At 56.9% G+C, this 57671-nt stretch carries 51 protein-coding genes (2 of these 51 cut by a window edge); 20 read left to right on the top strand and 31 right to left on the bottom strand.

The annotated features are described in order from the left end of the window. Positions 1 to 273, bottom strand: the start of a protein-coding gene (locus SK47_RS21300) for an acyltransferase (RefSeq protein ID WP_048245126.1). Its footprint begins 636 nt before the window's first position; only the first 273 of its 909 coding nucleotides appear in the window; its start codon is at positions 271 to 273; the stop codon falls past the left edge of the window. 439 nt (positions 274 to 712) lie between these two features. On the opposite strand from SK47_RS21300, the gene polA reads away from it, so the two are divergent. After that, positions 713 to 3505 (top strand): DNA polymerase I, encoded by a 2793-nt coding sequence (polA, locus tag SK47_RS21295; RefSeq protein WP_045895056.1) that lies wholly within the window; start codon positions 713 to 715, stop codon positions 3503 to 3505. 311 nt (positions 3506 to 3816) lie between these two features. On the opposite strand, the gene yihA is transcribed toward polA, so the two are convergent. Next, positions 3817 to 4446: a ribosome biogenesis GTP-binding protein YihA/YsxC gene (gene yihA / locus SK47_RS21290; protein ID WP_003861913.1), complete on the bottom strand. Its 630-nt coding sequence runs from the start codon at positions 4444 to 4446 to the stop codon at positions 3817 to 3819. A gap of 579 nt (positions 4447 to 5025) precedes the next feature. Between yihA and yihI the strand changes: the two genes are divergently transcribed. Further along, a complete protein-coding gene (yihI, locus tag SK47_RS21285) occupies positions 5026 to 5541 on the top strand; it encodes a Der GTPase-activating protein YihI (RefSeq protein WP_014885763.1) in 516 nt (171 codons plus the stop codon). Positions 5542 to 5729: 188 nt separating this feature from the next. Beyond that, entirely contained in the window at positions 5730 to 7103 is a 1374-nt protein-coding gene (gene hemN, locus SK47_RS21280; RefSeq protein WP_022652087.1) for an oxygen-independent coproporphyrinogen III oxidase, read from the top strand. Positions 7104 to 7154: 51 nt separating this feature from the next. On the opposite strand, the gene SK47_RS24025 is transcribed toward hemN, so the two are convergent. From SK47_RS24025 to glnA, 4 genes are all read right to left on the bottom strand, one after another. Continuing rightward, a complete protein-coding gene (locus SK47_RS24025) occupies positions 7155 to 7265 on the bottom strand; it encodes a YshB family small membrane protein (RefSeq protein WP_017382667.1) in 111 nt (36 codons plus the stop codon). A gap of 110 nt (positions 7266 to 7375) precedes the next feature. Beyond that, a complete protein-coding gene (gene glnG / locus SK47_RS21270) occupies positions 7376 to 8788 on the bottom strand; it encodes a nitrogen regulation protein NR(I) (protein ID WP_003861919.1) in 1413 nt (470 codons plus the stop codon). Between the two features lie 11 nt (positions 8789 to 8799). Beyond that, positions 8800 to 9849, bottom strand: coding sequence for a nitrogen regulation protein NR(II) (glnL, locus tag SK47_RS21265; RefSeq protein ID WP_003861923.1), 1050 nt, complete (start codon positions 9847 to 9849; stop codon positions 8800 to 8802). Positions 9850 to 10016: 167 nt separating this feature from the next. Beyond that, positions 10017 to 11426 (bottom strand): glutamate--ammonia ligase, encoded by a 1410-nt coding sequence (glnA, locus tag SK47_RS21260; RefSeq protein ID WP_003861925.1) that lies wholly within the window; start codon positions 11424 to 11426, stop codon positions 10017 to 10019. A gap of 377 nt (positions 11427 to 11803) precedes the next feature. Between glnA and typA the strand changes: the two genes are divergently transcribed. Then, the gene (gene typA / locus SK47_RS21255) at positions 11804 to 13627 is read left to right on the top strand and encodes a ribosome-dependent GTPase TypA (protein ID WP_003861927.1); all 1824 of its coding nucleotides are present in this window, start codon (positions 11804 to 11806) and stop codon (positions 13625 to 13627) included. Positions 13628 to 13706: 79 nt separating this feature from the next. On the opposite strand, the gene ompL is transcribed toward typA, so the two are convergent. The 7 genes from ompL to yihU form a co-directional block, all read right to left on the bottom strand. Continuing rightward, positions 13707 to 14393 carry a porin OmpL gene (ompL, locus tag SK47_RS21250; RefSeq protein ID WP_003861929.1) on the bottom strand — a complete coding sequence of 229 codons (687 nt, stop codon included), beginning with the start codon at positions 14391 to 14393 and terminating at the stop codon, positions 13707 to 13709. A 74-nt stretch (positions 14394 to 14467) separates the two neighbouring features. Continuing rightward, positions 14468 to 15892 (bottom strand): MFS transporter, encoded by a 1425-nt coding sequence (locus tag SK47_RS21245; protein WP_048245124.1) that lies wholly within the window; start codon positions 15890 to 15892, stop codon positions 14468 to 14470. A 43-nt stretch (positions 15893 to 15935) separates the two neighbouring features. Next, positions 15936 to 17318 (bottom strand): MFS transporter, encoded by a 1383-nt coding sequence (locus tag SK47_RS21240; RefSeq protein ID WP_003861932.1) that lies wholly within the window; start codon positions 17316 to 17318, stop codon positions 15936 to 15938. Positions 17319 to 17363: 45 nt separating this feature from the next. Then, complete coding sequence (locus tag SK47_RS21235) at positions 17364 to 19388, bottom strand: alpha-glucosidase (protein WP_048209948.1); 2025 nt, start codon at positions 19386 to 19388, stop codon at positions 17364 to 17366. Positions 19389 to 19404: 16 nt separating this feature from the next. After that, positions 19405 to 20646, bottom strand: a complete 1242-nt coding sequence (gene yihS / locus SK47_RS21230; protein ID WP_022649846.1) for a sulfoquinovose isomerase — start codon at positions 20644 to 20646, stop codon at positions 19405 to 19407. 14 nt (positions 20647 to 20660) lie between these two features. Further along, positions 20661 to 21536, bottom strand: a complete 876-nt coding sequence (gene yihT / locus SK47_RS21225; RefSeq protein ID WP_003861939.1) for a sulfofructosephosphate aldolase — start codon at positions 21534 to 21536, stop codon at positions 20661 to 20663. A 17-nt stretch (positions 21537 to 21553) separates the two neighbouring features. Further along, positions 21554 to 22444, bottom strand: a complete 891-nt coding sequence (yihU, locus tag SK47_RS21220) for a sulfolactaldehyde 3-reductase (protein ID WP_023323900.1) — start codon at positions 22442 to 22444, stop codon at positions 21554 to 21556. A 155-nt stretch (positions 22445 to 22599) separates the two neighbouring features. Between yihU and SK47_RS21215 the strand changes: the two genes are divergently transcribed. The 6 genes from SK47_RS21215 to fabY all read left to right on the top strand — a co-directional run bounded on the left by SK47_RS21215 (position 22600) and on the right by fabY (position 27344). Beyond that, positions 22600 to 23496 (top strand): sugar kinase, encoded by an 897-nt coding sequence (locus SK47_RS21215; protein ID WP_048245121.1) that lies wholly within the window; start codon positions 22600 to 22602, stop codon positions 23494 to 23496. A 34-nt stretch (positions 23497 to 23530) separates the two neighbouring features. Next, complete coding sequence (locus SK47_RS21210) at positions 23531 to 24331, top strand: DeoR/GlpR family DNA-binding transcription regulator (protein ID WP_003861944.1); 801 nt, start codon at positions 23531 to 23533, stop codon at positions 24329 to 24331. Positions 24332 to 24449: 118 nt separating this feature from the next. Then, a complete protein-coding gene (yihX, locus tag SK47_RS21205) occupies positions 24450 to 25049 on the top strand; it encodes a glucose-1-phosphatase (RefSeq protein ID WP_003861947.1) in 600 nt (199 codons plus the stop codon). Then, complete coding sequence (locus SK47_RS21200) at positions 25043 to 25924, top strand: virulence factor BrkB family protein (protein WP_003861949.1); 882 nt, start codon at positions 25043 to 25045, stop codon at positions 25922 to 25924. Before yihX ends, SK47_RS21200 begins: the two co-directional genes overlap by 7 nt. After that, complete coding sequence (dtd, locus tag SK47_RS21195; protein ID WP_015569909.1) at positions 25921 to 26358, top strand: D-aminoacyl-tRNA deacylase; 438 nt, start codon at positions 25921 to 25923, stop codon at positions 26356 to 26358. Before SK47_RS21200 ends, dtd begins: the two co-directional genes overlap by 4 nt. A gap of 44 nt (positions 26359 to 26402) precedes the next feature. After that, complete coding sequence (fabY, locus tag SK47_RS21190; RefSeq protein ID WP_015569910.1) at positions 26403 to 27344, top strand: fatty acid biosynthesis protein FabY; 942 nt, start codon at positions 26403 to 26405, stop codon at positions 27342 to 27344. 8 nt (positions 27345 to 27352) lie between these two features. Here the strand turns inward: fabY and SK47_RS21185 are convergent, their stop codons facing one another. From SK47_RS21185 to fdnG, 5 genes are all read right to left on the bottom strand, one after another. Next, a complete protein-coding gene (locus SK47_RS21185; protein ID WP_003861954.1) occupies positions 27353 to 28273 on the bottom strand; it encodes an alpha/beta hydrolase in 921 nt (306 codons plus the stop codon). Positions 28274 to 28588: 315 nt separating this feature from the next. After that, entirely contained in the window at positions 28589 to 29518 is a 930-nt protein-coding gene (gene fdhE, locus SK47_RS21180) for a formate dehydrogenase accessory protein FdhE (protein ID WP_023323896.1), read from the bottom strand. Further along, the gene (gene fdoI / locus SK47_RS21175) at positions 29515 to 30150 is read right to left on the bottom strand and encodes a formate dehydrogenase cytochrome b556 subunit (protein WP_003861958.1); all 636 of its coding nucleotides are present in this window, start codon (positions 30148 to 30150) and stop codon (positions 29515 to 29517) included. The genes fdhE and fdoI overlap by 4 nt, the downstream gene beginning before the upstream one ends. Beyond that, complete coding sequence (fdxH, locus tag SK47_RS21170) at positions 30147 to 31049, bottom strand: formate dehydrogenase subunit beta (protein ID WP_003861960.1); 903 nt, start codon at positions 31047 to 31049, stop codon at positions 30147 to 30149. Before fdxH ends, fdoI begins: the two co-directional genes overlap by 4 nt. Before the next feature lie 12 nt (positions 31050 to 31061). Then, the gene (gene fdnG / locus SK47_RS21165) at positions 31062 to 34112 is read right to left on the bottom strand and encodes a formate dehydrogenase-N subunit alpha (RefSeq protein WP_086527948.1); all 3051 of its coding nucleotides are present in this window, start codon (positions 34110 to 34112) and stop codon (positions 31062 to 31064) included. 371 nt (positions 34113 to 34483) lie between these two features. Here fdnG and fdhD point away from each other — a divergent pair, with 371 nt between their 5' ends. Together fdhD and SK47_RS21150 are read left to right on the top strand one after the other, a co-directional pair. After that, on the top strand, positions 34484 to 35320 hold the full coding sequence (gene fdhD, locus SK47_RS21155) for a formate dehydrogenase accessory sulfurtransferase FdhD (protein ID WP_003861964.1): 837 nt from the start codon (positions 34484 to 34486) through the stop codon (positions 35318 to 35320). A gap of 114 nt (positions 35321 to 35434) precedes the next feature. Next, the gene (locus SK47_RS21150; RefSeq protein WP_003861966.1) at positions 35435 to 35647 is read left to right on the top strand and encodes a YdgH/BhsA/McbA family protein; all 213 of its coding nucleotides are present in this window, start codon (positions 35435 to 35437) and stop codon (positions 35645 to 35647) included. 39 nt (positions 35648 to 35686) lie between these two features. Here the strand turns inward: SK47_RS21150 and SK47_RS21145 are convergent, their stop codons facing one another. Both SK47_RS21145 and SK47_RS21140 read right to left on the bottom strand, forming a co-directional pair. Next, positions 35687 to 36010, bottom strand: a complete 324-nt coding sequence (locus SK47_RS21145; protein ID WP_003861969.1) for an AzlD domain-containing protein — start codon at positions 36008 to 36010, stop codon at positions 35687 to 35689. After that, entirely contained in the window at positions 36010 to 36669 is a 660-nt protein-coding gene (locus tag SK47_RS21140) for an AzlC family ABC transporter permease (RefSeq protein WP_022652076.1), read from the bottom strand. Before SK47_RS21140 ends, SK47_RS21145 begins: the two co-directional genes overlap by 1 nt. Positions 36670 to 36772: 103 nt before the next feature. Here SK47_RS21140 and SK47_RS21135 point away from each other — a divergent pair, with 103 nt between their 5' ends. The 4 genes from SK47_RS21135 to SK47_RS21120 all read left to right on the top strand — a co-directional run bounded on the left by SK47_RS21135 (position 36773) and on the right by SK47_RS21120 (position 41885). Next, positions 36773 to 37321, top strand: a complete 549-nt coding sequence (locus tag SK47_RS21135) for a helix-turn-helix domain-containing protein (protein ID WP_003861973.1) — start codon at positions 36773 to 36775, stop codon at positions 37319 to 37321. 17 nt (positions 37322 to 37338) lie between these two features. Next, complete coding sequence (locus tag SK47_RS21130; RefSeq protein WP_003861974.1) at positions 37339 to 38334, top strand: LacI family DNA-binding transcriptional regulator; 996 nt, start codon at positions 37339 to 37341, stop codon at positions 38332 to 38334. 105 nt (positions 38335 to 38439) lie between these two features. Continuing rightward, complete coding sequence (locus SK47_RS21125) at positions 38440 to 40563, top strand: alpha-galactosidase (RefSeq protein WP_003861975.1); 2124 nt, start codon at positions 38440 to 38442, stop codon at positions 40561 to 40563. A 44-nt stretch (positions 40564 to 40607) separates the two neighbouring features. Continuing rightward, a complete protein-coding gene (locus SK47_RS21120) occupies positions 40608 to 41885 on the top strand; it encodes an MFS transporter (RefSeq protein WP_003861977.1) in 1278 nt (425 codons plus the stop codon). Here the strand turns inward: SK47_RS21120 and rhaM are convergent. The 9 genes from rhaM to rhaB form a co-directional block, all read right to left on the bottom strand. Next, the gene (rhaM, locus tag SK47_RS21115) at positions 41873 to 42187 is read right to left on the bottom strand and encodes an L-rhamnose mutarotase (protein WP_003861978.1); all 315 of its coding nucleotides are present in this window, start codon (positions 42185 to 42187) and stop codon (positions 41873 to 41875) included. The genes SK47_RS21120 and rhaM overlap by 13 nt on opposite strands. Then, complete coding sequence (gene fucO, locus SK47_RS21110) at positions 42184 to 43332, bottom strand: lactaldehyde reductase (protein WP_003861980.1); 1149 nt, start codon at positions 43330 to 43332, stop codon at positions 42184 to 42186. Before fucO ends, rhaM begins: the two co-directional genes overlap by 4 nt. A 97-nt stretch (positions 43333 to 43429) precedes the next feature. Continuing rightward, entirely contained in the window at positions 43430 to 44434 is a 1005-nt protein-coding gene (locus SK47_RS21105) for an ABC transporter permease (RefSeq protein WP_003861982.1), read from the bottom strand. Next, positions 44431 to 45435 (bottom strand): ABC transporter permease, encoded by a 1005-nt coding sequence (locus tag SK47_RS21100; RefSeq protein WP_003861984.1) that lies wholly within the window; start codon positions 45433 to 45435, stop codon positions 44431 to 44433. Before SK47_RS21100 ends, SK47_RS21105 begins: the two co-directional genes overlap by 4 nt. After that, positions 45436 to 46938, bottom strand: a complete 1503-nt coding sequence (locus SK47_RS21095; protein WP_003861985.1) for a sugar ABC transporter ATP-binding protein — start codon at positions 46936 to 46938, stop codon at positions 45436 to 45438. 75 nt (positions 46939 to 47013) lie between these two features. Further along, positions 47014 to 48000, bottom strand: coding sequence for a rhamnose ABC transporter substrate-binding protein (rhaS, locus tag SK47_RS21090; RefSeq protein ID WP_003861987.1), 987 nt, complete (start codon positions 47998 to 48000; stop codon positions 47014 to 47016). Positions 48001 to 48082: 82 nt separating this feature from the next. Further along, complete coding sequence (rhaD, locus tag SK47_RS21085; protein ID WP_003861989.1) at positions 48083 to 48913, bottom strand: rhamnulose-1-phosphate aldolase; 831 nt, start codon at positions 48911 to 48913, stop codon at positions 48083 to 48085. Between the two features lie 96 nt (positions 48914 to 49009). Next, entirely contained in the window at positions 49010 to 50269 is a 1260-nt protein-coding gene (rhaA, locus tag SK47_RS21080; protein WP_003861990.1) for an L-rhamnose isomerase, read from the bottom strand. Further along, a complete protein-coding gene (gene rhaB, locus SK47_RS21075) occupies positions 50266 to 51735 on the bottom strand; it encodes a rhamnulokinase (RefSeq protein ID WP_003861992.1) in 1470 nt (489 codons plus the stop codon). Before rhaB ends, rhaA begins: the two co-directional genes overlap by 4 nt. Positions 51736 to 52036: 301 nt before the next feature. Between rhaB and rhaS (SK47_RS21065) the strand changes: the two genes are divergently transcribed. Together rhaS (SK47_RS21065) and rhaR are read left to right on the top strand one after the other, a co-directional pair. Then, positions 52037 to 52873: an HTH-type transcriptional activator RhaS gene (gene rhaS, locus SK47_RS21065; protein WP_003861994.1), complete on the top strand. Its 837-nt coding sequence runs from the start codon at positions 52037 to 52039 to the stop codon at positions 52871 to 52873. Between the two features lie 73 nt (positions 52874 to 52946). Beyond that, positions 52947 to 53795 (top strand): HTH-type transcriptional activator RhaR, encoded by an 849-nt coding sequence (gene rhaR, locus SK47_RS21060; protein WP_003861996.1) that lies wholly within the window; start codon positions 52947 to 52949, stop codon positions 53793 to 53795. Here the strand turns inward: rhaR and rhaT are convergent, their stop codons facing one another. Continuing rightward, positions 53796 to 54830 carry an L-rhamnose/proton symporter RhaT gene (rhaT, locus tag SK47_RS21055; RefSeq protein ID WP_048245119.1) on the bottom strand — a complete coding sequence of 345 codons (1035 nt, stop codon included), beginning with the start codon at positions 54828 to 54830 and terminating at the stop codon, positions 53796 to 53798. It lies immediately after the preceding gene. Positions 54831 to 55118: 288 nt separating this feature from the next. On the opposite strand from rhaT, the gene sodA reads away from it, so the two are divergent. Together sodA and yiiM are read left to right on the top strand one after the other, a co-directional pair. Next, positions 55119 to 55739, top strand: a complete 621-nt coding sequence (gene sodA, locus SK47_RS21050; RefSeq protein ID WP_003861999.1) for a superoxide dismutase [Mn] — start codon at positions 55119 to 55121, stop codon at positions 55737 to 55739. Between the two features lie 66 nt (positions 55740 to 55805). After that, positions 55806 to 56480 carry a 6-hydroxyaminopurine reductase gene (yiiM, locus tag SK47_RS21045; protein ID WP_003862001.1) on the top strand — a complete coding sequence of 225 codons (675 nt, stop codon included), beginning with the start codon at positions 55806 to 55808 and terminating at the stop codon, positions 56478 to 56480. Between the two features lie 52 nt (positions 56481 to 56532). On the opposite strand, the gene cpxA is transcribed toward yiiM, so the two are convergent. Next, a protein-coding gene (gene cpxA / locus SK47_RS21040) for an envelope stress sensor histidine kinase CpxA (RefSeq protein WP_015569937.1) crosses the window boundary here: on the bottom strand, positions 56533 to 57671 show its 3' portion. The gene runs 235 nt beyond the window's last position; the window shows 1139 of its 1374 coding nt (coding positions 236–1374); its start codon lies off the right edge, out of view; it ends in the stop codon at positions 56533 to 56535.

The raw sequence follows: 57671 nt of genomic DNA, 5'->3' as shown, positions 1-57671 counted from the left end.
GATCAGCAGATACCAGTTCTTTTTGTTCAGCTTCTCCAGACCCTGAACGTCCCACTTCAGCCAGGGGTTCAGATGCAGCAGGATCGCCAGGCCTTCACACCAGCAGTACATCATAAAATTACAAAAAGCAGACACCGCGCGCCATACCGGAGGGACAGGCAACAGGAGCTTAATTATTCCGGCAACGATGATTGGCACAGAACAGGCGATAGTAACCAGAATAGTTAAAATGACGCTTAATAATAATGTTATCGCAGCGAGTATTCTCGACATGATGAATTTTTTCAGATAGTTAGCTGTAATTGAGCAGCCGGCTATCCGGTGCTGGGCGCCGATCTTATCAGAAATTCGCTCAGACCAGGGCGCTTTCACACCAGGAGGTCGCGGCTTTTCCTGGCAGGCCTCGAATTTTTCCCTATAGACAAGGTGCTTAAGCCTTATATCCACATAGACTAAATAACCATCAGTGAGGTGTGATCTTAATTGATCTTGTATTAATTGTTTGATTTAAATAGATAAATAAGTTTTCAATATCACTTTTATCAAGCTGTTATTCACCTGTATTAAAAATATGCACAAACTTATCCACAGTTTTGTTTTGCGAGCGATCTTCCCGATCGCAAAATCTTTTTCTGTATAAAGCGCTAAAACCTGATGTTTTCATCCTTCTGTGGCATCCTTTACCCATAAATTCATAACAGGCACGGACATTATGGTTCAGATCCCAGAAAACCCACTTATACTCGTCGATGGCTCTTCTTACCTGTATCGGGCGTATCATGCGTTTCCTCCTCTGACCAACAGCGCAGGGGAACCTACCGGCGCAATGTACGGCGTGCTGAATATGCTGCGCAGCCTGATTCTGCAATACCACCCAACCCATGCGGCCGTGGTGTTTGATGCGAAGGGTAAAACCTTCCGCGATGAATTATTTGAGCATTACAAATCACACCGTCCCCCTATGCCTGACGATCTGCGTGCGCAGATTGAACCGCTGCACGCTATGGTGAAAGCGATGGGGCTGCCACTGCTGGCGGTCTCTGGCGTTGAAGCTGACGACGTTATTGGTACCCTGGCGCGCGAAGCGGAAAAAGCAGGCCGCCCGGTTCTGATCAGTACCGGTGATAAAGACATGGCGCAGCTGGTAACGCCAGGGATTACGCTGATCAACACCATGACAAACACCATTCTTGGCCCGGAAGAAGTGGTCGCCAAATATGGTGTGCCGCCAGAGCTCATTATTGATTTCCTCGCCCTGATGGGCGATTCCTCGGATAACATTCCTGGCGTGCCGGGCGTGGGTGAAAAAACAGCTCAGGCGCTGCTGCAAGGGCTGGGCGGGCTGGATACGCTGTATGCAGAGTCCGACAAAATTGCCGGTCTTACCTTCCGTGGCGCAAAAACCATGGCCGGAAAGCTCGCCGATAACAAAGAGGTGGCTTATCTCTCCTATCAGTTGGCCACCATCAAAACTGACGTAGAGCTGGAGCTTACCTGCGAGCAGCTGGAAGTGCAGGAACCCGCCGCCGACGAACTGCTTGGTCTGTTCAGAAAATACGAATTTAAACGCTGGACCGCGGATGTTGAAGCCGGTAAATGGCTTCAGGCGAAAGGGGCTAAATCTGCGGCGAAGCCGAAAGAGACCATCGTTGTCGATGCCGTAGAGCAGGCAGAAGAAGAGGCGATAGCGCTCTCCTTCGACAACTATGAAACCATCCTGGAAGAGTCACGGCTCGTCGCCTGGATTGAAAAGCTAAAAAAAGCGCCAGTATTTGCTTTCGATACCGAAACGGACAGCCTTGATAACATTACGGCTAATATGGTGGGTCTGTCATTCGCGACGGAGCCGGGTGTTGCCGCCTATGTTCCGGTTGCTCACGACTATCTGGATGCGCCGGAGCAAATCTCCCGCGAGCGCGCCTTAGAACTACTGAAGCCGATTCTGGAAGACGAGAAAGCACTGAAGGTCGGGCAAAACCTGAAGTATGACCGCGGTATTCTGCAAAACTACGGCATTGAGCTGCGTGGTATCGCTTTTGACACCATGCTTGAATCTTACATTCTGGACAGCGTGGCGGGCCGCCATGATATGGATTCCTTATCCGATCGTTGGCTGAAACACAAAACCATCACCTTTGAAGAAATTGCCGGTAAGGGTAAAAATCAGCTGACCTTTAACCAGATCGCGCTGGAAGAGGCAGGCCGCTACGCCGCGGAAGACGCTGACGTCACGCTACAGCTGCATCTCAAAATGTGGCCGAAATTGCAGAAGCACGAAGGGCCGCTGAATGTGTTCCGGAACATTGAGATGCCGCTGGTGCCTGTGCTGTCCCGCATTGAGCGCAATGGCGTTAAAATCGACCCAACGGTGCTGCATAACCACTCTGGTGAGCTGGCGCAGCGCCTGACCGAGCTTGAACAGAAAGCGCATGAGCTTGCTGGCGAGGCATTTAACCTGTCTTCACCGAAACAGCTGCAAACCATCCTGTTTGAAAAACAGGGTATCAAGCCGCTGAAGAAAACCCCGGGCGGCGCTCCTTCAACGTCTGAAGAGGTGCTGGAAGAGCTGGCGCTGGACTATCCGCTGCCAAAAGTTATTCTGCAATACCGCGGTCTGGCTAAGCTGAAATCGACCTATACCGACAAACTGCCGTTGATGATCAACCCGAAAACGGGCCGCGTGCACACCTCCTATCACCAGGCTGTGGCGGCGACCGGGCGACTTTCGTCAACCGATCCTAACCTTCAGAACATTCCGGTGCGTAATGAAGAGGGCCGCCGTATTCGCCAGGCTTTCATTGCGCCAGAGGATTATCTGATTGTCTCCGCGGACTACTCGCAAATCGAACTGCGTATTATGGCGCACCTGTCACGCGACAAAGGCCTGCTGACGGCCTTTGCCGAAGGGAAGGACATTCACCGGGCAACCGCTGCCGAAGTGTTTGGGCTGCCGCTGGAGAGCGTGACAAATGAGCAGCGTCGTAGCGCAAAAGCGATCAACTTCGGTCTGATTTACGGCATGAGTGCCTTTGGTCTTTCACGCCAGCTCAATATTCCGCGTAAAGAGTCGCAGAAGTATATGGATCTCTACTTCGAGCGGTATCCGGGCGTGCTGGAATATATGGAACGTACCCGCGCGCAGGCGAAAGAGAAAGGCTACGTTGAAACGCTGGATGGCCGTCGTCTCTACCTTCCGGACATCAAATCCAGCAACGCCGCGCGCCGCGCGGGTGCTGAACGTGCTGCGATTAACGCCCCTATGCAGGGCACTGCGGCGGACATCATTAAACGCGCAATGATCGCCGTCGATGCCTGGTTGGAAAAAGAGAAGCCGCGCGTGAAAATGATCATGCAGGTACACGATGAACTGGTCTTTGAAGTTCATAAAGACGATCTGGAGACGGTCTCTCAGAAGATCCATGAACTGATGGAAAACAGCATGAAGCTGGACGTTCCGTTGCTGGTGGAAGTGGGTAGCGGCGAAAACTGGGATCAGGCTCACTAAGGGCTAACGGAATAACGCGCGTTTTATGTAAGTAAGCAACATAAGTACGCGCGTTTTGTGACGATCATTAGAATTCCCTATGTAAAGAATGAAAAAAAACTACAAAAAGTGCTTTGTCCAGCGATAAAAAAAGAGTAGAGTTAACGACGTAGGGTACAGAGGTAAGATGTTCTATCTTTCAGACCTTTTACTTCACGTAATCGGATTTGGCTGAATATTTTAGCCGCCCCAGTCAGTAATGACTGGGGCGTTTTTTATTGCGGCAAAGAAAGTTTCAGGCGAAAAAAACGCGGTCATCGCCGCGCCTGTTATTACTCTGCTTCCGCTTCTGTCGCCGGTTCCAGATCGTTAAACCAGCTGTCGAGCTTCTGACGCAGTTTATCCACGCCCTGCTTTTTCAGCGAGGAGAACGGTTCAACCTGTACATCACCGTTGAATGCCAGCACCGCTTCACGAACCTTATTCACCTGTGCCTTGCGCGCGCCGCTCGCCAGCTTATCCGCTTTTGTCAGCAGTACCAGCACCGCAATATCGCTTGCCACCGCCCAGTCAATCATCTGCTGGTCGAGATCTTTCAGCGGATGACGAATATCCATCAGCACCACCAGGCCTTTCAGACACATGCGTTTTTCCAGGTATTCACCCAGCGCACGCTGCCATTTGATCTTCATCTCTTCCGGTACCTGCGCGTAACCGTAGCCCGGTAAATCGACCAGGCGTTTGCCTTCAGCCACTTCAAACAGGTTAATCAGTTGTGTACGGCCAGGTGTTTTTGAGGTACGCGCCAGGTTTTTCTGATTGGTCAGCGTATTCAGGGCACTGGATTTTCCCGCATTGGAGCGGCCAGCAAATGCCACTTCAATCCCTGTGTCTGAGGGCAGGTGGCGAATATCGGGCGCACTGGTGACAAAATGCGTCTGTTGGTAGTTCCAGGTAGTCACGTGGTCGTCTCCAAAAATCGTAATCTGCGGGGATTATACCTGAATGCGGGCAAAAGGCTTTTCCCTTCGTCATTGACATGTAAGTGAAAGCCCTGCGAAATGTAAGAGATTTGCCCTTAAGCGTATGAGAAATTTAAGAGAAATCGCAGGGGCTAAAAAACTCAAGATATTAAAATTCAAAGAGTTATTAATGAGTAATTATCTGAAAATCCGGTTTTGTACCTTTTCGTTGCTTGTTAGTTTAAAGGAACAAGGTAAAGTGTGTGCTACGGCGAGGATGCCAACAGGATAACGACTTAAGGATAAGGGTCAGGAGCGCCAGGAGGCGAAGACTCAGGATTGTCAGGACGACCGGCGCCTGGAGGCGTTTTTAACAGGAAACGGAACCGTATCACGGACGGTAGTAGCCAAGGGATAAACAGGGTTTGTTGCAGGCAAACAGGGAATGTCTGACCCGTTAAGGGTTGTGAGTCAGGAAAAAAGGCGACAGATTGCTCTGTCGCCTTTTTTCTTTGCTTGCTTTCTGCTAGATTTCGCCGCAATTCTATACTGAAGAAAACGACTTAAAGATAAAACATCATGAAAAAACCGACCTCCGCTGCGGGCGCGAAACGCCCTGCAAAAGCACGCCGCAAAACGCGCGAAGAACTGAATCAGGAAGCGCGCGATCGCAAACGCGATAAAAAACATCGTGGCCATGCTGCGGGTAGCCGTGCTAACGGTGGCGGTGCCGCAGGCGCTTCTGCAAAAGGCAAACAGCAGAAAGATCCTCGTATCGGCAGTAAAACTCCCATTCCACTGGGCGTGACAGACACCCCGGTCACTAAGCAGCACAAACCAAAGAGCGAGAAACCTATGCTTTCACCGCAGGCTGAGCTGGATTTGCTGGAGAACGATGAGCGCCTGGACGCGCTGCTGGAACGTCTTGAAGAGGGTGAAACCTTGACCGCCGAAGAGCAGTCATGGGTGGATGCCAAACTGGATCGCATCGACGAGCTGATGCAGAAGCTGGGTCTGTCTTACGATGACGAAGACGACGAAGAAGAAGACGAAAAGCAGGAAGATATGATGCGTCTTCTGAAGGGTGGAAACTAACATTTGCACCCGGCAGGTACACTCGTCCTGCTTATAACCCTTCCGGTTATATGTTATCTGGTGTGGTTATTCGTTAAACTACGGCGGTTGTCGCGGCGACAGAAGTGGCTGCGCACCCGAATGATGGCCCGCAACGGGACCAGAACGGGCCGCCGTATACGAACGCGACACCAACGGAAGGAGTGAGCATGTCTGTACCATCTATCGACTGGGATTTGGCCCTGATCCAGAAATATAACTATTCCGGGCCGCGTTATACCTCATACCCCACCGCGCTGGAGTTTTCTGACGCTTTCGGCGAGGCGGATTTTCAGCATGCTGTGGCGCGCTATCCCGAGCGCCCGCTGTCGCTCTACGTCCATATTCCATTCTGCCATAAGCTCTGCTACTTCTGCGGCTGCAATAAAATCGTTACCCGCCAGCAGCACAAAGCCGATCAATACCTCGATGCGCTCGAACAGGAAATTCTGCACCGCGCACCGCTGTTTAAAGGGCGTCACGTTAGCCAGCTTCACTGGGGCGGTGGTACGCCAACCTATCTGAATAAAGCGCAGATCAGCCGCCTGATGGCGCTGCTGCGCGACAATTTCAGTTTTAACGACGACGCCGAAATTTCGATCGAGGTCGATCCACGTGAAATCGAGCTGGATGTGCTGGATCATTTACGCGCTGAAGGCTTCAACCGCCTGAGTATGGGCGTACAGGACTTCAATAAAGAAGTACAACGCCTGGTAAACCGCGAGCAGGACGAAGCGTTTATTTTTGCCTTACTCAACCATGCGCGTGAAATCGGCTTTACCTCAACGAATATAGACCTGATTTACGGCCTGCCGAAGCAGACGCCGGAGAGCTTCGCCTACACGCTTAAACGCGTGGCTGAGCTTAACCCGGACCGTCTGAGCGTCTTTAATTACGCGCACCTGCCGACGCTGTTCGCCGCTCAGCGCAAAATCAAAGATGCGGATCTGCCTTCCGCCCAGCAGAAGCTGGATATTTTGCAGGAGACCATCGCCTCGCTGACCGAAACCGGCTATCAGTTTATCGGGATGGATCACTTTGCCCGCCCTGACGACGAACTGGCAATTGCCCAGCGCGAAGGTGTTCTCCACCGTAACTTCCAGGGTTACACCACCCAGGGCGATACCGATCTGCTCGGAATGGGCGTCTCCGCCATCAGCATGATTGGCGACTGCTACGCTCAGAACCAGAAAGAGCTGAAGCTGTACTACCAGCAGGTTGATGAAACGGGTAACGCATTGTGGCGCGGCATTGCGTTAACGCGTGACGACTGCATCCGTCGTGATGTGATTAAGGCGCTTATCTGCAACTTCCGTCTCGAATTCCGCGAGGTGGAGTCGCAATGGGATCTGCAATTCAGCGATTACTTTGCCGAAGACCTGAAACTCCTTGCGCCGCTGGCGAAGGACGGGCTGGTGGATGTGTCGGAAAGCGCGGTGGTCGTCACGCCGAAAGGACGTCTGTTGATTCGTAATATCTGCATGTGCTTCGATGCCTATCTGCGTCAGAAGGCGCGTTTACAGCAGTTCTCGCGGGTGATTTAAGTTGAAAAGCCGGGTAAGCGAAGCGCCACCCGGCTTTTCATCAACAGCTCGTTAGCTAAACAGCCCAACCAGCGCCGCACACAGCACCGCCGCAACGGCAGTTTGTGGCGTGTGGCTTTCTGCTGCTCCGCTCGAAAGCAAAGTCACTAATGATTCCAGCATGATGCTCCCCCCTGTTTCCGGGCACGATCATACAAAACTCATCGGAACAGTAAAGCGCAAAATAACGGCACTTTGCGCTCAATTAGTAACCTTTACACAGCGGAGTAAGATCACTCCATTCCCAGCTCTTTCAGCTTGCGCGTCAGGGTGTTTCGACCCCATCCCAACAGGCGAGCCGCTTCCTGTTTGTGGCCCTGGGTATGACGAAGCGCGGTAGTTAACAGCGTGCGCTCCATCTCCGGCTGCGCTTCGGAGAGCAGATTTTGATGACCGGAACGCAGCGCGCGATCTGCCCACTGCGCCAGCAGCGTCGCCCAGCTGTCCGGCAGCGCATGTCCGGCGGTGCTTTCGGGCACGGTGGCTTCAAACAGCTCGGCGGGGAGATCCTGAATCAACACTTCCTGTCCGGCGGCCATCACGGTCAGCCAGCGACAGGTGTTTTCCAGCTGACGCACGTTGCCAGGCCACGCCAGACGGGTGAGGGCGGCATCCGTTTCCGGATGAAGCTGCTTGGCTTCCACGCCCAGCTCGCGGGCCGCCACTTGCAGGAAATGGCGCGCCAGACGCGGGATATCTTCCCGACGCTCGCGCAGCGGCGGCAGGTGGACACGGATCACGTTCAGACGATGGAATAAATCCTCACGGAATTTCCCCTCCTGCACGCGCAGCTCCAGGTTCTGGTGCGTCGCGGCAATAATGCGCACGTCCACCTTCACCGGCGCATACCCGCCCACGCGGTAAAACTGGCCATCTGCCAGCACGCGCAGCAGTCGGGTCTGAACATCCAGCGGCATATCGCCGATTTCATCCAGGAATAGCGTTCCGCCGTCAGCCTGTTCAAAGCGTCCCTGACGAATGGTATTTGCCCCGGTAAACGCCCCTTTTTCGTGGCCGAACAACTCAGATTCAATCAAATCTTTGGGGATCGCCGCCATGTTCAGGGCGATGAAAGGCGCTTTCGCCCGCGGGCTGTGGCGATGCAGGGCGTGCGCAACCAGCTCTTTACCGGTCCCTGATTCACCGTTAATCAAGACGCTGATAGACGAGCGCGACAGACGCCCGATGATGCGAAACACGTCCTGCATGGCCGGCGCTTCACCGATGATGTCCGTCGTAGGCCCGAAATCCGGCGCGTGGCGGGGCTGCTGTTGCTCCTGATAGTGGCTGATGGCGCGTTCGACCAGGGCAACGGCTTCGTCGATATCAAACGGTTTTGGCAGATAATCAAACGCCCCCTGCTGGTAGGCGCTAACGGCGGCATCCAGGTCGGAGTGGGCGGTCATTATGATGACCGGAAGCATGGGGTGGCGCTGTTTGATCTGCTTTAAGAGCGCCAGTCCGTCCATGCCCGGCATGCGAATATCCGAGAGCAGAACGTCCGGCGTTTTGGTGGTGAGTGCGTCGAGCACCTCGCTGCCGCTCTCAAACGTCGTGCAGCTTAATCCCGCTCCTGTGAGTGCGCGTTCAAGCACCCAACGGATGGAGCTATCGTCATCGACTACCCAGACTATCCCTCGTTGCATAAACGTCACCTTTATTTTTTAATCGGCAGGAAAACCGAAAACTCGGTATGTCCCGGCCAACTGGTAAATTCAATTTTGCCGGAGTGTTGGTCAATCAAATTACGGGCTATGGATAACCCCAGCCCGGTGCCGCCTTCGCGACCGCTGACCATCGGGTAGAACAGAGTGTCCTGGAGATGCGGCGGGATCCCCGGCCCGTTATCTTCCACATCAATACGTGCCGCCAGACGATAACGCACGCCGTGCAGCGTCAGCTGGAACGCGGTGCGGGTACGCAGAATAATTTCGCCACCCTCCGGGCCCAGCGCCTGCAACGCGTTACGCACAATGTTCAACAGCACCTGTTCAATCTGGTCCGGATCGTGCGCCAGCTCCGGCAGGCTTGGGTCGTAATCACGCACCAGCGTGACGTTATCCGGCAGCTCCATAGAGACGAGTTTCACCACCCGCTCCGCGACCTTGTGAATGCTTTCTGAAACATGCATCCCCGGCTGCTGTGGCCCGAGCAGGCGATCGACCAGATTACGCAGACGGTCCGCCTGCTCGATAATGACGTTGGTATACTCCGCCAGGGCAGGGTCAGGCAGCGCTTTGGTCAAAAGCTGTGCCGCACCGCGTAAGCCGCCCAGCGGGTTTTTGATCTCATGGGCCAGCCCGCGCACCAGGTCGCGCGCCGCAATCTGCTGCGCATGCTGAAGCTGCTCCTGGCTGAGACGACGCTGGTTATCCATCGGCGCCATTTCCAGCAGAATCATGCCATCTGGCAGGCGCTGTGCGGTGAGGGACAAAATATGCGAGCGTCCGTCAATCACCAGCGTCACTTCGTTATCGGTGAAGCCCTGACCCGCCTGCAAACTCTCCTGCATCAGACCAATATTCAGCGAGAAATAGCTCAGCAGTTCCGGCAGCGGCGTGCCAAACAGTTTTCGGGCGCTTTGGGCGAGCAGCTGTTGCGCCGCCGGGTTGGCGTAATGGACCGCCAGCTCGTCGTCGACCAGCAAAATACTGTTAATCAAAGAATTGAGGATCTGCCCAGCATCGGGCAGCGTGCCAGTTGCCATTCAGCAGTCTCCTGGAGTCGTTGCACTATTTTAGTGCAGTATAGCGTTTTAGAGGTAAAAAGCGCGTGAGATCAGGTTGTTGGTGGAGAAAAAAGCCCATCCGAAGATGGGCTAAAGTTTCCACGGCAACTACTCCCGACGCGTATGCGCCGGGTAAAACAAATCAATTAAACGCTGTAGTACAGTTCGAACTCAACCGGGTGCGGCGTCATGCGAACGCGGTCGTTTTCTTCGGTACGCAGCGCGATGTAAGCGTCGATAGCTTCATCGGTGAACACGCCGCCAGCGGTCAGGAACTCGCGGTCTGCGTCCAGCGCTTGCAGGGCTTCTTCCAGAGAGCCGGCAACCTGTGGGATCTCTTTCGCTTCTTCTGGCGGCAGGTCGTACAGGTTTTTGTCCATGGCTTCGCCCGGGTGGATCTTGTTCTTGATACCGTCCAGACCGGCCATCAGCAGTGCTGCGAAGCACAGGTATGGGTTAGCCGCCGGGTCCGGGAAGCGCACTTCGATACGACGCGCTTTCGGAGACGCAACCACCGGGATACGGATAGAAGCAGAACGGTTACGGGCAGAGTACGCCAGCATCACGGGTGCTTCGTAGCCTGGAACCAGACGCTTGTAGGAGTTCGTGGTCGGGTTCGCCAGGGCGTTGATCGCTTTAGCGTGTTTGATAACACCGCCGATGTAGTGCAGCGCCTGCTCAGACAGACCCGCATACTTGTCACCAGAGAACAGGTTGGTGCCGTTCTTGGACAGGGACATGTGGCAGTGCATGCCGGAACCGTTGTCGCCAAACATTGGTTTTGGCATGAAGGTCGCGGTTTTACCGAAACGGTGCGCAACGTTGTGTACAACGTATTTGTAGATCTGAATCTCATCCGCTTTTTTGGTCATGGTGTTGAAGCGGGTAGCGATCTCGTTCTGGCCAGCCGTTGCCACTTCGTGGTGGTGCGCTTCAACAACCAGGCCCATCTCTTCCATGATCAGACACATGGTAGAACGGATGTCCTGTGAAGAATCGACCGGAGGAACCGGGAAGTAACCGCCTTTCACGCCCGGACGGTGACCTTTGTTACCACCTTCGTACTTGGTGGAAGAGTTCCATGCGCCTTCGATATCATCGATAGCGACGTGGGAGCCAGAAATGGAAGCACCAAAACGGATGTCGTCGAACAGGAAGAACTCTGGCTCTGGCCCGAACAGAACGGTGTCTGCGATGCCGGTAGAGCGCAGGTACTCTTCAGCGCGTTTTGCGATGGAGCGTGGGTCACGGTCATAGCCTTGCAGCGTGCCAGGTTCCAGAATATCGCAGCGGATGATCAGCGTAGGTTCTTCGTAGAACGGGTCAATGAGCGCAGTGGTTGCATCTGGCATCAGAACCATGTCGGATTCGTTAATGCCTTTCCAGCCGCCAATGGAGGAGCCGTCAAACATTTTGCCTTCTTCAAAGAATTCGGCGTTCACCTGATGAGCAGGGATCGTGACGTGCTGTTCTTTACCTTTGGTATCGGTGAAGCGCAGATCAACAAACTTCACTTCATGTTCGTTCAGCATCGTCAAAACGTGTTCAGCGGACATACTTAACTCTCCAGATTGGTCATTGTCGTCGTGGTAACGAGGTCTTCAAATCGGCTGGGCTGCCATATTTTTACTGTATTTCTGTAAAGCGAAATCTGTGCCAACTTTTAAAACACCCCAAAAAGGCGTTATCATGCGCACCATAGTGCAGAAGGGCTGCACCACATTGGATTTGTTGCACCATTATAGTGCTTCTGTGTGAACATCGAGCACCATATTGGTGCAATTTACGTTAAAGTGCCCTTTTACCGCTCCGTGAAAGCGATCACAAAGCATCTCTGCAATACTTGTTTGCGGGGGATGTTTGTGATCCTGTTTTGTAGTGCGATTAATCCGTGTACAATAACGCGCTATTTCTAAATGCCTGAGGCAAAGTTGTGATCGAAAAATTGCGTAATATCGCCATCATCGCGCACGTCGACCATGGTAAAACTACCCTGGTTGATAAGCTGCTACAGCAGTCCGGTACGTTTGATGCTCGTGCCGAAACTCAAGAGCGTGTGATGGACTCCAACGATTTGGAGAAAGAGCGTGGGATTACCATCCTCGCCAAAAACACCGCTATCAAATGGAATGACTACCGTATCAACATCGTTGATACCCCAGGGCACGCCGACTTCGGTGGTGAAGTTGAGCGCGTGATGTCCATGGTGGATTCCGTGCTGCTGGTGGTTGACGCATTTGATGGCCCTATGCCGCAAACGCGCTTCGTGACCAAAAAAGCATTTGCCCACGGCCTGAAACCTATCGTTGTGATCAACAAGGTTGACCGTCCTGGCGCGCGTCCTGACTGGGTTGTTGACCAGGTCTTCGACCTGTTCGTTAACCTCGACGCGACCGATGAACAGCTGGACTTCCCTATCGTTTATGCGTCTGCGCTGAACGGTATCGCCGGTCTGGATCACGAAGACATGGCGGAAGACATGACTCCGCTGTACCAGACGATTGTTGACCGCGTTCCTGCGCCAAACGTTGACCTGGAAGGCACCCTGCAAATGCAGATCTCTCAGCTCGACTACAACAACTATGTTGGCGTAATCGGCATTGGTCGTATCAAGCGCGGTAAAGTGAAGCCTAATCAGCAGGTCACTATCATCGATAGCGAAGGCAAAACCCGTAACGGTAAAGTCGGTAAAGTGCTGACTCACCTGGGTCTTGAGCGTATCGAGAGCGACATCGCTGAAGCGGGCGACATCATCGCTATCACCGGTCTGGGTGAACTGAACATCTCCGACACCATCTGCGATCCGCAGAACGTCGAAGCGCTGCCAGCCCTGTCCGTTGATGAACCAACCGTATCCATGTTCTTCAACGTCAACACCTCTCCGTTCTGTGGTAAAGAAGGTAAGTTCGTTACCTCTCGTCAGATCCTTGACCGCCTGAACAAAGAGCTGGTGCACAACGTTGCGCTGCGCGTTGAAGAAACCGAAGACGCTGATGCATTCCGCGTTTCGGGTCGTGGTGAGCTGCACCTGTCTGTTCTGATTGAGAACATGCGTCGTGAAGGTTTCGAGATGGCGGTTTCCCGTCCGAAAGTTATCTTCCGCGAAATCGATGGCCGTAAACAAGAGCCGTTCGAAAACGTAACGCTGGACGTTGAAGAGCAGCACCAGGGTTCTGTGATGCAGGCACTGGGTGAGCGTAAAGGCGACCTGAAAAACATGAATCCAGATGGCAAAGGCCGCGTACGTCTCGACTACGTGATCCCAAGCCGTGGCCTGATCGGCTTCCGTTCTGAGTTCATGACCATGACTTCCGGTACCGGTCTGCTGTACTCCACCTTCAGCCACTACGACGACGTTCGTCCGGGCGAAGTGGGCCAGCGTAACAACGGCGTGCTGATCTCCAACGGTCAGGGTAAAGCGGTTGCGTTTGCGCTGTTCGGTTTGCAGGATCGCGGTAAGCTGTTCCTGGGTCATGGTGCTGAAGTTTACGAAGGCCAGATCATCGGTATTCACAGCCGTTCTAACGACCTGACGGTAAACTGCCTGACCGGTAAGAAACTGACCAACATGCGTGCGTCCGGTACTGACGAAGCAACGGTTCTGGTTCCACCGATCAAGATGACGCTGGAGCAGGCTCTGGAATTCATCGATGATGACGAACTGGTCGAAGTGACGCCTCAGTCAATTCGTATCCGTAAACGTCACCTGACTGAGAACGATCGTAAACGTGCAATGCGCGGTGCGAAAGAAGACTAATTCGGTTATGCCGTAGGCCGGGTAAGCGCATGCGCCACCCGGCAACGAAAAAGCCGCTGAGCGATCAGCGGCTTTTTTATTAGAACGAATACCGTAATCCTAAACGGATCCGGTACTGCTCCCGGTTGTAATCATTCCATCGGTCCAGCCACTGTAGCTCAAGATACGGCAGCCAGTTTCTGTCGATTTTATAGCTGAACTTGTTAGTAATTTCCCAGTGATGATCTTTGCCATTTTTGCTGTGGTAATCATTCACCCGCTGGAAAAAGTGCGGCTCAAATGTGTAGAAAAACGCATCCGTCACTTTGAAATTCCAGTAGTTGGCGAATTCATGCGTGTCGTTCTTATCCATCTGCCCGTTATAGTCCGGCGTATCATAATTGTTATGGTTATAGCGATAGCGGAACGTCAGATTAAACCAGTCCGTAAATTTATAGTTAGTATCTAAATAAACCGCGCCACCTGATCCTGCGCTGCTGTCATTAATCAAGCCGCCGGGCTGGAAGGTCAGTTTGTCGGTCGGTTTGAAGAGTGGATACCACCCCTCAATTTCGTTATAGCTGTGCTTCAGTTCGTCCCATTTCCCCACGTTATAAGCGTTGGTGAACATCAGTCCCGCGCCCATATCGAAGTTATAGCCCGCACGCAGGATCACTTCGTGCAGCTCAGAGGCGGTGTTGTAGGCTTCGCGCGTTTCGACATAGGCCCCGGCAAAAACCGGGCAGGACACAGACGACACGATCAGTACGGTGATGATTCTTTTCATAATTTGTCCATGTATCAGGTACAGAAAGGCCTCCCTCCTGATAAACAGGAAGGACATACTGGCCGGATTTATTGTTATAAAGTGACTGCTGACGCTTTATTGTTGGTGGTTATCTCAGGGGTATTCGCGGTCTGTTTTTTCCGTTTTCCAATCTCCTCGATAATAAAGGCGAAGCGCGCTTCGTTGAGTTTATAAAACAGCCCCATGGTCACGGCGGCAACGATCGCCAGGCCGCACGGCCAGAGGAAAATAAGCTGACGCAACCCAAGCAGCGTGCCCGCGCTCTGCACGGCATGGGGAACGTAGCCAATCTGGGTCAGCATAATACCGGGCAGAAAACCGGCCAGCGCCGCGGAGATTTTGCGCGAGAAGGTATAGCCGGTATACACCGACCCTTCGGCGCGTATCCCGGTTTTCCACTCGCCGTAATCAACCGTATCCGGCACCAGCGCCCAGTTCAGGCTGTTCACAAACGCGGTGCCGAAAAAGGCCATGCAGGAAAAGAGCACGAACAGCAGGGAACTGGTCCCCCAGACGAAGTTCAGCACGTCGCCCACCGCCCACAGCGTCAGCCCGCCCAGATAGACCGGTTTCTTGCCAAAGCGCTTCACCGCGCCAGGCACCAGAAACACGCCAATCAGAATGCAGCCCATGCTGAAAAAGCCCATCCACGACAGGAGATGCACATCGTTCAGCACGTACTGGGTGTAATAGACCTGAATCGCCAGCTTGATGTTAAACGCGGCGAGGGTACATAGGTTGGCGATGCACAGCACCAGCAGCGGCGGGTTACGGAAAATCGCGCAGAACGATTTCAGAATGCCGGGCTTATGGTGATCGGGCGTAAGCTCGACGTAGCGCTCTTTCACCCCGCTGTAGCACCACCACATGCAGAACAGCCCCCCGGTGACAAACACCAGCGCGGCCACCAGATAGCCGAGTGAGGGCTGGCTGACGAACAGCGCCTGAATCGGCATAAAGCCGACGGTGCAGAGCAACAGTCCTACCGTTGCGCCGCCTTGACGCCACGCCGCAAGCTGCGCGCGCTCGTTCGGGTTTTTGGTGATGGCCGGAACCATTGCACCGTAGGCGCAGTTCATCAGGCTGTAGCAGAGGCCAAACATCATGAAGAGCACGGTGGCGAGGGCCGTTTTCACCGTCAGGCTAAAGTCGTTGGCCATAAACTGCGCCGTCGCGACCAGCGCCACCGGAACGGAGGCGTAAAGTATGAATGGCCTGAACTTCCCCCTCGGGCCAATGTTACGCCGGGAATCCAGCAGCACCCCGGTCAGCATGTCGGTGAACGCGGTAAAGAACTTGGCGACCAGAAAAATGATGCCGCCGTAGAACGCGGGCATGCCCAGCTCGTCCGTGTAAAACTTAAGCAGATACAGCGTGCCAATACACAGCATCAGGTTCGAGCCAAAATCACCCATCCCGTAGGCGCACTTCTCTCGCAGGCTCAATTTCAGGGTTAACGGATCAGTATTATGTGTCATGGTCGATCCTCAAAGCGCCCCGCAGGGCGCTCAATCACGTCATTTATGCCGTACGTTTGCGCAGTTCGATCTCTTCCACTATGCGCACATACATTTTCTCGTTGAGGTTGTAGAAGCAGCCCATCGCCACGATGGTGATGACCGCCAGCAGGCTCGGGTAGATAAATATCAGCTGCCGCAGCCCTTCAACCGTCCCGGCGGACTGCACCACGTTCGGCACATAGCCGATCTGGGTGAGCATGATCCCCGGGAAGAAGCCCGCCAGCGCCTGCGAGACCTTCCTGAAGAAGGTAAAGCCGGTGTAGACCGTTCCCTCGGAGCGCACGCCGGTGCGCCACTCGCCGTATTCCACGGTATCGGACACCAGCGCCCAGTTCAGGCTGTTCACGAACGCGGAACCGAAGAACGCCAGGCAGGAGAACGCCACAAAGCTCACCGAGCCGCCGCCGAAGAAGTAGTTAAGCAGATCGCCCGCCACCCAAATCATCAGCCCGCTGATGTAGACCTTTTTCTTGCCGAAGCGCCGCACCGCGCCGGGCATCATAAAGACGCCGATAAAAATACAGCCCATGCTGAAGAAGCCCATATACGACAGCAGGATCGGGTCGTTCAGCACGTACTGCGTGTAGTAGACCTGAATGGCGAGTTTGACGTTAAAGGCGCCCAGCGTGCACAGGTTAGCGATGCACAGGATAAACAGCGGACGGTTCCCGGCGATGGCGCGAAACGACTGCAACAGCCCCGGTTTCTGCGCCGGGTTAGCAGGCTGCGTCTCGACGTAACGCTCGGTAACGCCCTTATAGCACCACCACATAAAGAACAGCCCGAACAGCGAGAAGAGGGTGGCGGCAAAGATGTAGCCAAGCTGGTCGTTGCCCTCAATCAGGTTCATCACCGGGACAAAGCCCACCGTACAGAGCAGCAGACCCAGCGTGGCGCCGCCCTGGCGCCAGGCGGCCAGCGAAGCACGCTCGTCCGGGTTTTTGGTAATGGCGGGCACCATCGCGCCGTAGGAGCAATTCATCATGCTGAAGAACAGGCCGTACAGCATGAACAGCACCGTCGCCATCACCGTTTTACCGGTGATTTCAAACGGTGTTCCGACGAAGTTGGCAATCGCCAGCAACGTTACCGGGAAGGCTGCATACAGCACAAACGGGCGGAATTTCCCTTTCGGGCCGATCTTGCGCCGGGAATCGAGCATGATCCCGGTGCCCATATCGGTGAAGGCGGTAAAAAACTTCGCAATCAGGAAGATAATCCCGCCGTAGGTGCCCGGCAGCCCCAGCACGTCGGTGTAGAACTTCAGCAGATACAGCGTGCCGATATCAAGCAGGATGTTAGAGCCGAGATCGCCCATCCCGTAGGCGAGTTTTTCTTTAAACGGCAGGCGCAGGGTTGCCGGATCAGAAGTATGTTGACTCATTATTGTTCTCCGTCTGCCCGCAGGTTTCCCCGCGGGCGAGCCTTATCAGATATGACGTAAGGTGCTAAACAGATCGGCCCATTCGCTTTGCTGGCGATAGAAGACCGGCGGTTTGCCGAGCGGGGCATCAACGGTGATGTCACCGCCCTGGCAGGTTTCTCCGGTCCACGCATTGACCCAGGTGTCCTGCGGCAGATAGAGCGACCAGTCGCGGCGTCCCTCTTCATGGACCGGCGCCACCAGCAGATCGCGGCCAAACAGATACTGGTATTTCAGCGTGTAGGCGCGCGCGTCGTCCTCGTAGTGCAGGAAAAGCGGACGCATCACCGGCAGGCCGCTTTTCGCGTTCTGCGCAACCGCAGCTTTGATATACGGCTTCAGGGTGGTGAAGACGGTGGTCATGCGCGCGAAGTGCGCAATGGTTTCCGCGTCGCCGTCGAACTGCCAGTTATCGCCAGGGCGGTTGCCCTCGTGGGTACGCATCATCGGCGTAAAGGCGCTGAAATCACACCAGCGCAGCAGCAGCTCTTTGCTGCGCTTCATCTCGAAGAGCGTCGTATAGCCGCCAATGTCGCTGTGGTGCAGGCCGTGCCCGGTCATCGCCAGCGACAGCGCCGCCGGTACGACGGAAGCCAGACCGTCGTCCAGGCTCCAGTCGACGTTCTGATCCCCCGCCCACATCATCACCGAGTGCTTCTGGCTACCGGTGTAGCCTGCGCGCATGAAGAACAGGATCTCCCCGAGCTTGCCGGTCTCCTCCAGCGCTTCGAAGTTACATTTCGCCCACAGGGCAGGCCAGGCGTTATGCATGATCTCCGCGCTCACGCCGTTGTGCAGGAAGGTATCGGTCGGCAGATATTCCCCGAAATCGGCCATCCAGCCGCCGCAGCCCAGTTCGATCAGGTTCTTTTTAATGACCTCTTTGTACCAGTCGTAGGCTGCCGGGTTGGTCAGGTCGATAACGCCCGCGTAGAACTCGCCGAACTCGACGTGGTAGTCCTTGCCGTCGGCGTTTTTGGTCAGATAGCCGCGTTTCGCGGCCTCTTCGCAGAGATCTTTATCGCTGGCGACGTACGGGTTGATATAGGAGAGGAACTGCACGCCTTCCTCTTTCCACTGCGCAATACGCGCATCAAGCTGCGGATAGAGCGCGCTGTTCCACTTCCAGTTCCACATTACGCGTTTGCCAAAGGAGGTCATGCGGATGCCGGACCAGTCCTGCGCCCAGATGCCGTTCACCTTTACGCCGCCGTTACGCATGGTGTCGAGCTTCTGCTGGCACACCTCGGTGCCGCCCTGGATGCCCAGCGTCACGCCGTCGTACACCCAGTCCGGCAGCTCCGGCTGGCGTCCCAGCAGGCCGGTCAGTTTTTCCAGCAGATCGACGTACGTTTCCGCACATTCGAAGCGCAGCGTGGCGTTATCTTCCCAGAACGCCAGCTCGTGGAAGTCAGGGGCGCTGAAGTCAAAGTTCATGTAGCAGCTGTTATCCACGTGGCAGTAGTACTTCTGGGTGCTCACGAAGGTGGGCTGCGGGAAGAAGGTCCAGTAGTAGTCACCGCCCGCGTTCTCTTTGCAGTCGGCCTGCCAGGTGACGTAGGTCTGCTTATTGCGGCCCACGCCCTGCTCGCTGGTCCACAGCGGGAACGGCTTGCCGCGCAAATCGAAATACGAGAACTGCTCGCCGCAGCCGTAAATATGATCGTCAGGCTGAGCTGCCAGCCGCAACCAGATGCGGTTATGGCCGGGAGCATCATTTTTCAGCTTCAGCTCCAGACGGCCTTCACCATCCACGCCCACCAGCAGCGTCGCGCTCACCGCGTCGCCGCGGGTAAAGCGGATCGCCCAGCCCGCGCTTTGCTGCGTAACGGTCGCGTTCGTCAGGGCAATCTTTTCGTTGAGCTTGTCTTTAATGCTGAAGTTGCCGCGAAACATCTCGATATCCGCCTCACCTGCGCCAATCCACAGGCAAGGGGCATCCGCGGTGTGGGATAAAATCAGACGGTCCTGCCAGCGCAGGGTGAAGCCACTTTCGTTATTTTTCAGGTCAATATTGTGTAGGGTACGCATAAAAACTCCGTCTTAATTATTTGGCCAGGCTATCCAGTAATCCGGCGGCGACGGCAGGCGCTAAGCCCGGCGCCAGCGGCAGGCGGGGGATCACCAGGCAGTGCAGCAGATGGTAAATATCCTGCTTGCCGTCCCAGACTTTGGTGGTCACTTCGTTATTGGTGTCCAGCTCCTGCCACCAGGATCCGTTTTCGTAATCCATCAGATACTTGATGCAGTAATCCCACCATTTCTGATACCAGGCTTCGTACTGCGCCTCGCCGGTCACGGTATAGAGGGCATAGGCCGTGCCCATCGCCTCGACGATTGGCCAGCGCACGCGTTCGCGCACGATTGGCTTGCCGTCCCAGCCCACGGAGTAGACAAAGCCGTCCGCCCCGTCGGGTGCCCAGGCGTCGCGGATGGTGGCGTGGAACAGTCCTTTCGCATCTTCCAGCAGCCACTCCGGCGGGGTTTCAAAGCGCGCTTCCAGGGCGGCGCGCAGGTGCAGCATCAGGCGGCCCCACTCGATCCAGTGCCCCGGCGTGCCGCCATAGGCGCGGAAGCGGTGGGCGGGGTTATCGATGTTATAGTCGCGGATCGGGTTCCAGTTGGTGTCAAAATGCTCGTTAACGCGGTACTCCCCTTTGCGCGCCACGTCGTGAATAATCACCGAGGCGATGCGCAGGGCGCGGTCGAGCCATTTGCGGTCGTGGGTCACGTCATAAACGATGAGGAAAGCTTCCACGGCGTGCATGTTGGCGTTACCGCCGCGATAGTCTTCCGTTTTGCTGAAGGCTTCGTCCCAGGACTCCAGGCACATCTGCTCCTGTTCGCTCCAGAAGTAGCGCTCAATCACCTCGATGGCGTCGTCCAGCAACTTGCGTGCCTGCGGGTGACCCGTGGTCACGGCGCTCGCCGCGCCCAGCAGGACGAAGAAGTGCTGATAGCCCTGCTTGGACGCATCAATGACGCCTTCATCGTTAACGCAGGCGTACCAGCCGCCGTGCTGCTTGTCGCGCAGCGGACCGTTCAGGGCATTAATGCCGTGCTCAACCAGGGCGTACGCGCCGGGGCGCCCCATGTTCGCCGCCACCGCGTATACATGCAGCATGCGGGCGGTGATCCACAGATGTGTGCCCATATCGCTACGCACCTGCCCGTTATTGCCCAGCCAGCCAAAGCCGGTCGGTACGGCGGCGTTTTTACCGAAATCGAGAATGCGGTCGGTCTCTTGTTCGAGCCAGCGGTTATGGCTCAGGGTGTTAAACCATTTCATGTTCGGATCCTTTCTTAACGGCGAGCCATCATTTCGTCGACGATCTCACCCAGACGCTGAAGTTTTGGTACGGAAATATCACGCAGCATCAGCTCGGTGTCCGGCAGGCCAATCACAGAGGACCAGACGGCGCGACCGGCTAAAAAGCCCGATGCCCCCGCCTGCATCGCCACGCTCACCGCGCGCGGGAATAACTTATCGTCAACGCCGGACGAGAGGATCACCCACGGCATGGCGATGTTCTCGTTAAGCTTTTGCGAGGCCGCCAGCAGCTCTTGCTGCGTGCCCTTGCCAAACAGTGGCATCTCCACTTTGTAGAGGTCGGCACCGCTGTCGCCCAGCTCTTTGGCCGCGTCGATAATCGCCTGTTCGCGGTTAAACGCGGCACCGCGACGCGGTGGACGCACCACCGGCTCGATAATGCTCAGCAGACCGTTATCGTGGCACAGCGTATTGAACGCTTTCACCATCTCCAGGCGCTGCTGCGGATCTTCATCGCTGCGCCACAGCACCAGCAGCTTCAGTGCTTTGCCGCCATCGCGCTTGACCGCCTGCGCGTCGACGTTCTTGTCGATCGCCACGCTGTCGACCGGAATACCGTTCCCCGGGATAAATTCGTCGGCGGCCACAATCATCGCGCAGCTTTTGGCCACGGCCTGCTGCTCGACAATCTGGCGATAGCAGAACTGCTGGTCGACAAGGATCGCAGAGGCGTACGGCGACAGAATTTTTGCCGCGTTGACTTTAAAATCCGTCAGGTGCTGGTCGGTTACCGGTACCGGCGCGCCTGCCGCCGCAAACATCAGGCGCATCGCTTCGCGCTGATCCACGGCCAGCATCGCAAAACCGCCGGAAGGTCGGGTGATATCTTTCAGGGTGTACATCGTCATTCCTCAGTCCTTTCGTATCAGTGTGATTTTTTCAGCCCGGCAGATGCGCGAACCTGTTCAAGAATGGCCGTCCAGTCCTCGCGCCCGCGCCCGGCGGCGCGAGCCTGGTTGTAAACTTCGCGGGAGGCCGCGCCCAGCGGCATCGGAACGTGGAGCTGGTTGGCCACGTCGAGGGCGATCCCCAGGTCTTTATGCGCAAGGTCGATCATGAAGGCGGGAGAAAGATCCCCTTTCAGCACCTTGTTCGGCCAGGATGTCGTGAAGTGGCCTTTACCCGCAGGCGTACCGCTCATGACCTTGAGCGCCACGTCAAAGGAGAGGCCAAGCGCTTCGCACAGCACGGCGGCCTCGGCGGAAAGGGCGTTCAGGGCAATGCTCATGTAGTTATTGATAAGCTTCACGCGGATGCCCATGCCTGGCCCGCCGGCGTTAATCAGCTCATTGCCCATCGCCATTAAGACCGGGGTGGCGCGCTCAACCTGCTGGGCCGTGCCGCCTGCCAGCAGGAGCAGCGTGCCGGCGATGGCATGGTCAGAGGTGCGTCCGACGGGCACGTCCATCAGGCTGAAGCCTTGCTCAGCCATGTCGCGTATCAGCGCGTCGGTTTGCAGCGGGTGAATGGTGGACATATCAATGACCAGCGCGTCGCGGGATAATCCTTCGCACACGCCGTGCTCGCCGAACAGGACGCTGCGCACCAGGTCGCCGTTGGGCAGCATGGTGATGACGAACTCGGCATCCGTTGCGGCCTGTGCTGGCGTAGCCGCCGCCCGAGCGCCGCTCTCTACCAGCGCCTGAACCGCCTGCGGGTTCACATCAAAAACGTTAAGCTGGTGGCCCTGTTTCAACAGATTCTTCGCCATGGGCGCGCCCATCTGTCCTAAGCCGATAAATGCGATTGCTGACATGCCTCTCTCCTGTCACATCGTGTCAATTTTTGCGCGTTTTTAGTGTCTGTTTTTGATCGTATTTGTAATTTATAGTCAAAAAATTGACACGGGTCACTTTTTAAACATTTGGTGAAATTAAAATGAAGGCATCAGAAATCGCAGAAGGAATCACCATGACTCGCATCGTTTGTGTCGGCATTACCGTGCTGGATCGCATCTGGTATCTCGATGATTTACCGAAAGAAGGTGGGAAATATGTCGCAAAAGACTATACGGAAGTGGGCGGTGGCCCGGCGGCAACGGCGGCAGTGGCAGCCGCGAAACTGGGCGCGGAAGTGGATTTTATTGGCCGGGTGGGGGACGACGATACCGGCAGACGACTGCTTGCGGAGCTGGAATCCCTGGGGGTGAACACCCGCTATACGCGCATAGTTAAGGGAGCCCGATCGTCGCAATCGGCGGTGCTGGTGGACGCAGGTGGGGAAAGAGTGATTGCCAACTACCCCAGCCCCGATCTCCCTGCGGCGGCAGACTGGCTGCATGAAATCGACTTCTCGCAGTGGGACATTCTCTTAGCCGACGTGCGCTGGCATGACGGGGCAAAACAGGCATTTACCCTGGCCCGCCAGCAGGGCGTACCGACGTTGCTTGATGCGGATGTCACCCCGCAGGACATCGCGGATCTGATTGCCTTAAGCGACCACGCGGCCTTCTCCGCGCCGGGATTGCGGCGTTTAACGCAGCGGGATGAAACCGAAAACGCGCTGAAGAAAGCACAAACGCTCACAAATGGACATGTGTATGTTACGCAGGGGCGAGACGGCTGCTTCTGGCTGGAAAACGGTGCACTGTGTCATCAGCCCGGCTTTGAGGTGAACGTGGTGGATACCACGGGGGCGGGCGACGTGTTCCACGGTGCGCTGGCGGTCAGTCTGGGGCAACAATCGTCCACTTCAGACGCCGTGCGTTTTGCCAGCGCCGTCGCAGCACTGAAATGCACAAAGCCCGGTGGACGCGCGGGTATACCCGACTGTGATCAAACCCGCTCTTTTTTGTCACTTTTTGTATAAAATGCGGGGCGTGATGGTTTTCAGAGGACAGCCCATGAGCCTTACCGAACTGACCGGCAACCCGCGTCACGATCAGCTGCTGACGCTGATTGCCGATCGCGGCTATATGAACATTGATGAACTGGCGCAGCTGCTGGATGTGTCGACGCAAACCGTGCGCCGGGATATCCGTAAGCTCAGCGAGCAGGGGCTGATCACCCGTCATCACGGCGGCGCGGGCAGGGCATCCAGCGTGGTCAACACGGCGTTCGAACAGCGTGAAGTCTCGCTTACCGAAGAGAAACGGGCGATTGCCGAAGCGATTGCGGACTATATTCCCGACGGTTCGACCATTTTTATCACCATCGGGACGACCGTGGAGCACGTTGCCCGGGCGCTGCTTAACCATAATCATCTGCGCATCATCACTAACAGCCTGCGGGTGGCGCACATTCTTTATAAGAATCCGCGCTTTGAGGTGATGGTGCCCGGCGGTACGCTGCGCCCGCATAACGGCGGCATTATCGGTCCTGCGGCAACGGCGTTCGTGTCAGGATTTCGCGCAGATTACCTGGTCACCAGCGTCGGGGCGATAGAGCACGACGGCGCGATGATGGAATTTGACGTTAACGAAGCCAGCGTGGTGAAAACCATGATCGCTCACTCCCGCCACATTTTACTGGCGGCCGATCATACGAAATACCACGCCTCCGCGGCGGTTGAAATTGGCAACGTGGCGCAGGCGACGGCGCTGTTCACCGATGAGCTGCCCGGCCCGGCGCTGCAAAATCACCTCAAATCCAGCAAGGTTGAGGTTGTCGAAGTCAATTCCGGAGAAGAGCAGCAGGCTGGCTGATCATCCTATGGCCCGATATTGCGATTCGGGCCTTTCCTTTCTCTAAGCTGAATCTGGCGCATAGCTAAAGTTTCTCTTTCCCGCTACAGTTACTTCTCCACGGCGAAAGGAGATAAACATGCTTTATATCTTTGACTTAGGAAATGTAATCGTCGATATCGATTTTAACCGGGTGTTGGGCGCATGGAGCGATTTTAGCCGTGTTCCGCTGGCGACGTTAAAGCAGAATTTCGCGATGGGTGAGACTTTCCATCTGCACGAGCGAGGTGAGATCAGCGACGAAGCGTTCGCAGAGCGTTTCTGCCAGGAAATGGGTCTTTCGTTAAGCTACGAGCAGTTTTCCCACGGCTGGCAGGCCATATTTGTCGCGATCCGCCCGGAAGTGATCGACATCATGCACAAGCTGCGCGAGCAGGGGCATCGTGTTGTCGTGCTGTCTAATACTAACCGCCTGCATACCACCTTCTGGCCGGATGAATACCCGGAAATTCACGCGGCGGCAGATAAAGTGTATCTCTCCCAGGAGATGGGGATGCGTAAACCTGAGGCGCGCATCTATCAGGCAGTATTGCAGGAAGAAGGATTCACGGCAGCGGATGCGGTCTTTTTTGACGACAACGCCGATAATATAGAAGGGGCTAATCAGTTAGGTATCACCTCCATTCTGGTGACCGGAAAAGAGACGATACCGAACTACTTTGCGAAGCAGTTATGCTAAAAACCGTTCATCAAAAAGCCAATCACCACACGCGCCCGCTGAGGGCGTGGTTGAAACTCCTCTGGCATCGCATTGATGAGGACAACATGACCACGCTGGCGGGCAATCTCGCTTACGTGTCGTTGCTCTCGCTGGTGCCGCTGGTGGCGGTGATTTTTGCGCTTTTTTCGGCATTTCCAATGTTTGCCGATGTGAGCATGCAGCTTCGCCATTTTGTTTTCGCAAACTTTATTCCTGCCACCGGCGATGTGATCCAGAACTACATTGAGCAGTTTGTCGCAAACTCCAGCAAGATGACGGCGGTGGGGGCGTGTGGGCTTATTGTTACCGCGCTGCTGCTGATGTACTCCATCGACAGTGCGCTCAACACCATCTGGCGGAGCAAAAAAGTCCGCCCGAAGGTTTACTCCTTTGCCGTCTACTGGATGATTTTAACCCTTGGCCCATTGCTGGCGGGGGCAAGCCTGGCGATCAGCTCCTACCTTCTTTCGCTGCGCTGGGCGACCGACTTAAACAGCGTGATCGATAACGTGCTGCGTATCTTCCCGCTGATTTTATCGTGGCTTTCGTTCTGGCTGCTCTACAGCGTGGTACCAACCACGCGCGTACCCAACCGGGATGCCGTGGTGGGTGCTCTGGTCGCGGCGTTGCTCTTTGAGCTGGGCAAGAAAGGATTCGCGCTTTATATCACCATGTTCCCCTCTTATCAGCTGATTTACGGTGTGCTGGCGGTGATCCCCATTTTGTTTGTCTGGGTCTACTGGACGTGGTGTATCGTCTTGCTTGGCGCCGAAATAACTGTCACTCTCGGGGTCTACCGCGAACTCAAAAAAGCAGCAGAAGCTGAAAAACAACAAGAAGCAGACCAACCATGATTGCATTGATTCAGCGCGTAACCCGTGCCAGCGTCACCGTGGCGGATGAGGTGACGGGTGAAATTGGCCCAGGACTTTTGGTGCTCCTGGGTGTCGAAAAAGATGACGACGAACAAAAAGCTAACCGCTTATGTGAGCGCGTGCTGGGCTACCGCATTTTCAGCGATGCGGAAGGCAAGATGAACCTGAACGTTCAGCAGGCGGGCGGCAGCGTGCTGGTGGTTTCCCAGTTTACGTTGGCTGCGGATACCGAACGCGGCATGCGGCCGAGTTTTTCGAAGGGCGCGGCACCGGATCGCGCAGAAGCCCTATACGAGTACTTTGTTGAGCGCTGTCGCCAACAGGACATGAATACACAAACCGGACGATTCGCTGCGGATATGCAGGTTTCGCTGGTGAACGATGGCCCCGTCACATTCTGGCTCCAGGTATGAGCCAACTGGCGGTATGGCCGCGGGTAACAAGAGAGAGTACAGCTATGTATCACCTTCGAGTACCGCAAACGGAAGAAGAATTAGACGCTTATTACCATTTCCGCTGGGAAATGCTGCGCAAACCACTGCATCAACCGAAAGGCTCTGAACGCGACGCCTGGGACGCGATGGCGCACCACCAGATGGTGGTTGATGAAGAGGGCAACCTCGTTGCCGTGGGACGTCTGTACATCAATGCCGACAACGAAGCTTCAATCCGCTTTATGGCCGTTCATCCCTCCGTGCAGGACAAAGGCCTTGGAACGCTGATGGCAATGACGCTGGAATCCGTTGCCCGTCAGGAAGGGGTCAAGCGCGTCACCTGTAGCGCCCGCGAAGATGCCGTTGAGTTCTTTGCCAAGCTTGGTTTCGTGAATCAGGGGGAAATCACCGCCCCGCAAACTACGCCGATTCGTCACTTTTTGATGATCAAACCCATCGCCACGCTGGACGATATTCTCCATCGCGCCGACTGGTGCGGGCAGCTCCAGCAGGCGTGGTATCAGCACATACCGCTCAGTGAAAAAATGGGCGTGCGTATTCAGCAGTATACCGGACAAAAATTTATCACCACCATGCCGGAAACCGGCAACCAGAACCCGCACCATACCCTGTTTGCCGGCAGCCTGTTTTCACTCGCCACGCTCACCGGATGGGGACTGATCTGGCTGATGCTGCGCGAACGTCATCTCGGCGGCACCATTATTCTGGCCGATGCCCATATCCGCTACAGCGCGCCGATCAGCGGCAAGCCGAGCGCGGTAGCTGACCTGGGCGCACTGGGCGGCGATCTCGACCGTCTGGCGCGTGGACGTAAAGCACGCGTACAGATGCAGGTTGAGCTGTTCGGCGATGAAACGCCAGGCGCGGTGTTTGAAGGCACCTATATCGTTCTGCCTGCGAAGCCGTATGGCGCGTATGAAGAGGGTGGGAACGAGGAGGAGTAGTCTCCTTCTCACTCTCGCCCGGCATGGTTAATGCGCCAGGCAATATCTCGCATAATGTCTCGCGCTGACTGGCTAATTCCACCCAACTGGAAGAAGCCGTGAATTACACCCCGCCATTGTTGAGCGGTACACTTCACGCCTTGCGCCGTGAGGCGCTGATAAAGCGCCTCGCCTTCGTCACGTAACGGATCATACTCAGCGGTAACAATATGGACCTTCGGCAGACCGCTAAAGTCGTTGCGCCACAGTGGACTGACTTCAGGATGCTGACGGTCGGCTCCAGCCAGATACATTTCATAGCCGCTCAAAAGGGTATCGCGAGTAATCACGTAATCCATGCCATTGAGGGTATAGCTTTCAAGACTGGCCGTAGCGTCGAGCATGGGATAGATAAGAATGAGCTGCGCGGGATCCCAGAGCCCTTTTGCCTTAAGCCGCAATGACGTTACCAGCGCCAAATGCCCTCCTGCGCTGTCTCCACAGAGGGTGAGTCGGTTCTTATCCACGCCTAATTCGTCTGCATACTGCCAGACCAGATTCGCACCTCTTTCAGCATCGTCATGTGCGGCGGGGAAGGTATGCTCCGGCGCCAGTCTGTACTGAATCGCAATCACCCGGCAATTGCCGTAGTAGGCTAACTGACGGAGCTGGTTGTCATGGGTATCAAAGCCGCCGCTGATAAAACATCCGCCGTGGTAGTAGATGGCAGCAGGCAATATTTCAGGCGCATTGAGAGGTGAAAATACCCGAATGGTAAGACCCTCAAGAACAAGCGTCTCCAGCTGAACGCGCGTTTCGGTCTTCCCGGCAAGCTCCGTGCTGGCAATATAGCCTGCTCGTCGTACCTCAATTGTCTGGCGACGCGATGAGGGGCGACCTGCAGCGATAAATCCTTGAACCAGCCGTTCAATACCCTTTTCCAGTGCCATGAAAACACCTTTTAACTGTATGAATGTACAGCTTTATAGCCTGGTTTGATTCAAAAGAAAACAAGAATATTATTGAGGGGAAAAGTCTTGAAAGCTGCTCGCAAAGGCGAGAGCTTTTTTATTATCTGCTTTCGTCACAGACATAAAGTGCGGATGTTGCCTGAGATTTGCCGTGGAAGCGATGCTAAAGCGATAACGCGTCTTTAGACGGATCCTGGACTACGGGCTGAAGAGCATCTGGCATATAAGACGGCAGGTATTGCTGTCGAGGTGTAGGCCGGGCAAGCTCGCGCCGCCCGGCACTGTCACAGGAGATTACTCCCCTTCACCCGGGAACAGGAACGGGTTGATAGAGCTGCGGGCAAAGCCCTCCTGCTCCATTTTGGCATCCAGAATCAGCGAGGCGAGATCGTCGGCCACCGCTTCGACTTTCGGGTCTTTTTCCTGATACAGAATCTTCAGGTAAGTCCCGCAGTCGCCGCAGCTTTCGGCTTTCACCGCTGCGTCTTCGTTTTCCAGCGACCAGTAGTTCAGATCGCGGGTCTGCTCGCAGTTGCTGCACTTCACGCGCACCACGTGCCACTCGGTTTCACACAGGTTGCAGTGCAGGTAGCGCAGCCCCTGTGTCGTACCAATCTGTACCATGCTGGAGACCGGCATTGAACCACACACCGGACAGAACTGGCGCGCTTCGCCGTATTCGGCGCGGGCTTTGCCTGGGATCAGGCTCGCCATTTGCGCCCAGTAGAGCGACAGCGCAGCCCAGATGAACGGCGCTTTATCGCTGCTCACCAGCGAGAAGTCGGAAGCAAACAGCGCGCTCGCCATCTCTTCCAGCTCTTGCTCTGAGGCTTTTTCCAGGTTCTCAATGACCGCCAGCGCCGTGCCGCTCATCTCGGGCTTCAGCTCGGCAATCAGCGAATGCAGCAGCTTATGCCAGTGCTTGTCGCGCGGCAGGACGTGAATATCCAGCGGCGGTTTGCCCTGCTCGTTGGCTTCTTTGATGCGTGCGGTCAGGTCCATTTGCAGCGGATGGTCGTACAGCACCACTTCCTGCGCATGGGCGACCAGCGCGGCAAAACGCAGAAAATCGCCCAGCGGGTTGTTCTCTGCCAGCTCGCGCAGACGCTCTGCGCGGCGGTTGTAGAGGTTCTTGAGTCTGGGGAATAACAACGGCGGAATATACTCCGCCGTACGTTTCTCGCTCGACCCCAGCTCATCTTGCGGGATTATGCGAATACTCATTCAGATGACTTTTCCTGTTTCTGGCGGACTTCACGGTACCAGCGCGGGTGATGTTTCTTCGCCCACGTTTTGGTGACCCAGCCTTCCACCATCGCGGTAATGGTGCCTTTCACCCAGAGGGCGGCGTAAATATGCACCATGATAACCACAATTAACGCCACTGCGGCAAATGAATGCAGCATTAGCGCAAATCGGATCACCGGGATTGAGAAAGCAGGCGCAAAGTACGGACGCCAGATGATCACGCCGCTCACCAGCAACAGGACCAGGAAGATAATCGCCGCCCAGAATACGCATTTCTGGCCGAAGTTATAACGCCCGGTATCACCCACTTCCTCGTTGACGACGATCTTACGAATATTCTTCGCCCAAAAGATATCATCCCGATTGATTAGGTTATGGTGCCAGTAACGGAAAAACATGATGATGAACGACGCGAACATGATGACGCCCACAAACGGGTGCAGTATACGCGCCAGCTGTGGTGTCCCCATGATCTGCATCAGCCAGTTGAAGGACGGGAAGAAGAACCCCAGCCCGCTTATCGCCGCCAGCATGAAGCAGAAGGCGGTGACCCAGTGGTTGATACGTTCCGGCGCGGTGTAGCGCACGATGGTGTCACGTTTTCTCATTTGCGCACCTCGTCTTTCTCTTCATGCAGGTTGTCGTCTTCCTCTTCCGCGCGGTTCGGACCAACGCCGACGTAGTGGAAGATGCTCGCTGCGAAGGTGGCAGCAAAACCGACCGCGGCCAGCGGTTTCCAGATACCTTTCCAGAACTTCACGGTGGCGCTGATTTCCGGGTTCTCCGGCAGGCCGTGATACAGGTTCGGCTTGTCGGCGTGGTGCAGCACGTACATGACGTGCGTACCGCCAACCCCGGCCGGATCGTACAGGCCCGCGTTATCGTAACCACGGGTTTTCAGCTCGCCCACGCGCTCTGCCGCCAGCGTTTTCATATCCTCTTTGGAGCCAAAGTGGATAGCGCCGGTTGGGCAGGTCTTCACGCACGCTGGCTCCTGGCCGACATTTACGCGGTCAACGCACAGCGTACATTTGTAGACGCGGTTGTCTTCCGGGTTCATGCGCGGCACGTCGAACGGACAGCCCGCAATGCAGTAGCCGCAGCCAATGCACTGCTCGGACTGGAAGTCGACGATGCCGTTGGCATACTGAATGATAGCCCCTTCTGACGGACACGCCTTCAGGCAGCCCGGATCCGCACAGTGCATACAGCCGTCTTTGCGAATAAGCCATTCCAGCTTGTCGTTCTGCTCCACTTCCGAGAAACGCATTACCGTCCAGGACTTGGCGGTCAGGTCCGCCGGGTTGTCGTACACCCCGACGTTGTGACCCACTTCGTCACGGATGTCGTTCCACTCAGAGCAGGCCACCTGACAGGCTTTACAGCCGATACAGGTGGTCACGTCGATAAGCTTCGCCACTTCCTGCTGGTGGTCCCGCGCCTGAGGCGCGGGCGTGAAACCGTTAGTCGCGGAACGACGGATAATGTCTTGAGATTGATAAGCCATAAGTCGTCTCCGTTACACCTTTTCCACGTTCACGAGGAAGGCCTTAAACTCCGGCGTCTGCGTGTTCGCATCACCGACGAACGGCGTCAGGGTGTTCGCAATGAACCCTTTCTTCGCCACGCCCTCATAACCCCAGTGAATCGGGATGCCGATGGTATCCACCTGCTGACCGTGAACGTTCAGCGTGCGAATACGCTTGGTCACCACCGCCTTGGCTTTGATGTAGCCGCGGTTAGAGGAGACCTTCACGGTATCGCCATGGGCAATGCCGAGTTTGTTCGCCAGCTTCTCGCCGATCTCCACAAACTGTTCCGGCTGCGCGATGGCATTCAGCAGCGCGTGCTTGGTCCAGTAGTGGAAGTGCTCGGTCAGACGGTAAGTGGTGCCGACATACGGGAACTTGTCCTTTTTACCCAGCGCTTCAAAATCGCTCTTGAAGATACGGGCTGCCGGGTTAGAGACCACGTTCGGGTGCAGCGGGTTAGTACCCAGCGGCGTCTCAAACGGCTCGTAGTGTTCCGGGAATGGCCCTTCCGCCATCTTATCGATAGCAAACAGACGGCCCATCCCTTCAGGCTGCATGATAAACGGCCCGACATCGCTGCCTGGTGCGGCAGTGCTGTAGTCCGGAATATCCACGCCGCCCCATTTCGCGCCGTCCCACTTCAGAAGCTGACGCTTCGGATCCCACGGGTTGCCCTGCGGATCAGCGGAGGCACGGTTATAGAGGATGCGGCGGTTAAGCGGCCACGCCCATGCCCAGCCCAGCGTATTACCGAGGCCCGACGGGTCGGCGTTATCGCGGTTGGCCATCTGGTTGCCTTTCGGCGTCCAGCTCCCGGCAAAGATCCAGCAGCCGCTGGAGGTCGTACCGTCATCGCGCAGGTGCGCAAAGGTGCTGAGCTGATCGCCTTTCTTCGCCAGCACCGCACCGGTCGCCGGGTCGATAACGTCCGCCAGCGCCTTACCGTTGCTCTCCATGGCCACTTCTTCCGGCGCTGGGTTTTCCGGCGTCGAGTAGTTCCAGGTCATGTTCAGTACCGGCTCAGGCGTTGCGCCGCCCTCAGAGGCGTACATCTTACGCAGGCGTAAGAAGATGCCGGCCAGGATCTCGCCGTCATTCAGGGCGATGCCCGGGGCGTCTGCGCCTTTCCAGTGCCACTGCAACCAGCGGCCGGAGTTGACGATAGACCCGTTCTCTTCCGCGAAGCAGGTGGACGGCAGACGGAACACTTCGGTCTGAATCTTCGACGGATCGACGTCGTTCGACTCACCGTGGTTCTGCCAGAACGTAGACGTTTCGGTATTGAGCGGGTCAATCGTCACCAGGAACTTCAGCTTCGACAGAGACTCGACAACCTTGTTCTTGTTCGGGAACGATGCCACCGGGTTAAAGCCCTGGCAGATATAGCCGTTGACCTGGCCCTGGTGCATCATTTCGAAGTACTGAAGTACGTCGTAACCTTTGTCCCACTTCGGCAGCCAGTCAAAGCCCCAGCTGTTTTCCGCCGTCGCCTTGTCGCCGTAGAAGGCTTTCATCAGCGAGACGAAGAACTTCGGATAGTTGCCCCAGTAGTTCACCTGGCCTTCGAGCAGCGGTTTTGGCGTGCTGGCCGTCAGGTAGGTTTGCAGGTCAGTCTGTTTCTCGCTCGGCAGGTTCATGTAACCCGTCAGGCTCTGAGACAGCAGGCCGAGGTCGGTCAGACCCTGAATGTTGGAGTGACCGCGCAGGGCGTTCACGCCGCCGCCTGCCATCCCCATGTTGCCGAGGAGCAGCTGAACCATCGCCATGGTGCGGATGTTCTGCGCGCCGATGGAGTGCTGCGTCCAGCCGAGCGCATACAGGAACGACGCGGTTTTATCTTTCGCGCTGGTTTCCGCAATCAACTCGCACACCTTCAGGAAATCCGCTTTCGGCGTCCCACAGATGTTTTCGACAACCTCCGGCGTGTAGCGGGAAACGTGCTCTTTCAGCAGGTTCCACACGCAGCGCGGGTGTTGCAGGGTGGTGTCGCGCTTCGCAAAGCCGTTTTCGTCCAGCTCGTAGTTCCAGCTGGTTTTGTCGTACTTGCGTTTTTCGGCGTCGTAACCGCTGAACAGGCCATCTTCGAAGTGGTAATCCTCACGCACGATCAGGCTGGCGTTGGTATAGGCTTCGGTGTACTCGCGGTTATATTTTTCGTTGGTCATCAGGTACAGCAGTACGCCTGACAGGAAAGTGATGTCAGTACCTGAACGAATAGGGGTGTAGAAATCCGCCACTGACGCTGTACGCGTAAAGCGGGGATCGATCACAATCAGCTTCGCGCCGTTGTGGATTTTGGCTTCCATCGCCCAGCGGAACCCGACAGGGTGCGCTTCAGCGGCGTTACCGCCCATCACCACAATAAGGTTGGCGTTCTTGATGTCGACCCAGTGGTTGGTCATCGCACCGCGACCAAATGTTGGAGCAAGACTTGCTACCGTTGGTCCGTGTCAGACACGCGCCTGGTTGTCGACCGCGAGCATACCGAGTGCGCGCGTAAATTTCTGGGTTAAATAGCCGGTTTCGTTACTGGACGCTGAAGCACACAGCATGCCGGTGGAGAGCCAACGGTTAACGGTGGTGCCTTCGGCATTCTTCGCGATAAAGTTGGCATCGCGGTCTTCTTTCATCAGCTTAGCGATGCGATCGAACGCTTCTTCCCAGCTGATTTGCTGCCATTTGTCAGAGCCGGGAGCGCGATACTCAGGAAACTTCAGGCGGCTTTCGGAGTGGATAAAATCTACCAGACCGGCCCCTTTCGGACAGAGTGCACCACGGTTTACCGGGTGATCCGGATCGCCTTCGATGTGGAAAATAGATGCTTTGGCGTTTTTCGCACCGTCGCCGAGGCTATACATTAACAGCCCACAGCCGACGGAGCAGTACGTACAGGTGTTACGGGTTTCGCGGGTGCGCAGCAGTTTATACTGCCGTGTTTCCGCCAGCGCTACACCGGGCGCAAAGCCCAGTGCCGCCGCCGTGGTGCCTGCCATACCGCCAGCGCAGATCTTAAAGAACTGCCTTCTGCTGACCTGCATGGGTCACTCCTTGGTTCATTACGACATTGCTATGTAGTTTTACTCTGCGGTTGAGAATTAACCGCAAAGGAGAAAAATTTGCGTTAATCCCTCATTTCTCCGAGGGATAAGCCCAGAATACCACAATGTCGGTACGCCTGTTCCAACGGGGTTAAAACAAAGTGAACGTATTATCACGGCATTGATTATAAAATGTGATATCAATCACATTTTACCCTGTGCATGTTAAAGAGGTGTAGCAGGTGATCGGTTGCACCCCTCCGTATTGAGTAGGAGAATGGTTGCTGAAAAGTTGATCCATACTATGCGTAAGGCCTGCCGTTTGTGTTGCAATAGCAGGCTCACTTCCGTGGTTGTTCAGGAATACCGTTGTGTCTAAACAAAACCGTGTTGCCCACGCGTCGCCACTGCCTGCGGGTATTGTGGAACTGTCGGTACACAGACCGCCTCACATTTCACATGCCACGCCGGATTTTCTGGCGGAAGAGGTCCCCGTTGCCCTGGTTTACAACGGTATTTCGCATGTGGTGATGATGGCCTCGCCGAAAGATCTGGAGCTGTTCGCCATAGGTTTTTCCCTCTCGGAAGGCATCATTGCGCATCCGCAGGAGATCTACGGCATGGATGTGGTTCATGCCTGTAATGGTCTTGAAGTGCAAATCGAACTCTCCAGCCGCCGCTTTATGGGGCTGAAAGAGCGCCGCCGGGCGCTGGCCGGACGTACCGGCTGCGGCGTGTGCGGCGTTGAACAGCTTAACGATATCGGCAAACCCATTATCCCGCTGCCGTTCACCCAGACGTTCAATCTGGCGCACCTTGATCGGGCGCTTGAGCACCTGAACGACGTGCAACCCATCGGTCAGCTCAGCGGCTGTACCCACGCGGCGGCATGGATATTGCCGTCAGGCAACATTGCCGGCGGTCATGAAGATGTGGGCCGCCACGTCGCGCTGGATAAGCTGTTAGGTCGCCGCGCTCGGGAAAGCAACGTCTGGCAGCAGGGCGCGGCGTTAGTCTCCAGCCGCGCCAGCTATGAGATGGTGCAAAAGTCCGCCATGTGCGGCGTGGAAATTCTGTTTGCGGTGTCAGCGGCAACCACGCTGGCGGTGGAAGTGGCGGAGCGCTGCAACCTGACGCTGGTGGGGTTCTGCAAGCCGGGTAGAGCAACTATTTACACCCATCCGCAGCGATTGATAGTTGATCAGTAATTTTGAATGAGTATAGCAAATCCTTCCGCTTTTAGTTGTTCATGATGAGGTCTAATATTTATCTCATCAAGGCACGGCGCCTTATCTAAACAACTTAACGAAAGGGTTTATCTCATGAAAAGCATCAAAACTTTTGTCGCAGTAATCGCTCTGGCTACCTCTTTTGGTTCTTTCGCTGCGCAGACAGTGACCGCATCCGCCTCTACCCTGGATGGTGCAGAAGCTAAAATCGCTGCACAGGCTCAGGAAGCGGGCGCGTCATCCTACAAAATTACCCAGGCATTCACCGGTAACCGCGTACACATGACCGCTGAACTGAACAAATAATTCCGCTATACCGTCGAAAGAGCGCCCCTGGGGCGCTTTTTAGTTTATGCCTGCCAGACGCAGCAGTGCGGTCACCACCGCCGCCGCGACGATCACCACAATTAACGGCATTTTGCGCCAGGCCAGAAACACCGCGAACCCCACGCCCAGCACACGTGCCATCCCGGCAAAATGGTCCCCTTCATAAAACGTTGTCGCCAACGCGACGGAGAACAGCAAAACGGTAGCCGCGTCTGAAAGCAGCGCCTGCGACCGTTCTGAAAGCGCCAGCCGGTTGCCAAGCTTCGCTCCGCCAAGACGCATCAGATAGGTTCCGGCAGAAAGAATGGCGATGCCGAGAATAAAGACCGTCATGTTTTCCATTATTTTTTCCTCGCGGCAAGGCCGAGCAAAGAGAGCAGTACCGGCAGACCCACCGGCGCAAACGGTACGGCGGCCAGCGACAACACTGCGCCGCTACAGGCGCGGATCAGCGTGGTACGGTTTTTAAATGCCGGCACCACTAACGCCAGCAGGATCGCCGGGAACACCGCGTCCAGCCCGATGGTTTCCGGATCTGGCAGCAGCTTGCCGACCATCGCCCCCAGTACCGCCCCCAGCGGCCAGATAATTGCCACGCCCAGGCCGCACAGCCAGTAGGCCGCTTTACGCTGCTCGGCGGTTTTTTGCGAAAGGCCGAACACCACGCTTTCATCGTTCATAATATGACAGCCCAGAAAGCTCAGGCCGCGCTTGCCCACCAGGTCACGCACCGTTACGCCGAACGGCACATGGCGTGCGTTTACCAGTAAACCGGCCGCGGCCGCTGCCAGCGGATTGCCGCCGCTTGCCACGATGCCAATAAACATAAACTCGGATGCGCCTGCCAGCACCGTGAGGGAGAGGACAAACGGCACCCACAGCGGGAAACCGTAGGCCATCGCCAGTGAGCCATAAGACATGCCGACCACGCCCACCGCGAGGCAGACCAGGACGATCGCTTTTATCGTGTCGCCTTTCAGACAGGAGAGGTGTTTCTTCATACCATTTTAGCCATATCGAACGTATTTCCATTATAATGAACGCATCAAAATCGTTTTACAAGGCGAACGATTCGTTCGTTATAGAGAGAAAGAGGCCGTTTTTATGACGCAGCCAATCAGCGTGATCGCCAAAAGCCTGGTACGAGAACGCCTGCGAACCGGGCTCTCACTGGCGGAAATTGCCCGCCGTGCCGGGATCGCCAAATCCACGCTTTCACAACTGGAGTCTGGCAACGGCAATCCTAGCCTGGAAACGCTGTGGTCGCTTTGCGTGGCGCTGGATATTCCGTTTGCCCGGTTACTGGAGCCGCAGCAACCCGTCACGCAGGTGATCCGCCGCGGCGAGGGCACAAAAGTCGTCGCCGGGCAGGCGAACTACGAGGCGATTTTGCTCGCGGCGTGTCCGCCGGGCGCGCGTCGTGATATCTATCTGCTGCTGACTCAGCCGGGGGCAGACCGTATTTCCCAGCCCCATCCGCCTGGTTCGGTTGAGCATATTATCGTGACCCAGGGGCGGGCGATGGTCGGTCTGATCGACGCGGCGGAAGAACTCGGCCCGGGAGATTACATTTGCTACCCCGCTGACCAGCCGCATATCTTTAAGGCGCTGGAGCCCGATACGCACGCGCTGCTGGTGGCGGAACAAAACTAAAGAAGATACGGAAAATCATGTCGCTTAAAGCCATTGCCAAAGAACTGGGGCTGTCTGTTACCACCGTCAGCCGCGCCCTCAACGGATATGACGACGTTTCTGCTGAGACGCGCGCCCGCGTGGAAGCGGAGGCCCAGCGCCGTGGCTACCGACCAAATACCTTTGCCCGTCGCCTGAAGATGGGCAAAATCGACGCCGTCGGGCTGGTATTTCCGGTGCATCCTGTTCCGCTCAATAACAGCGTTTTTATGGACATGGTCGGCGAAATTAGCCACGAACTGGCGCGACATGAGATTGACCTGCTGCTCATCGCTGACGACGATCTGGCGGACAAACACAGCTATATGCGCATGGTGCAGAGCCGACGCGTGGATGCGCTGATAGTGGCGCATACGCTGGATCACGATCCGCGTCTTGAGCAGCTTCAGGCCGCCGGGTTTCCGTTCCTGGCGCTCGGCCGCAGCCAGCTCCCGCAGCCGTACGCGTGGTTCGATTTCGACAACTATGCCGGTACGTATCAGGCCACCCGCTGGCTGATCGAGAAAGGCCATCAGCGCATTGCGCTGCTGGGCGAAAGCAACAACCAGGCATTCATCACCCAGCGCCGCCAGGGCTACCTGGACGCGCTGCGGGAAGCCGGACTTTCCAGCGAATGGCTGCGCGCCATGCCCCCTTCGCGCCGCGTGGGTTATGCCACCACGCAAGAACTTCTCTCCCTGCCGCAGCCGCCCACGGCCATCATTACCGACTGCAACACCCACGGCGACGGCGCAGCGATGGCCCTGGCGCAGATGGGACGCTTAACCGGTGAAAATGCCGTCTCGCTGGTGGTCTATGACGGCTTACCGCAGGACAGCATTGTCGATATCGACGTCGCGGCGGTGATCCAGTCTACCCGTCAGGGCGTCGGGAAACAGATTGCCGATATGGTGCGCCAGCTGATTAACGGCGACGACATTGACACCCTTCAGGTGCTCTGGCAGCCAGAATTCTCTCCAGGCCAGACGGCCTAATCACGCGAAAAATTCCGAACCCGATCACAGATCCGAAACGTTTTGGTTTGTATCCGAAACGTTTCGGATCAAAACTCAGGACATCCCGATGACAGGAGATGTCCGATGCAAGATGCCATTTTTCGACTTGAAAGCAATACGGTTGACGTGGTGCTAAAAACCCACCCGTTCGCCGAAATTCTCTACTGGGGGCCGCACCTTCAGCACTTCTCGCCGCAGGATGTCCTGAGTATTGCGCGCCCGGTTGCTAACGGCAGGCTGGACGTCGACTCCCCCGTCACGCTGATGGCAGAGCTGGGGCATGGGCTGTTTGGCTCGCCGGGCATCGAGGGGCATCGCCAAGGGCTGGACGGATCGCCGGTATTTAAAACCACGCAGGTGCAGCAGGCGTTAAACGCCCTGACAATCACTGCTGAAGACGAGCATGCAGGCTTGCGCCTGACCAGTGAAATAACGCTGGATGCCAGCGGCGTACTGGTGGTGCGCCATGGGTTAACCAACCTGAAAACGCTGGCGTGGCAGGTGGATCGCTTTGCCGTGACGCTGCCGGTGGCCGAACGCGCGCAGGAGGTGATGGCCTTCCACGGACGCTGGATCAGGGAGTTTCAGCCGCACCGCGTTACGCTTGAGCACGACAGCTTCGTGATTGAAAACCGCCGGGGTAAAACCTCCCACGAACATTTCCCGGCACTGATTTCAGGTACGCCGTCATTCAGTGAAATGCACGGCCACGTCTGGGGTGTGCATCTGGGCTGGAGCGGCAACCACCGCCTGCGCGCAGAGGCGAAAACCGATGGCCGCCGTTATATGCAGGCCGAAGCGCTCTACCTGCCGGGTGAAATGGCGATTGAAGAGGGGGAAACGCTCTGGACGCCACGCCTGTATGCCAGCCACTCCCCGCACGGGCTGAACGGCATGAGCCAGCAGTTCCACCGCTACCTGCGCGATAACGTTATCCGCTTCCCGGAAGATAAACCGCGCCCGGTGCATCTCAACACCTGGGAGGGGATCTACTTCGACCACGATCCGGACTACATCATGCGCATGGCCGACGAGGCCGCAGCGCTGGGCGTGGAGCGCTTTATCATTGACGACGGCTGGTTCAAAGGCCGCAACGACGACCACGCCGCGCTGGGCGACTGGTATCTGGACGAGAAAAAATACCCGAACGGCCTTAAGCCGGTGATCGATCACGTTAAACAGCTCGGCATGGAGTTTGGTATCTGGGTTGAGCCGGAGATGATTAACCCGGATTCCGATCTGTACCGCGCGCACCCTGACTGGGTGCTGGCGCTGCCGGGCTACGCCCAGGCGACCGGGCGACACCAGCTGGTGCTCAATCTTAATATTCCTCAGGCCTTTGATTATCTGGTCGAGCGCATGAGTTGGCTGCTGGGCGAACACGCGGTCGACTACGTGAAATGGGACATGAACCGCGAGCTGGTGCAGCCAGGGCACAAGGGCAAAGCCGCCGCCGACGCCCAGACGCGCCAGTTTTATCGCCTGCTGGACGTGCTGGGCGAGCGTTTCCCGCACATTGAGTTTGAATCCTGCTCCTCCGGCGGCGGGCGAATCGATTATGAAGTGCTGACCCGCTGCCACCGCTTCTGGGCGTCCGACAATAACGACGCGCTGGAGCGCAACACTATCCAGCGCGGCATGAGCTACTTCTTCCCGCCGGAGGTGATGGGGGCGCATATCGGTCATCATAAATGTCACGCTACCTTCCGCCAGCACAGCATTCAGTTCCGCGGGCTGACGGCGCTGTTTGGTCACATGGGGCTGGAGCTGGATCCGCTCACCGTCGACGCGCAGGAGTGTGAAGGCTATCGACATTACGCCGCGCTGTATAAGCGGTGGCGCGGGGTCATTCATCACGGCACCCAGTGGCGCGTGGATATGCCGGACGCCACCACCCTGGCGCAGGGTATAGTGAGCGAAGACAAGACGCAGGGGCTGTTTTTGGTCAGCCAGCTCGCGATGCCGGATTACACCCTGATGATGCCGCTGCGCATGCCGGGGTTAGACGCCAGCGCGCAGTACCGCATCACCCTGCTCGATCACCCGAACATTCAGATTACGGGCGAGGGCGGGCACACCATGCGCAAGCTGCCGGCGTGGATGGACGCGCCGCAAACGGTAAGCGGTGAATGGCTGATGCAGGCGGGTATTGCGCTGCCGATTCTGGATCCGGAAACCACCATTCTGATTGGTGTGGAACGCGTGTAAGGGTGACGGGCCGGGCAACCGGCCCTCCGTTGAGGATAAAAATAATGAACACAACAACCTGTACCCACAAAGACAACCCTAACTTCTGGATCTTCGGGCTGTTCTTCTTTCTCTACTTCTTCATCATGGCCACCTGTTTTCCGTTCCTGCCGATCTGGCTGTCGGACATCATCGGCCTGAACAAAACCCATACGGGGATTGTTTTCTCCTGCATCTCGCTGTCGGCCATTGCCTTCCAGCCGGTGCTGGGGGTCATTTCGGACAAGCTGGGGCTGAAAAAACATTTGCTTTGGATCATTTCGGTGCTGCTGTTCCTGTTCGCGCCGTTCTTCCTGTACGTCTTCGCCCCGCTGCTGAAAACCAATATCTGGCTGGGGGCGCTGAGCGGTGGGTTGTATATCGGCTTTGTCTTCTCAGCGGGTTCGGGGGCGATTGAGGCCTACATTGAACGCGTGAGCCGCAACAGCTTTTTTGAGTACGGCAAGGCGCGCATGTTCGGCTGTCTCGGCTGGGGGCTGTGCGCCTCAACGGGCGGCATCCTGTTCGGCATCGATCCGTCGTATGTTTTCTGGATGGGATCGGCGGCGGCGCTGTTGCTGATGCTGCTGCTGGTGGTCGCGAAACCGAAGCCCAACCAGACGGCGCAGGTCATGAACGCCCTGGGCGCGAACCAGCGGCAGATCACTGCTAAAACCGTGTTCAACCTGTTCCGCCAGCGCAGAATGTGGATGTTCATCCTGTACGTGATTGGCGTGGCCTGCGTATATGACGTCTTCGACCAGCAGTTTGCTACCTTCTTCAAAACCTTCTTCGCCACGCCGCAGGAGGGGACCCGCGCCTTTGGTTTCGCCACCACAGCGGGGGAAATCTGTAACGCGATCATCATGTTCTGCTCGCCGTGGATCATTAACCGCATCGGTGCGAAAAACACGCTGCTGATTGCCGGGGTGATCATGGCGACGCGCATTATCGGATCGTCGTTTGCCACCACCGCCGTGGAGGTGATTGCCCTGAAGATGCTGCACGCGCTGGAAGTCCCGTTCCTGCTGGTGGGGGCATTCAAGTACATCACCGGGGTGTTTGATACGCGCCTGTCGGCCACCATCTACCTGATTGGCTTCCAGTTTGCCAAACAGTCGGCGGCGATCTTCCTCTCCGCCTTTGCCGGAAATATGTATGACCGGGTCGGCTTCCAGGAGACGTATCTGATACTGGGCTGTTTCGTGCTGGCGATCACGGTGGTGTCGGCGTTTACGCTGAGTGGCAGGCGGGAGATTGCTGCTACCGCTGGGGCAGCAGCGTTAACACATCAGTCCAGGTAAAACACCTCTTCCAGCTCCGCACTCACCGGGCTGTTATCCGGGTTCGACGGCATAACGTCACCCATATGCTTCCACCAGCGCTGGCAGACGTCGGTATTCGCTACCGCGTTCCAGCGCTCCTCCGATTCAATCTCCACCGTTGCAAACAGCAGGTTGCGGGCTTTGTCGAGGTAAATGGCGTAGTGGTGCGCACCGTGGGCTTTCAGTACCGCCTCCAGCTCAGGCCAGATCGGGTTGTGGCGACGCGCGTACTCCTCGTGCGCGTCCGGGTTTACCTGCATCACAAACGCTTTGCGGATCATAAAGCCTCCAGGTACAGCTCGCGGACCTCATCGCGGCTGGCGGTGCGCGGGTTACACGGCGCGCACGGGTCGGCGAGAGCTTTATCCAGCCAGCCTTCAATATCGGCTTTGGTCACGCCGAGCTGGCTAAATCCGGACGGAATGCCGACCCGGGCGCTCAGGTCGCGAATCGCCTGAATGGCTGACATGCTGGCCGCTTCATCGCTCATGCCGCGCGTGTCAACGCCCATCGCCTGCGCCACGCGGGCAAATCGGGCAACCGCGTTCGGGCGGTTAAAGTTTTCGATGATCGGCAGCAGAATGGCGTTGCACACGCCGTGCGGCAGGTTGTGCGTCGCGCCCGGCTGGTGCGCCAGGGCATGCACCAGCCCCAGACCGGCGCTGTTAAACGCCATGCCCGCCAGATACTGACCAAAAGCCATCTGCTCGCGCGCTTCCAGGTTGTGACCGTCGTCGACCGCTTTCGGCAGCCAGAGGTTGATCAGGCGAATCGCCTCCAGCGCGTTGGCATCGGTCAGCGGGTGCGCGCCGACGGACACGTAAGCTTCAATGGCGTGAGTCAAGGCATCCATGCCGGTTGCGGCGGTCACGGAGGCCGGAATATCAAGCATCACGCTGGCATCGTCCACGGCGATATCCGGGATGATGTTCGGGTCGATAATCACCTCTTTCACCTGTCGTGCGGCGTCAATGATCACCGCGTTGCTGGTCATCTCCGCTGCCGTGCCTGCGGTGGTGTTGATTGCCACCAGCGGCACGCCCGCGTTTTTCACCTTGCCGACGCCAGAGTAATCGGTTGACGGACCGGGGTTGGCGGTGAGGATTTTGATTGCCTTGGCGGTATCAATCGGGCTGCCGCCGCCAAAGGCAATCAGGTAATCACACTCCGCATCCTGATATGCCGCATAGCCTTTTTGCACCAGCGCTTCCGTCGGATTCGGGAATACCTCATCGAACAGGTGATACGACATCTGATGGGCGTCGAGCGCGGAAAACAAACTGTCGAGCAGGCCCAGCTTCACCAGCTGACCGTCGGTGACAATCAGCGCTTTTCCCCACTGTTTGTTTGCCACCAGATTGACCATATCGCCGATCGCGCCCGCGCCGTGCAGGCTGATTTTGGGGAGTGCCAACATAAAGCTCATGATAATTCTCCTTAATTACTGTGAATTTTATGCCCGGCGGCGCTGCGCTTGCGCGGGCCTACGGTTAAGCAGGCCGGGTAAACGCAGTGCCACCCGGCTATGAGATCCGTCTTCGCTGCATAATCCGGCGGGTAATAATCGGCAGCGAAATCACCACGATCAGCATCGCGCCGATAATCACCGACATCACAATGCCGGGCACGTTGAGCAGGCTCAGGCCGAAGGTCACCAGCCCCATCAGGAAGGCGGCGATAATCACGCCCACCATGCTGCCGGACCCGCCGAGAATGTTGACGCCGCCGAGCACCGCCATCGTCACCACCGCCAGCTCCCAGCCCATCGCGATGGTCGGACGGGTGCTGCCCAGACGCGAGGTGAGCAGCACCGACGCCAGGCCGGACATCAGCCCCACCAGCGCGAAGAGGATCAGGTTGTGGCGCTTCACGTTGATGCCGGAGTACCACGCGCCGGTCGGGTTGTTGCCGATGGCGTAGGTGCGGCGGCCAAAGTTGGTACGGTGCAGCACAAAGGCAAACAGAGCGGCCAGGACGATAAACAGCGCGAACTCAAACGACAACGCGCCCCAGACGTAGCCCTGGCCGAACCAGGCAAAGCTCTCCGGGTAGCTGTTCAGCGCCTGGTCCCCGAGCAGGATGTAGGTGATCCCGCGGTACAGGCTCATGGTGCCGATGGTGATGACGATGGACGACAGGTTAAAGCGCGTCACCAGAATGCCGTTGAACAACCCGCACAGTAGCCCGACGCCTAATCCCACGCACACCAGCAGTGGCGTATCGACGCCCGCCGCCGCGCAAAAGCCCATCACCGTGGAGCTGAGCGCGATGGTGGAGGCCACCGACAGGTCAATTTCCCGGGCGATAATCAGCATCGCCATCGGCAACACAATGATCGCTTTTTCCGTGAAGTTGAACGTCGCGTCGGAGAGGTTCCAGATATTGAGGAAGTAGGGCGAGGCGAGCGCGTTCACCACAAACACCGCCAGCGTCACCGCCAGCAGGAAGCCCTCCCAGCACAGCAGACGCTGGAAGATGCCCGGCGCAGAAGTGGGTTTGAACTCTTCAGATGTCATCATTTTGCTCATGGTTTCACCGCCAGTTTCTGACGTGCCAGCGCCGCGTCGCGCAGGATCAGCCTGCCTTTGCGTTTGTTGCCGCGCTCGTTCAGCAGCACAGCGATGACAATGACCGAGCCGGAAATCGCCATCTGCCAGAACGGGGAGACGCCGATCACCGGCAGGGCGTTGTTGATGACGCCAAGGAACAGCGCCCCGAACAGACAGCCGAGCACGCGACCGGTGCCGCCCATGGTGCTGATCCCGCCAATCACGCAGGCTGCCACCACCTGCAATTCAAAACCGTTAGCGACGTCAACATACGCAACGGCAAAGCGCGATATCCACAGGTAGCCGCAGAACCCGGCCAGCAGACCGGAAAGGCAGAAGCTGATGAACTGCATTTTCCCGGTGTTGATCCCGGTGTAGTACGCTGCCGTGGCGTTACCGCCTGCGGTGTAGAGCGCCCGTCCGGTGCGGCTGTAGCGCAGGAAGTAGCCCACCAGCAGCAGTACGGCGATGGCGCACCAGCTCAGCACCGGCAGGCCCAGCACTGACGCACGCGGCAGGCCGAGGAAGTCTGCACCCATCTGGTTGGAGTTCACCCAGCCGCCGCCGGAGAGCAAAAAGATCATTCCGCGGTAGATGCTCATGGTGCCGAGTGTTACCACAATCGCCGGAATGCCCAGCTTCCACACAAGCAGGCCGTTTATCGCGCCCATCAGCAGCCCAAGCGCGCTGGCGAGGATCAGCAGCGCCCAGACGGGCACGTCCGGGTAATGGAAGTTAATCAGGGCGACAATCATCCCGGTCAGGGCCAGATTGGCCGCCATCGACAGGTCGATGCCTTTAGTGAGCAGCACCATCATCTGCCCGAGCGCGAGGACGATCAGAATGGCGGTGTCGTTAAACATCTCCACCAGGTTGCCCGGCGCGATAAACGATGGCACGCGGCTGCCAATGGCGACGATCATCAGGATAATCACCGCGCCCAGCAGGGCTTCGCGGTGTTTTAAGAGTGAGCTAAGCATTTATGCCGCCTCCTGTTTTGCACCGCTGGCGGCGCTGACGATGGTTTCCGCCGTCGCGTCTCCCGCCTGGTATTCGGCCACCATCAGCCCCTCGTGCATGACGATAATGCGATCCGCCATGCCCATCACTTCCGGTAGTTCGGACGAGACCATAATCACCGCCAGCCCCTGACTGACCAGCTCGGACATAAACTGATGAACGGCTGCCTTTGAGCCGATATCGATGCCTTTTGTTGGCTCATCGAGGATGATCACGTCAGGGTGCGTCGCCAGCCATTTGCCGATCACCACCTTTTGCTGGTTGCCGCCAGAGAGGGTCTCCACCGCCTGCTTCCAGCTGAAGGCTTTCACTTGCAGGCGTTTGGCGTACTCGTTCGCCAGTTTCCATTCACGGTCGTCATGCAGCACGCCGTTCGGATTGAGCGTGCTAAGCTGAGGCAGGCTGATGTTCTGGGCAATCGGCAGGGCGATAATCGCCCCCTGTTTCTGCCTTTCTTCCGGCACGCAGACAATACCGGCTTTGATCGCATCCGCAGGCTGGCGGAAGCGCCGGGGCTGTCCGTTGAGGATAATTTCCCCGGACGATGGCCGCGTGACGCCGGAAAGCGCCTGCATCAATTCGGTACGCCCGGCACCCACCAGCCCGTAAAAGCCGAGGATTTCCCCTTTACGCAGGGAGAACGAGATATGCGCAAACTCGGTCGGATGGCAGAGGTTTTGCACCTCCAGCACCGTCTCGCCTTTTTCGCAGTCGATTTTCGGGAAGGTTTGGGTAATGGCGCGCCCGACCATCATCGACACCATCCGCTCCTCGGTGATCTCATTTATTGCCCCTGCACCGACGAACACGCCGTCGCGCAAAATGGTGTAGTGATCGGCCAGCTCAAAAATCTCGTCGAACTTGTGGGAGATAAACAGGATGGCTTTTCCCTCCTGCTTTAAGCGCTCCACAATCTGGTAAAACTCGAGGATTTCATGCTGCGACAACGCCGCCGTGGGTTCGTCGAGGATCACCACCTGCGCCTCAAACGACAGCGCGCGGGCAATCGCCACCATGTGACGCTGGGCGATGCTTAGGGTTTTCAGCGTTGCGCGCGGGTCGATTTGCACCTCAAGGCGGGCGAGAATAGCCTGCGCCCGGCGGTGCATTTCCGGCCAGTCGAGCTTTTTCAGGAAGCCTTTGTGAAGGTACTGACCAACAAAGATATTTTCGGTGACCGAGAGTTCATCAAACAGGACGGTTTCCTGGTGTATGGCGGTGATACCCATTTTATGCGCCGACTCCGGCGTTGGAAGGTGAACGGGGATCGCCTTGTAGAGAATTTCGCCCTCGTCGGGCTGGTATATGCCGGTCATCACTTTGACCAGCGTCGACTTGCCCGCGCCGTTTTCGCCGATAAGCGCCGTCACTTTGCCGGGCCACAGCGCAAGCTGCACGTTCTCAAGAGCACGTACGCCGGGGAACACCTTGGTGATGCCAGAAAGCTGTAGCAATGGGGTCATGATAGTTCTCCGTTTGGTTCACCCTCACCCCGACCCTCTCCCTTTGGGAGAGGGCTAGGGTGAGGGGGGAAAGGATCAAAAGATTTTCGAGAACTTATCAATATTGCTGGCATCGTAGACGAACGGCTCGGCCATCGCGCCGTTGCCGTCCGCATCCAGCTTCACTTTGCCCAGTTTGCCCATGCTGGCCTCACCTTTCGTGGCCGTGCCTTTCACCAGATCGTCCGCTAAGTAAGTCGCGGCATAGCCCAGGTCAATCGGGTTCCAGATGGCAAAGCTCTTGCTCGCGCCGGATTTCACCGCGCCCGCCATCTCAGACGGCAGGCCTAAACCGGTGACGTACACTTTGCCAATCTTGCCCTGGTCCTTCACCGCCTGCGCGGCAGCCACAATGCCCACGGACGACGGCGAGACGATGACTTTCAGCTCCGGGTAGGTTTTCAGCAGGCCGACCGCTTCGCGGTAGCTTTTGTCAGAGAGATCGTCTCCGTAGGCCACGGTCACCAGATTGACGGACGGGTACTTCGGCAGCACCTTTTTCATCTCCGCAATCCAGGTGTTCTGGTTGGTGGAGGTTGGCGTGGCGCTCAGCACCGCTACTTCGCCCTTCTCCACGTTCAGCGCTTTCAGGGCATCGGCGGCGAGCTTGACGTTGGTTTCGCCAATCAGGGCGTTATTGGACGGGTTGAGATGGATCTGACGCCCGGCTTTCGCCACCCCGGAATCCCACGACACAACCTTAATGCCGCGCTGCATCGCTTTTTTCAGCACCGGCACGACGGCGTCCGGATCGTTCGCGGAAATTGCGATCGCATCCACGCCCTGGGCGATCAGCCCGTTCAGCACCTCGATCTGCGCTTCCGCCGTGGTGGTGGTCGGGCCGGTATAAATCACTTTTACATCGCCTAACTCTTTGGCCGCCTCCTGCGCGCCGACGTTCGCTGCCTCGAAGAATCCATTCCCTAAGGACTTCGCCACCAGGGCGATTTTCACTTCTGCTAAAGCGGAACCGGACAACGCCAGAGCGGCAACGGTGAGGATCAAGCTTGCTTTTATTTTCATTGCTTTTACTCCACTGACTTGAGTTAGTTGTAGGGATTGCAGGTGGTTTTCGCCCCGTCTCGGTGAGCGGGGCGCGATGTTGTTATTGGTACAAATCTAACGCCGACTGCATCGGGGTGACGCCAAAGCGTTTGCCCAGGGCAATCAGCTCTTCCCGGGTGATGGTCTGCTTCATGCCGCCCATGGAATAGACCTTCACCAGCACCTCCGCGGATTTCTCGGCGGTGTCGATCAGGCCGAAGGTTTCATCCAGTGTCGGGCCGCTGCCGAAGACGCCGTGGAACGGCCACAGCACCAGTGAGTGCTTCTGCATGTCCGTCGCGGTCGCCTGGCCGATTTCGTCGGTACCCGGCACCATCCACGGCAGAATGCCGACGCCGTCCGGGAACACCACCAGACACTCGGTGCTGCCTTCCCACAGTTTGCGGGTGAAGAAATCAGAATTGTTTTCCAGCACGTAGGTCAGGGCGATCAGGTTGGTGGCGTGGCAGTGCATGATCACGCGGTCCTTGCCATTGGTCGCCTTGATGCGCTCGCAGTGGGAGAGGAAGTGCGCCGGCAGTTCGGATGTGGGTACCGCGTCGTCCGTCAGTCCCCAGAGAATGTGGTAACCCGCGCCGTCGCTGTCCACCTTCACCACGCCGAGGTTGGCTTCCGGGTCCAGCTGTACGTTGCGGAAAAACTTCCCGGAACCGGTGACGATAAACGGCGTGTTGGCGAGCAGCGGCATCGGCTGGCTCAGGGCGATATAGCGCGGCTTCTGGTGGAAATCGGAGGCAAATGGCTCGATATCCGCGTCGTCCAGGCGTAGCGTCAGGTTGCCGCCGTTGCGCTCGTCCCAGCCCTTCAGCCAGGCGTCGGAGGTGGCTTTGATCATGCCCTGGACGAACCAGGAGGTGGTGATAGTCTGCATACTGTGTTTCCTTTGAAAATGCCGGGTGGCGCGTTGCTTACCCGGCCTACTTTTACCTGTAGGCCCGGCAAGCAACGCGCCGCCGGGCGATGTTTTTTACTGACGAGCGGCAAGAACCTCTTTCTCATACGCCCGCACGTTATCCAGCCACTGGCTGCCCGCAGGTGCATCGTGACGCTGGCAGTACATCTCCCACACCGCCTGCCACGGCAGGGATTTCTGCTCTTCCAGCAGCGCCAGGCGCGCGGTGTAGTCGCCGTTTTCTTCCAGCTGTTTCAGGGCGGCGACAGGCTCCAGCAGCGCGCGCAGCAGGGCTTTCTTCATGTTACGGGTGCCGATAACCCAAGCCGCGATGCGGTTGATGGAGGCGTCGAAGAAGTCGAGGCCGATATGTACGCGGTCAAAGAGGTTGTGGCGGATGATTTCGCTGGCAATGGCCTGGGTTTCGTCATCCAGCAGCACCACGTGGTCGCTGTCCCAGCGCACCGGGCGGCTGACGTGCAGCAGCAGGCGCGGCACGTAGAGCATGGCGGCGGAGATCTTGTCGGAGATGACTTCCGTTGGGTGGAAGTGGCCGGCATCCAGGCACAGCGCGGTCTGGCGGCTGGTGGCATAACCCATGTAGAACTCGTTTGAGCCCACGGTGTAGCTCTCTGCGCCAATGCCGAACAGCTTGCTCTCGACGGCGTCGATGTGGTGCGCCGGGTCCAGCTTCTCGCTGATGGCTTCATCCAGCGCGGCCAGCAGGCGCTGACGCGGGGCCAGTCGGTCTACGGTGATGTCCTTCATGCCGTCCGGGATCCAGATATTCATTACCGATGGCGTGCCAAGCTGCTCGCCAAAATAAGCCGAGACGCGGCGGCTGGCTTTGACATGGTCGATCCAGAACTGGCGGATTTCATCGTTGGCATGCGCAAGGGTAAACCCGTCCGCGCTCAGCGGGTGCGAGAAGCAGGACGGGTTAAAATCCAGACCCAGCCGGTTGGCTTTCGCCCACGCCACCCAGTTCGTAAAGTGTTCCGGTTTGATTTCGTTACGCGCGACCGGCTCATCGGATTCGAGATAAATGGCGTGCAGGTTCAGGCGCTTTGGCCCGGGGATCAGGCTCAGCGCCAGCTCCAGATCCGCACGCAGTTCGGTGGCGTTGCGCGCTTTGCCAGGATAGTTACCCGTGGCCTGAATACCCCCCGTCAGAGAACCGCCCGGGTTCTCGAAACCGGCGACATCATCACCCTGCCAGCAGTGCATGGAGACGGGCAGACGATCGAGCTGGCGCAGCGCCTCTTCGACATCCACGCCGACGGCGGCGAAACGCTGTTTAGCCAGATCCCAGGCTTGTTCAAGTTGAGTGGTCATGCGCAAAGCTCCTTAGTCAGTCGTTTTTGCTGAAACTGCGCCCGGTAGCGGGCAATTTCATGGCAGGGATGGGGGGTGAAGGTGGTCAGGCTGTTATTCGCCGTCACCACCGAACGGAAATCGTCGACGTTGGACAGTTCGTCCAGGGTCATCAGCTGAATGCCGATATTGCCGAGCGTGGAGGCTTCAATCGGACCTGCCACCACGGTAATGCCGCATGCATCCGCGCAGAGCTGGTTCAGCAGCTGGTTCTGGCAGCCGCCGCCCACGATATGCAGTTGTGTGAACGGTTTGCCGCGAAGGTCAGCCAGCTCGCTCAGGATGTCGGCATACAGCAGGGCGAGACTGTCAAAAATGCAGCGTGCCAGCTCGGCGGGGCGGGAAGGTACCGGCTGCCCCGCTTCAAAACAGGCGGCCTGGATTTCGGCGCTCATGTGCGCCGGGTTGATAAAGCGGTCATCGTTCGGGTTAATCAGGAAGGTACAGGCCTTCAGCGTTTCGGTTTCGGCGATAAGCTCGGGCAGGTCGGTGATGTTCTGCTCTTTCAGCACCCGCTGGAGCAGCCACAGGCCCATGATGTTCTTCAGCACCCGGTAGCGCCCTTCGGCACCGCCTTCGTTGGTGATGTTCGCGGCCAGCGCGGCATCGCTGGTGTAGGGCGTTTTGCTCTCAAAGCCCATCAGCGACCAGGTGCCGGATGAGAGGTAGGCCGCATCTTTGCCGGCGAGCGGCGAGGCAATGACCGCGCTCGCGGTGTCGTGGCTGGCGACGGCGACAACGGGGATTTTATTCCCCTGCGGGCAAAGCCAGTGGCCGATCACATTGCCCGGATGGGTTGGCGCGCCAAACCAGGACGGCGAGGCGCCCGTCCAGGCCAGCAGATGTTCATCCCAGTTATCGGTGTTGATGTTGACCAACTGCGTGGTGGTGGCGTTGGTGTATTCCCAGTTCATGTTGCCGGTCAGACGGTAGCTTAAGTAGTCCGGGATCAGCAGCGAATGCGCCACCTTTTCGACCAGCTCTGGCTGTTGCTCAACCAGCGCGCGCAGCTGATACAGCGTGTTAAACGGCAGAAACTGAATGCCGCTGCGACCATAGATGTTCTCCTTGCCAAGCTGGGCGATGGCGTGCGCCATTAGCCCATCGGTGCGGCTGTCGCGGTAGGAGACGGGCAGGCCGACGCGTTCGCCGTGACGGTCCAGCAGTACGTAATCCACACCCCAGGTATCAATGCCGATACTGTCGATGCGAATACCGTCTTCGCAGACGTTGTGAAGTCCGGTGCGGATCTCTGCTTCCAGGGCGTCGATATCCCAGGTAACAAAACCGTCCTGTTTTTGCAGACAATTGGCGAAACGGTGCATTTCGCGAAGCGTAAGGGTGTGCAGGTCGCAGTCCCAGGTGGCGAGCATTACACGGCCGCTGGATGCGCCTAAATCGACAGCCACACAATGGCGAAAAGTCATGGTCGGGTCCTTTCTTAAGTCATTAGCGAGGAGTGTAAGAAAGGGAAGAAATAGCCACCTTCTCGCCACTGACAGCCCAAATCTCGCGCTGGCAAGAAAGCAAAGATGAACGTGAGGGAGTTCACAGTTTCCAGTAATGGCGGGGTTTGCAGGCAGTGTGACGCTGACCGCATTTCCCGATCTTTCCGCCTGTTTCTTGAAAAACCGACAGCTTTTGCGCGGTTTGCTGTCAAAAATTTAAGGTGAGCGTGAAAGGCCTTAATTACTATTTTGAGAACTTTTCTCATTGGTGGGGGCCGTTATGACCGTACTGCACAGCGTCGATTTTTTTCCTACTGGGGCTTCGCCGGTCGCGATTGAGCCACGGCTGCCTCAGGCTGCGTTCCCGGAGCATCATCATGATTTTCATGAAATTGTGATTGTTGAGCACGGAACGGGCATCCACGTGTTTAACGGTCAGCCGTATACCATCAGCGGCGGTACGGTGTGCTTCGTGCGCGATCACGACAGGCACCTGTATGAACATACCGACAACCTGTGCCTGACCAATGTGCTCTATCGTTCTCCGGATGCGTTCCAGTTTCTTTCCGGGCTGAATCAGCTGTTGCCGCAGGAGAAGGACGGCCATTATCCGTCGCACTGGCGGGTGAATCAGTCCACGTTGCAGCAGGTGCGTCAGCTGGTGAGCCAGATGGAGCAGAGCGAGGATGGACAGGAGACGCACGCCATTGCTACCCGCGAGCTGCTGTTTATGCAGCTGCTGGTGCTGCTGCGGCGCAGCAGCCTGGTGGAAGGGCTGGAAAATAACGACGCGCGCCTGAATCAGCTGATGGCATGGCTGGAAGATCATTTCGCCGAAGATGTCTGCTGGGAAACGCTGGCGGATGACTTTTCGCTCTCGCTGCGCACGCTGCATCGTCAGCTCAAGCAGCATACCGGCCTGACGCCGCAGCGTTACCTTAACCGTCTGCGCCTGATCAAAGCGCGTCACCTTTTACGTCATACCGACGAAAGCGTCACCGATATCGCCTATCGCTGCGGTTTCGGCGACAGTAACCACTTTTCGACGCTGTTTCGCCGGGAGTTTAGCTGGTCGCCGCGCGATATTCGTCATGGGAAAGACGCGTTGCTTCAGTAACGCGAGGGCAGTCACCGTTTTTTTGCTGCAAAAAGGCTAATAATGTCCGGTTATTCGCCGTAGAGGTTGTGGTGTGGCTGCTCAGCTCATTCTTCGCAAAGATGATTTTTTTGCCTCCGCGAGTCAGGCCGTCGCGGTGGCCGACCGCTACCCGCAAAACGTCTTCGCCGAGCACACCCACGAGTTTTGCGAGCTGGTGCTGGTGTGGCGGGGCAATGGCCTGCACGTCCTCAACGACCGTCCCTACCGCATCACGCGCGGAGACCTGTTCTACATCCGCGCTGAAGACAAACACTCCTACGCCTCGGTTAACGATCTGGTGTTGCAGAACGTCATCTATTGCCCCGACAGACTTAAACTGAATGTCGACTGGGCGGGCAATATCCCCGGTTTTCATGATGCCAGAGGCGAACCGCACTGGCGCTTAAGCAGCAACGGCATGGCTCAGGTGCGCCAGACGATTTCCCAGCTGGAGCAGGAGAGCCAGAAGAGCGATCCGGTGGCAAACCAGATGTCGGAGCTGCTTTTCGCCCAGCTGGTGATGACCCTGAAGCGCCATCGTTACGCTACGGATAATCCCTCTGCCACCATGCAGGAAGCGTTGCTGGATAAGCTCATCACCCGGCTTGCGGGCAGTCTGAACAAGAGTTTCGTGCTGGAAAAATTCTGCGAGCAGGAGCAGTGCAGCGAGCGCGCGCTGCGCCAGCAGTTCCGCACCCAGACGGGGATGACGGTAAACCACTATCTGCGCCAGCTGCGCATCTGCCACGCCCAGTACCTGTTACAGCATACGGAGCTGATGGTGAGTGAAGTGGCGATGCGCTGCGGCTTTGAGGACAGTAACTACTTCTCGGTGGTGTTTAACCGTGAGGTGGGGATGACGCCGGTTCAGTGGCGTCATCGCAGTCGAAAGGCAGCGTAATCAGTTCGCCATGCCGAGGCCGACGATATTGGCCGCAATGATAATCACCACGCAGCCCAGGCTCAGCACGCCAACCGGACGACGCCCGGCGTTGTTCCACTCTTTCAGCACCAGCCCAACCAGCCCGCCGCACAGCACGTAGAAGCTCATGTGCAGCATCCAGCTCATGTAGTCATACTGCGCCGGAATACTGGCGTGACCCCAGGCGTAGAAGAAGAATTGCAGATACCACATCAGGCCGCCAAGGGCGGAGAGCAGGACGTTGGTGACGATCAGCGGTTTTGCCAGCGAGAAGTCGGCTTTTACCGACAGGTTGTTCACTTTTGCCAGACGAATAAAGCAGAAGCCGAGGTTTACCAGCGCGCCGCCGCCCATGATCACCACGTAGCTTGGCAGGGCAGCGTACAGCGGATCGACGCCCAGCGCCGCAGCGGCGTCGTGCATCGGTTTGGCGGCATTCATGGCGAACGACATGCCCGCCGAGAAGACGCCGCACATCACCGCCAGCAGCAGCCCTTTCTTCAGGTTGAACTCTTCGGCTTTGATGCCCATCTTGCGTTCTTTCAGCTGGCCCGCGCGGGTGACGATGCCCACGCCGATCACCGCCACCAGCACGCCCAGCAGGGTCATTCGCCCTCCCTGGGTGTTGATCAGCACATCGAAGTTGCCGTTGAGGATTGGCGTCATCAGGGTGCCAACAATCAACGTTATGCCAATCGCGATGCCAATCCCCATCGACATGCCGAGGTAGCGCATGGTGAGGCCGTAGTTGATATTACCGATGCCCCACATCGCGCCGAACAGGAATACCGGCAGCAGGGTGGAGGCGTTGAAGGAGGAGAAGTAGCCCCAGAAATCGGGCAGCAGCATGGCGCTGATTGTCCACGGCAAAATCAGCCAGGACACGGTACCGCCAACGGACCACATGGTTTCCCATGACCAGCCTTTCACCTTTTTAAACGGGGCATAGAAACAGGCCGCACTGGCCGCGCCTATCAAATGCCAGAAGATACCCATCGTAATCGCATGATTCATTTTTACATCCTCATCGTTTTTATAGCCGGAGGCTTCCCGCCGACTTGATGAGTGTAAAAATGAGGCGGTTTGGGAACCTTCAGAAGGTTGCCGCACTTTTGTTCAGGATGGCAATCAGCACGTTAAACACGTGAGCAGACTCACAATTTTGTCATTTATCAAAAACCGAATAACCTTATAAAAACTACGGCATTGATAATCATTTTCAATATCATTTAATTAACTATAATGAACCAACTGCTTACGCGGCATTAACAGCTGTGCCGCCCGACAATAATGGAGAGGATTATGAGTTATACACTGCCATCCCTGCCGTATGCCTACGACGCACTGGAACCGCATTTCGACAAGCAGACGATGGAAATCCATCACACTAAACACCACCAGACCTACGTGAACAACGCGAATGCTGCGCTGGAAAGCCTGCCAGAGTTCGCTAATCTGCCTGTTGAAGAGCTGATCACCAAACTGGACCAGCTGCCAGCAGACAAGAAAACCGTGCTGCGCAACAACGCGGGCGGTCACGCTAACCACAGCCTGTTCTGGAAAGGCCTGAAAACCGGCACCACCCTTCAGGGCGACCTGAAAGCGGCTATCGAGCGTGACTTCGGTTCCGTTGACAACTTCAAAGCGGAATTCGAAAAAGCCGCTGCAACCCGTTTCGGCTCTGGCTGGGCGTGGCTGGTTCTGAAAGGTGACAAACTGGCGGTCGTTTCTACCGCTAACCAGGATTCCCCGCTTATGGGTGAAGCTATCTCTGGCGCATCCGGCTTCCCAATTCTGGGTCTGGACGTGTGGGAACACGCTTACTACCTGAAGTTCCAGAACCGTCGCCCTGACTACATCAAAGCCTTCTGGGACGTGGTGAACTGGGACGAAGCAGCAGCGCGTTTCGCCGCTAAAAAATAAGGTTGCATTGACGCCTGTGAGAAGCGAGTCTGATGACTCGCTTTTTTTGTATCTGAAGGAGTGGAGATGCATTACCCGGTGAATGTGTTTACAGGCAAGGTAAGGGAGTACGAAGGCAGCCGCCCGAGTGCCATCGCCAAAGTGCAGGTCGACGGTGAGCTGACGTTGACCGATCTCGGGCTTGCGGGTGACCAGCAGGCTGAAAAGAAAATCCACGGCGGGCCCGATCGCGCGCTGTGCCACTATCCGCGCGAGCACTATCAGCACTGGAAAACCGAATTTCCTGAACAGGCTGACCTCTTCGTCGCCCCCGCGTTTGGCGAAAATCTCTCAACGGAGGGGCTGACGGAGAAGAACGTCTTTATCGGCGATATTTACCGCTGGGGCGATGCTTTGATTCAGGTCACCCAGCCGCGCTCACCGTGCTTTAAGCTTAATTACCATTTCGGCATTCAGGATATGTCGGCCCAGTTGCAAAACGCGGGTAAAACCGGCTGGCTGTATCGCGTTGTGCAGGCGGGACAGGTTTCGGCGGATGCGCCGCTTGAGCTGGCTTCGCGTTTGAGTGAGGTGTCGGTGTACGAGGCCTGCGCAATTGCCTGGCATATGCCGTTTGATGACGATCAGTATCACCGTCTGCTGTCAGCGGCGGGATTATCCACCAGCTGGACCAGAACGATGCAGAAGCGGCGGATAAGCGGCAAGATCGAGAGCAGTTCGCGGAGATTATGGGGGAAATAGTTCCCGCAGAAAGTAGGCCGGGTAAGGCGAAGCCGCCACCCGGCACATACGGTTACGAACGCTTATACAGCGGCAGCCACAGCGTTAACCTGAGCCCGCCCAGCGGGCTGTCATCGGCTTTCACCCAGCCACGGTGCTGTTGCATGGCGGTTTCAACAATCGCCAGACCCAGTCCCGTACCGCCAGATTCACGGTCGCGCGCCTCGTCGGTACGGTAGAACGGACGGAAAATCTGCTCGCGATCTTCCGGGCTGACGCCAGGACCGTCGTCGTCGACAATGACGGTTATCCCGTCTTTATCCACCGAGAACGCCACCTCAATCTTCGTGTGCGAGTAGCGCAGGGCGTTACGCACGATATTCTCCAGCGCGCTTTCCAGCGTGTTGGGGTTACCGTAGAGCGGCCACGGGCCCGGCGGGAAGTTGACGGTGAAGGATTTGCCCATCTGCTCCGCTTCAAACGCCGCGTTGTCCAGCACCTCATGCCACAGATGATTGGCTTTCACCGTTTCGCTCACCAGCGCGTTTTTCTGCTGATTGCGCGACATGACCAGCAGATCGTTGATCATGCTGTCCAGACGATGCGCTTCGGTTTCGATGCGCTCCAGCTCTTTGCTTTCTCCGCTGCGGCGACGCAGCAGGGCGGTACCCAGCTGTAAGCGCGTGAGCGGGGTACGCAGTTCGTGCGAGATATCCGACAGCAGGCGCTGCTGGGCCGTCATCATGCGATCGAGCGCGCTCACCATCTGGTTAAAACTGGTCCCGGCGGCCAGGAACTCCTGCGGCCCGGATTCCAGCTCCGGATGCTGCCTCAGGTTGCCCTGCGCCACTTCGTCCGCCGCATTTTTCAGCTTACGCGCCGGTTTCGCCAGGCTCCACGCCAGCCATAACAGCAGCGGGGAACTGACCAGCATCGTGACAATCAACAGCAAAAGCGGACGGTCAAACAGCAGGTTGATGAAGTCGGACTGGGAACTGCTCGCAGGGCGAATCAGGTAGAGCTGATAATTGTCTTCCCCGTCCCGAACCGAGAAAGGACCAACCATCTCTACCCGACCATATTTCTTTTTCTGTGGGTGATCGGCGTTATCCGCCTGGCCAATAAAGTTGCGGATAATCTGCATTTCATTGCGATCGGCCCCAATCACGCGGCCTTCACTGGTGACCAGTAAAAGACGTTGTCCGGGGGGCG

The sequence above is a fragment of the Enterobacter sp. BWH52 genome, assembly GCF_001037565.1.
Lineage (GTDB): Bacteria > Pseudomonadota > Gammaproteobacteria > Enterobacterales > Enterobacteriaceae > Enterobacter > Enterobacter hormaechei_C.
The sequence above is the reverse complement of the archived record's forward strand: the minus strand, read 5'-3'. Positions and strand labels throughout refer to the sequence as shown.

What these genes read in the sequence shown, in the direction of transcription:
- SK47_RS21095 (WP_003861985.1), bottom strand. Translation starts at nt 46,938, where the DNA reads ATGACCCCATTGCTACAGCTTTCTGGCATCACCAAGGTGTTCCCCGGC.
- SK47_RS24025 (WP_017382667.1), bottom strand. Translation starts at nt 7,265, where the DNA reads ATGCTGGAATCATTAGTGACTTTGCTTTCGAGCGGAGCAGCAGAAAGC.
- SK47_RS21145 (WP_003861969.1), bottom strand. Translation starts at nt 36,010, where the DNA reads ATGGAAAACATGACGGTCTTTATTCTCGGCATCGCCATTCTTTCTGCC.
- yihI (WP_014885763.1), top strand. Translation starts at nt 5,026, where the DNA reads ATGAAAAAACCGACCTCCGCTGCGGGCGCGAAACGCCCTGCAAAAGCA.
- fucO (WP_003861980.1), bottom strand. Translation starts at nt 43,332, where the DNA reads ATGAGCTTTATGTTGGCACTCCCCAAAATCAGCCTGCACGGCGCGGGC.
- yihU (WP_023323900.1), bottom strand. Translation starts at nt 22,444, where the DNA reads ATGTCAGCAATCGCATTTATCGGCTTAGGACAGATGGGCGCGCCCATG.
- SK47_RS21210 (WP_003861944.1), top strand. Translation starts at nt 23,531, where the DNA reads ATGAGCCTTACCGAACTGACCGGCAACCCGCGTCACGATCAGCTGCTG.
- ompL (WP_003861929.1), bottom strand. Translation starts at nt 14,393, where the DNA reads ATGAAAAGAATCATCACCGTACTGATCGTGTCGTCTGTGTCCTGCCCG.
- SK47_RS21100 (WP_003861984.1), bottom strand. Translation starts at nt 45,435, where the DNA reads ATGCTTAGCTCACTCTTAAAACACCGCGAAGCCCTGCTGGGCGCGGTG.
- fabY (WP_015569910.1), top strand. Translation starts at nt 26,403, where the DNA reads ATGTATCACCTTCGAGTACCGCAAACGGAAGAAGAATTAGACGCTTAT.
- SK47_RS21185 (WP_003861954.1), bottom strand. Translation starts at nt 28,273, where the DNA reads ATGGCACTGGAAAAGGGTATTGAACGGCTGGTTCAAGGATTTATCGCT.
- rhaS (WP_003861987.1), bottom strand. Translation starts at nt 48,000, where the DNA reads ATGAAAATAAAAGCAAGCTTGATCCTCACCGTTGCCGCTCTGGCGTTG.
- rhaA (WP_003861990.1), bottom strand. Translation starts at nt 50,269, where the DNA reads ATGACCACTCAACTTGAACAAGCCTGGGATCTGGCTAAACAGCGTTTC.
- yihS (WP_022649846.1), bottom strand. Translation starts at nt 20,646, where the DNA reads ATGAAATGGTTTAACACCCTGAGCCATAACCGCTGGCTCGAACAAGAG.
- glnG (WP_003861919.1), bottom strand. Translation starts at nt 8,788, where the DNA reads ATGCAACGAGGGATAGTCTGGGTAGTCGATGACGATAGCTCCATCCGT.
- rhaS (WP_003861994.1), top strand. Translation starts at nt 52,037, where the DNA reads ATGACCGTACTGCACAGCGTCGATTTTTTTCCTACTGGGGCTTCGCCG.
- SK47_RS21140 (WP_022652076.1), bottom strand. Translation starts at nt 36,669, where the DNA reads ATGAAGAAACACCTCTCCTGTCTGAAAGGCGACACGATAAAAGCGATC.
- rhaM (WP_003861978.1), bottom strand. Translation starts at nt 42,187, where the DNA reads ATGATCCGCAAAGCGTTTGTGATGCAGGTAAACCCGGACGCGCACGAG.
- yiiM (WP_003862001.1), top strand. Translation starts at nt 55,806, where the DNA reads ATGCATTACCCGGTGAATGTGTTTACAGGCAAGGTAAGGGAGTACGAA.
- sodA (WP_003861999.1), top strand. Translation starts at nt 55,119, where the DNA reads ATGAGTTATACACTGCCATCCCTGCCGTATGCCTACGACGCACTGGAA.
- rhaB (WP_003861992.1), bottom strand. Translation starts at nt 51,735, where the DNA reads ATGACTTTTCGCCATTGTGTGGCTGTCGATTTAGGCGCATCCAGCGGC.
- fdxH (WP_003861960.1), bottom strand. Translation starts at nt 31,049, where the DNA reads ATGGCTTATCAATCTCAAGACATTATCCGTCGTTCCGCGACTAACGGT.
- SK47_RS21245 (WP_048245124.1), bottom strand. Translation starts at nt 15,892, where the DNA reads ATGACACATAATACTGATCCGTTAACCCTGAAATTGAGCCTGCGAGAG.
- yihT (WP_003861939.1), bottom strand. Translation starts at nt 21,536, where the DNA reads ATGACGATGTACACCCTGAAAGATATCACCCGACCTTCCGGCGGTTTT.
- SK47_RS21135 (WP_003861973.1), top strand. Translation starts at nt 36,773, where the DNA reads ATGACGCAGCCAATCAGCGTGATCGCCAAAAGCCTGGTACGAGAACGC.
- fdhE (WP_023323896.1), bottom strand. Translation starts at nt 29,518, where the DNA reads ATGAGTATTCGCATAATCCCGCAAGATGAGCTGGGGTCGAGCGAGAAA.
- yihX (WP_003861947.1), top strand. Translation starts at nt 24,450, where the DNA reads ATGCTTTATATCTTTGACTTAGGAAATGTAATCGTCGATATCGATTTT.
- SK47_RS21130 (WP_003861974.1), top strand. Translation starts at nt 37,339, where the DNA reads ATGTCGCTTAAAGCCATTGCCAAAGAACTGGGGCTGTCTGTTACCACC.
- SK47_RS21125 (WP_003861975.1), top strand. Translation starts at nt 38,440, where the DNA reads ATGCAAGATGCCATTTTTCGACTTGAAAGCAATACGGTTGACGTGGTG.
- hemN (WP_022652087.1), top strand. Translation starts at nt 5,730, where the DNA reads ATGTCTGTACCATCTATCGACTGGGATTTGGCCCTGATCCAGAAATAT.
- SK47_RS21235 (WP_048209948.1), bottom strand. Translation starts at nt 19,388, where the DNA reads ATGCGTACCCTACACAATATTGACCTGAAAAATAACGAAAGTGGCTTC.
- SK47_RS21200 (WP_003861949.1), top strand. Translation starts at nt 25,043, where the DNA reads ATGCTAAAAACCGTTCATCAAAAAGCCAATCACCACACGCGCCCGCTG.
- SK47_RS21215 (WP_048245121.1), top strand. Translation starts at nt 22,600, where the DNA reads ATGACTCGCATCGTTTGTGTCGGCATTACCGTGCTGGATCGCATCTGG.
- glnL (WP_003861923.1), bottom strand. Translation starts at nt 9,849, where the DNA reads ATGGCAACTGGCACGCTGCCCGATGCTGGGCAGATCCTCAATTCTTTG.
- SK47_RS21105 (WP_003861982.1), bottom strand. Translation starts at nt 44,434, where the DNA reads ATGAGCAAAATGATGACATCTGAAGAGTTCAAACCCACTTCTGCGCCG.
- SK47_RS21240 (WP_003861932.1), bottom strand. Translation starts at nt 17,318, where the DNA reads ATGAGTCAACATACTTCTGATCCGGCAACCCTGCGCCTGCCGTTTAAA.
- glnA (WP_003861925.1), bottom strand. Translation starts at nt 11,426, where the DNA reads ATGTCCGCTGAACACGTTTTGACGATGCTGAACGAACATGAAGTGAAG.
- SK47_RS21120 (WP_003861977.1), top strand. Translation starts at nt 40,608, where the DNA reads ATGAACACAACAACCTGTACCCACAAAGACAACCCTAACTTCTGGATC.
- polA (WP_045895056.1), top strand. Translation starts at nt 713, where the DNA reads ATGGTTCAGATCCCAGAAAACCCACTTATACTCGTCGATGGCTCTTCT.
- rhaT (WP_048245119.1), bottom strand. Translation starts at nt 54,830, where the DNA reads ATGAATCATGCGATTACGATGGGTATCTTCTGGCATTTGATAGGCGCG.
- fdoI (WP_003861958.1), bottom strand. Translation starts at nt 30,150, where the DNA reads ATGAGAAAACGTGACACCATCGTGCGCTACACCGCGCCGGAACGTATC.
- dtd (WP_015569909.1), top strand. Translation starts at nt 25,921, where the DNA reads ATGATTGCATTGATTCAGCGCGTAACCCGTGCCAGCGTCACCGTGGCG.
- SK47_RS21150 (WP_003861966.1), top strand. Translation starts at nt 35,435, where the DNA reads ATGAAAAGCATCAAAACTTTTGTCGCAGTAATCGCTCTGGCTACCTCT.
- rhaD (WP_003861989.1), bottom strand. Translation starts at nt 48,913, where the DNA reads ATGCAGACTATCACCACCTCCTGGTTCGTCCAGGGCATGATCAAAGCC.